Consider the following 57,671-nt stretch of genomic DNA (forward strand, 5'->3'; position numbering starts at 1 on the left):
CGGCAAGCGGGGTGCCGTCGGCGCCGAAAAGCGCCCAGAGATCAAGGCCCGGCTCGATCTGGTTGCCGACCGGAAATCGCTTGATCATCTCGTCGGAGGACATCCGCCGCATATAAGCGATGTTGCCCTCGCCGATCGCAGCGAGATCGTTTTCTGTCACGTCGTTGATGTTCATGTCAGTCATATTCGTCTCCTCGTAAGGCAAACGCTCGAAACCGGATCATTCCTCGACCGCGATTTCAATCCGTCTGACGATCCGTTCCGGTTCAGGCTTCGCCAGATCGATGGATAACAGGCCGTTCTTCAGTTGAGCGCCGATGATTTCCATTCCATCGGCGAGCAGGAAGCCCTTCTGAAACTGCCGCGCGGCGATCCCGCGATGAAGATAAACCCGCTCGCCTTCCTCGGCCTGACGGCCGCGAATGATCAGCTGGTTTTCCTCCGTTACCACTTCGAGGTCTTCGGGCCGGAAGCCGGCGACCGCGAGTGTAATTCGGATCATGTGAACGTATCCTGAAGCAGCTTCTGCCTCGACACGTTCGATGTTGTAGGGCGGATAACCGTCGCCGCCTTTTGCGAACCGCTCCAGGGTCCGTTCGATGCCGTCAAATCCGAGAAGCAACGGGCTGGAAAACAGGGTGGTTCGGTTCATGGCGTTCGGGTTCAGATCCTTCGTGAAGCGACCTTTATGGCAACGGCCCTTTCAGGCACCGGCGCCGTCTTCACGAATATGGGGTTCTACCCCCTCACCTTCAATCGGCGCGCTCACTGTGGTCCCTGATGAAGACACCGCGTTCGAGGCCGAACGCGGTATATCGTCCCCAGAACTGTGTTCAGCCAATCAGCCGACGCTCGTCGGTCCGGGCTTGAAGTTCAGCGCAACGCCGTTGAGGCAGTGGCGCTTGCCGGTCGGCTTCGGACCGTCGTTGAAGACGTGACCGAGATGGCCGCCGCAACGGGCGCAATGGACCTCGGTGCGCGGATAGATCAGCTTGTAGTCCGTACGTGTACCGATCGCCTTTTCGCTGAGCGGCGCCCAGAAACTCGGCCAGCCGGTGCCGGACTCAAACTTTGTCTCGGAAGAATAGACCGGATTGTCGCATCCCGCGCAGGCGTAGAGTCCCTCTTTCTTGTTCTTGTTGAGCGGGCTTGAGAACGGCGTTTCGGTCGCTTCCTCGCGCAGAACTGCGAACTGGCTCTGCGTCAGGCGCTCGCGCCATTCGTCAGTCGACAGCGAGACAGGGAATTTCTCCTCGGCTGCGTTCGCTCCACTGCGCGCGAAAAGGCCGGCGGCAGCTGCGCCGGCGAGCGCGGTGGCGGATGCAAGAAAGCTGCGTCGTGGCATGGGCATTGTTCATCTCCCTCGGAGGTCGCCGCCTCGGTTGCCCGGCGGCGACGAATATCTTCGTTGTCTTGAAGTAGGTTCGCGGGCCACAGCCGAAAAGTTTCATGCCGTCGCACCCCTCCACCACCGAGATCGCCCTGGCGGAGAGGTGCTTTCGCAAAATGCACGGACCGATTCGCTAGCCAAATACCCCGAGCGACGAAGACCCTACGTCTCGAGACCGAGGCTCCGAACCGGAGTAGTTCATGCGTCGGAGAGGCGTATTCGGGGCTGTCACTCGGCTGGCATCAGCACCGTATCGATCACATGGACAACGCCGTTCGACTGCATGACGTCAGCCTGCGTGACGCGCGCCGCATTCCCCTGCGGGTCGGTGGCGACGATGGTATCTCCGTCCTTCGACAGCGTCAGTTCCTGGCCTTCCAGCGTGGTAACCGGGTGCTCGCCGCCATCCTCCTCGATCAGCTTGGTCAACGCTTCCGACGTCGCCTCTTCGGGAATCACGTGGTAGACGAGGATGTTGGTAAGCCGTTCCTTGTTTTCCGGCTTCAGCAACTCGTCCACAGTGCCGTCGGGCAGCTTCTCGAAGGCCTCGTTGCTTGGCGCGAGGACGGTGAACGGCCCGGCGCCGGACAGAGTCTCCACAAGATCGGCGGCCTTCATAGCCGCAACCAGTGTGGTCAGGTTCGCAGCTTCGGTGGCGTTCTCACCGATCGGCTTCTGCGGGTCCATTGGAGCGCCGCCGACCACCGGCATTTCACCGATGCGCGATCCCGTACCGGCAGAGTCCGATGCACTTTCACTGTCGCTCTGCTCGTCTTCAGGAGTTGGCGCTGCCTCGTTCTCGGGCGCTTCCGCCTCGCTTTCGGGTGCGCTTGGCTCGCTCTCCATCGAACCTGCTTCACTCTCCGGTACACCGGGTTCAGTCTGCATTGGTTCGGAACTGCTGTCCTGGGCATGAGCGGCGCCGGCCACGAGCAGCGTAGCGATTGCGGTGGTTCTGATTAGGGTCTTCAGCATCTTGAAACGACCTCCCTGGGTCTGAACGCGTTTCCAACGTCCGGAACGGCCTTGCGAAGGCCTAGTCATCCGGACGGACCATGCGGGAGCTACGTTCGGGGAGCCTACCGGTTGCCGGAACCGGCATCACAATCGCGTATCGCATGAGATGGGGCGCTCTCTTTTACGGCTTTCGCCGCACCGCGCGGCGCTTGCCGCGGCTGCCCGACGGCTCTGCGCTTACCCGTCCTCCACCTTGCCGCGCATCGCCTTGATATGCCCTCGGCCCTTCTTCGCCTTCAGCCGCCGTTCCATCGCACCGCGCGATGGCCGCGTCTTTTTACGGGGCGGCGGAGGCGGTTTCAGCGCTTCGAGTACCAAATCGCGCAGCCGCTCCCGCGCATCTTCGCGATTGCGCTCCTGGGTACGGTGACGCGAGGCCTCGATCAGCACTTCGCCATCCTTGGTCGCCCGCCGCCCGGCAATCCGCATCAGACGCTGCTTGGCTTCCGGGCTGATCGCGCCGGATCGCGCCGCATAGAACCGCAGCTGCACCGCACTCGACACCTTGTTGACGTTTTGCCCGCCCGGACCGCCAGCCGTCACGAACTGCTCGGAGAGCTCATAGTCGGGAATCGTGATCCGGCTGGTGATCTCGATGGCTTCGGGCATACACAGGGGTCCGGTCGATGGTTGAAGGCGCCCTTTGATTTATAGGCCGTGCGGCCGGCGCTTGAACCCCGCCGCCAGAGTGGCGATCGCTCGCCCACAAACGAAAACGGCCCGCGCATCACGCACGGGCCGCTTCGAGAGGGGATTTGGGGAGTTTTGAATCGGCGGCCTTACTCAGCCGCAATCTTGAAATTTGGCGCTGCCTCCAGAACCGAACCGTCGACCGTATCCTCGAAGCGGTGGAAATTTTCCTGGAACATCTCCACGAGGCGCTTGGCCTGGGCATCGTAAGCCGCCTGATCGGCCCAGGTCGAACGCGGATCGAGGATACGGTCCTCTACACCATCGACCGAAACCGGAACGGCGAACCCGAAATAGGGGTCGGTGCGGAACTGCGCGCCATTCAGCGAGCCGTCCAGCGCAGCGGCGAGAAGCCGGCGGGTCGCCTTGATCGGCATGCGCTGGCCCGTACCGTAGGCACCGCCGGTCCAGCCGGTGTTCACCAGCCAGCAATCGACTTCATGCTTGGCGATCAGGTCGCGCAAGAGATTGCCGTATTCCGACGGATGACGCGGCATGAACGGCGCGCCGAAGCATGTCGAGAACGTCGCTTCAGGCTCGGTCACGCCCTTTTCGGTTCCCGCGACCTTCGCGGTGTAGCCTGAAAGGAAGTGGTACATCGCTTCCGACGGCGTCAGCCGCGCGATCGGCGGCAAGACGCCAAAGGCATCGGCAGTCAGCATCACGATCGCTGACGGATGGCCATCGCGGCCGGTCTTCGAGGCGTTGGGGATGTAGTGCAGCGGATAGGCCGCGCGGGTGTTCTCGGTCAGCGAACCGTCGTTGAAGTCCGGCACGCGGTCCTGATCGAGCACGACATTCTCGAGCACCGTGCCGAACTTGCGGGTCGTGCCGAAGATTTCCGGCTCGCTCTCTTCCGACAGGCGAATGGTCTTCGCATAGCAGCCGCCTTCGAAGTTGAAGATGCCGCTTTCGCCCCAGCCATGTTCGTCGTCACCGATCAGCGTGCGCTCGGGATCGGCCGAAAGCGTCGTCTTGCCCGTACCCGAAAGGCCGAAGAACACCGCCGACTTACCGTCTTCTGCGACATTGGCCGAGCAGTGCATCGGCATGACGCCGGTCTTCGGCAGGCGGTAGTTGAGCGCGGTGAAGACGCTCTTCTTCATCTCGCCGCCATAGGAGGTGCCGCCGATGAGAACGGTGAGGTTTTCGAGATCGCAGCCAATCACCGTCTCGGACCGGCACTCATGCCGCTCGGGATCCGCCGTGAAGGAGGGCAGATCGATGATCGTCATCTCCGGCACGAAGTCGGCCAGGTCCTCCGCGCTCGGGCGGATCAGAAGATTGCGGATGAAGAGCGCATGCCAGGCGAATTCCGTGACGACGCGCACCTTTATGGCGTTTGCCGGATCGGCACCGCCGATCAGGTCCTGAACGAAGAGATCCTTGCCTTCCGCGTGGGTTTTGAAGTCGTCGTAGAGACGGCCGAAGGCGTCAGGCGACATCGGCTTGTTGTTGTCCCACCAGATCGCGTTCTCGGTCGCGTCATCACGGACGACGAACTTGTCCTTGGCGGAGCGGCCCGTGTGCTTACCTGTCGTGACGTTGAGCGCACCGTGAGCCGTCAGCTGCCCCTCGCCCCGCCGCACGGCGACTTCGACGAGCTCGGCTTCCGACAGGTTCCAGCGGATCGAGTTGAGGCCGGAAAGCCCCGTCGTCTCGATCCCTGCATTCGCATTCCGTGTTCCGATCTCGTTCATGGTGCCCATCCCGACCGTAAAAACGCATACGGCCCGCATGACAACGAGCCGCCTCCTGATCAAAGGCTAGCGCAGCGGTCGGATTGTGACAACAGTATTACGGAGAAACGACAAGAAAAACCAAATCTTCAATCGATTTTATTTGCAGCCCCATAAATTCAAACGGTTTGATTCCGAATTAAATCGTTTCAATTACCAAGAATAAACGATGCCGCAACTGCTCTTTTGCACGGCACACACCCTGCTCAGGCAGGCTGGCCACAATATTCAACAAGAATGAGATATACCGCGCAGGCATGTCGTCCTTGATCAAGCCGGCAAATTCGCAAGCCGCCTGCACGGTCTGCGACACGAACCGCACATTCCTAACGAAGTGTTCCACGTCTCAACCTTCGCTTAAGGATTACAGGTAGATAATGGGGGCCAACACGTTCAGCGTATTTCGAGGGGCCACCATGATGAACTTCGTCGCGACCGCTGCCGGTGCAGGCATTGCCGCCGTCGTTCTCGTCGCCAATCTCCAGGGCGCGCCGCTGCCGTCGGAAACGACTCGCGCAGGTGCAACGCTTATCGACCCGAGGACCACCGCAACGGTCCCGGTCGCGAGCGCTCAGCAGGCTTCGCCCGCCATGCGGATGATCGATCTGAGAAGCGGTGCGAGCTGCCGGATCGTTAATCCCGAAGGTCTGTCCGACGAATTCAAGGCTGCCCCGATCGGGCCCGACTGCCAGGGTTCGCCGGCCCTCGTTCGCGTCGCAAAGTGGCGCAAGACCTCGGACGGCACGCTCGAAATGGCCGACGACCGCGACGAGACGGTCCTGCGCTTCATGCCGGGCGATGGCGTCCTCTACGAAAGCATCTATCCGTCTGAGGCACTTGTCACGATTGTCTCCGCCAACGGCTGACCAATAGCCGGGCCGCTCAGGCCTTGCCCAGCGCTTCCGCTGTCAATTCGCTCAGCGGGCGGCGCTGGTTTCCGTCGGCATCGAAGTTCTCCGGATCGAGCCAACGCTCAAAGGCTGGCTCCAGCGCCGGCCATTCCCGGTCGAGCATCGAAAACCACGCCGTATCCCGGTTCTCGCCCTTCACGATCTGGTGCTGCCGGAAGAGGCCTTCGTAGCTGAAGCCAAGGCGCGCGGCGGCGCGCTTGGAAGGCTCGTTCAGAGCGTTGCATTTCCATTCGAATCGGCGATAGCCAAGCGTGTCGAAAACCATCCGCATCAGCAGAAAGTAGCCTTCGCCCGCGGCAACCGTGCGCTGAATCGAAGGCGCGAGGCAGACATGTCCGATCTCGATTACGCCGTTGGACAAGTCGGCACGGAACAAAGCGCAGGCGCCGGCCGCACGGCCGATATCCTTTGGGATGAAGGCATAGAAACGGTGCCCGTCCTGCAGATAAGTCTTGGATGCATAGGCGCGATACGCCTCTTCCGTCTGAAATGGCCCACTATGCATCCAGCGCCACAGGTCACCGTCGCGGTCGGCTGAATAGGCCTCCCAGAGCTCGCCGAACCGACTGTCATCCGTAATCGGCTCCATCGTCACCGTTCGCCCGACAAGCGTCTCGGTTCCCGGAAAGACACGCGGGGCATAGGTTGAGAGGTCGCTCCCGGTTCCCGCACCCGCCAACGTCATCGTGACCGCCCCTTCACGAACTGGATCACATCGGAGCGGATCGACCGGTCGCCCAATTCGAGGGCCGTCGCGAAGGCCTTGATCGTGCCGGTGTGGTCGACGCCCGCCACGATGCGGTCCGAGACGGACACGCCCTCCGCCCGCGCTTTCGCCGCCAGCGATCGCGTGTTCTTCGGATCGACCACCGTATCGGCACCGCCATGGATCAGCAGCATCGGCGGTTCGTCCCCATCGACGAAGTTCACCGGCTGGCTCGCCTCGCGCGTCGCATCGGGGAAGATGCGCATATAGCGCTCGTCGGTCAGCGGCAGGAAATCGAATGGACCGGACAGACCGACAAAACCTGCAAGCGCGCTAATCGACCCGCCGGCCTTGGCGAGATAACGCCCGTCCGTCGCGAGCAGTCCGGCGATCTCGGCTCCGGCCGAATGGCCCATCAGGAACAACGGATGGCTTCCGGCAGGAATGCCGTTCTCGCCCTGCCGAGCCCACGCACCGACCGAAACGGTCGCGCGCGCCGCATCCTCGATAAAGCCGGGGAACTGCACTTCCGGATAGAGCCGGTAGTTGGGCACCGCGACGATGATCCCCTCGCTCGCCAGCGACTGGCCGACGAAGAGATAGATGTCCTTGCTGCCCGTATCCCAACTTCCGCCATGGACGAAGATGACGACCGGCGCGTTCGGCCCGGCGCCTTCCGGAATATAGAGATCGAGCGTCCCGCGCTCTCCCGGCATATAGCGGACATTTTCGACGATGCTGTATCCGGCCCCGCTCGTCACGGCGTTCAACGCGCCGGCGCAGCCCGCGAGCCAAAGGGCATAGAGCGAGCAGAGTATCGGCGTGATTCCCCGAAAAGCTTTGGTTCTCAATGAAATATCTTCGTCTGCTACGCTCAACGCTTTATCTCGCTGCCAAAGGATAATGCCGTGCACCAGCGCCGCAACGGATGCGACGATCGGGCGTCGAAAATACGATCGCCACTCGTCAGGAGATGCGGCTCGCCAACGTTTCCATCAGGTGAGAGGCCTTGTCCATGGCCTTGGCACAACGGTTGCGCAGATCGGCCATCCGGTCTTCAAGCGACGAGACCTTGCTCTTCAGGGTCTGGTTCTCGTCTTCCAGCGTATTGATCCGGTTCTGGGCATCGGCCAGTTCGTCCGCCGTCATGATCGCCGCCATGATGGTCAGGCGCTGGTCGCCGATCTGCCCGACGCCGTCCTTCAGGCCCTGGATCTTCTCCTCGATCCCGGAAGCGAGATCGTGAAGATGATCCTCCTCGCCCGGCCCGCAGGCCATGCGATAGGTCTTTCCGTCGATCGTTACGACCACCTGCGGCATCGCGGTCCAACTCTTCCCTCATCGCGGCCGGCTCGCGCCGGCCAAGGCTTCATTCCTCGCTCGGCGCTATCACGTTGCGAACCCGCTCCATGGCATCGACGAGCCGGTGCGAAACTTCGCGGTTCGCCTTCTCCAGCCGTTCGCTGCGGGCGAGCGCATTGTCGAGTTCCCGCGCAAGACGTCCACGGTCGGCGGTCATTCGCTGGATCGCGGCCTCGGTGTCGACGAGCACGGCCTCGCGGGCAAGCCGCGTGTCGATCGCCGTCGACAGTGCGTCCGCAGCAGCCTGCAACCGCGCCTCGCTCCGCTCGAAATCGCCGTCCTCCGCCATTGTCCGATCCACTTGATTCGCTGAAGCCTCCCGCTCTCGGCATGGTTTAACCCGCCCGAAGGCTGCGGAAAAGGCGAGTGTCGAGCGAAACGCGCGCAAACCGTACCGCGAAAGAGCAGTTTATGGCCCAGCCACGGACTGCCGGCTCCGCTCATTCAGTGGATTTGCGCTGCGGCCACAAACGCCCGACAATCAATTAGAATAGCGTCAGCACACGCAAGGACATGCTGACAGGGCTTGCTGAAACTTGCCGATCACGGTTTCATCAAAAGCCTTTGAAGAATGAGCAGACCTCTTGAGTGGCCCGAAAGCGACCGGGAAACCGGCAAGCGTAGGGAGTTCGACGAGCGGTCCCTGACGCTGGCCGGTGATGCCAAAGCCCTGATTTTTGTCCTGCGGCAATCGAGGCAATTTTCGCTGCGAGGATTCCGGAACTGACGGTCCTGTGCTTCGGCCACGCCCCTCCCACTGCAAGCCACGACGAGGTCTAGGCGGCCCTGAAACGGGAGACTGACACCGCCTACAGAGTCTTTCATTTTGAAGACGGCGAACTGTCAGCTCCGCCGAAGCCGGCTTGACCTTCTGACGACCACTCGCTCCAATACACATATGCCCGGCAGTGCATCACGGATTTCAATTCCAGAAAGCGATCTCACCATAGGCTGTCGAGGCTTAATTGCAGGCAACGTTGACAGCTCATCGAGCCTGTGATGTCTCCCCGCGAAATTGGAAAAGATGGCCCGACACGCAGGCCGTGCGGACCCTTAAGCTACTAGAGCGCCTCCATGACCAGTCCCGAAAACGCCCGCGACATGGCAAACGCCATCCGCTTCCTCAGTGCCGACGCGGTCGAGAACGCGGGGTCCGGCCATCCCGGCCTGCCCCTTGGCGCGGCGGACATCGCGACCGTTCTCTTTACGCGCTTCATGCGCTTCGATCCCACCATGCCAGACTGGCCGAACCGAGATCGGTTCGTGTTTTCCGCCGGGCATGGATCGATGCTGCTCTACAGCCTCCTCTATCTGCTCGGCTACAAGGACATCGATATCGACGAAATCCGCAGCTTCCGGCAGCTCGGATCGAAGGCCGCGGGCCATCCCGAATACGGCCACGCCGCCGGTATCGAGACGACGACCGGCCCGCTCGGCCAGGGCATCGCGAATTCCGTCGGCATGGCGATCGCCGAACGCCATCTCGCCGCGCGCTTCGGGAACGAAATCGTCGATCACCGCACCTATGTCTTCGTCGGCGACGGCTGCCTGATGGAAGGCATCTCCCAGGAGGCGATCTCGCTCGCCGGCCAGCTGAACCTTTCCAAGCTGACCATGATCTGGGACAATAACGGCATCACGATCGACGGTAACGTCTCCCTCGCCGATTCGACCGATCAGCTCGCCCGCTTCCAGGCCTGCGGCTGGGATACATTCTCCTGCGATGGGCACGATCAGGAGGAGATCGCCGCGGCGATCGAGTCCGCCAACGCCTCCGACAAGCCCAGCCTGGTCGATTGCCGCACGACGATCGGCTTCGGCGCGAGCGGCAAGGCCGGCACAGCGAAGGCCCATGGCTCACCGCTCGGCGAAGATGAAATCAAGACGATGCGCGAGACGCTCGGCTGGCCGCACGAACCGTTCGAAGTCCCTGCCAATATCGTCGACCAATGGCGCATCGCCGGCCTCAGATCGGCCGCAGCCCGCCGCAAATGGGAAGAGCGCCACGCCGCCCTCGATGCCGAGCAGCGCGGCGAGTTCGACCGCGCCCACCGCGGCGACCTTCCGAGCGGCCTCAAACAGCGGATCGAACGCGCCAAGCGCAATGCCAACGAGACGCGGCCCGCGCTCGCAACCCGCAAGGCATCGGAAATGGCGCTCGACGTCATCAACGAAATCGTGCCCGAGACCCTGGGCGGTTCGGCCGATCTGACCGGCTCGAACAACACGCTCACCAAGGATCTTGGGGTCCTGACCCGAGAGGATTACGGCGGCCGCTACATCCATTACGGCATCCGCGAGCACGCCATGGCCGGCGTCATGAACGGGATGGCGCTGCATGGCGGCGTCATTCCCTATGGCGGCACCTTCCTGGTCTTCTCGGACTACGCGCGCGGCGCGATCCGGCTGACGGCGCTGATGGGGCTGCGCGTCGTCTATGTCCTGACGCACGATTCGATCGGCCTCGGCGAGGACGGTCCGACCCATCAGCCGGTCGAGCATCTCGCCGCCCTGCGCGCGATCCCCAATCTCGCCGTGATGCGCCCCGCCGATCTCGTCGAAACGCTGGAGTGCTGGTCTATCGCGCTTCAGTCCGAGAACCGGCCAACGGTTCTCGCGCTCTCGCGCCAGACCGTGCCCGCTTTGCGGACGGACGAGCATGACGAGAACAAGTCGGCCCGCGGCGCCTACGAACTCGTCTCCGCCCATGGCGAGGCGAAGGTCACCCTCTTTGCGACCGGTACGGAGGTCGAGATCGCCGTGGCGGCCCAGAAAACGTTGGAACAGGACGGCTTCCCGACCCGCGTCGTTTCGGTGCCGTGCTTCGAACTATTCGAAGCCCAGCCCGAAGAATACCGCGCAGCCTTTATCGACGACCCTTCGCTCAAGGTCGCGATCGAGGCCGGCGTCCGGCAGGGCTGGGACACTCTCATCGGCCGCCATGGTATCTTCGTCGGCATGACGGGCTTTGGAGCCAGCGGCAAGGCAGACGACCTCTACAAGCATTTCGGAATCACCGCGGACGAGGTCGTCCGGCAGGTGATCGATCGCATGGCGCCTGAGCCGGAGGAAGGCGAGGAAACGGAAGCGTGATCGCTCGGCATTACGCCGGCTGCGGCTCGCCCTCCGAGGTTCCACGCTCGACCGAGTAGGCCCAGGTGAACTCGGCGCCGAACAGGAATATCTGGCAGGTGTAGAAGATCCAGAGGAGGATCGTCACCAGCGACGCCGCCGAGCCGTAAGTGGAAGTGATCCCGCTCTGGCCGATGTAGAGGCCGATCAGGAACTTGCCGATTTCAAGAAGCGCGGCCGTCAGCGCCGCGCCGACGATCACCGTCAGCCATTCCAGCCGCTTGTTCGGCAACAGCCGGAAGATGAGGGCGAAGAGGGCGGTCGCGACCGTCCAGCTGAACAAGACGTTCAGGCCGACGACCAACACCGTCAGATCCTCGAAGCGGGTGAGGATGTAGGCCGAGAGCGCGGTCAGCCCGGCATCGATCACCAGCGAAATCAAAAGCAAAAAGCCGAGTGTCAGCACCAGCGCGAGGCTGATCAGCCGACCGCGCACTATCGCCCAGAAATCTCCGACCTTCGGCTGGGACCGGAAGATGATGTTGAGGTCGTCCTGCAATTCGACGATCGCGCCGGTTGCCAGCACGAAGAACATCGCGACCCCGAAAAGTATTGAAAACCACCCCGTTCCGAACTGGGTCGCGGCACTCAGCATCGAGTCGAGCGCACCCGCCGCATCTGTTCCGATCAGCGACCCGGCCTCGTCGACGACCGCAAGCCGCGTCGCGTCATGGCCGAAGAAGAGACCGGCGATCGTCACGCTCGCGAGCAGCACCGGCCCCAGCGAGAAAAGCGCATAGAACGAGATCGCCGCGCCGAGGCTCAACGCCCGGTCGTTCCACCATCCGATGATGGCTGCCCTGAAGAGTCGGACGATCTTCTGCATGCACGCCCGCTCCTTTTCATCGCCCGGCAACTCTGCCCATCAGCGAAACGCGGCCATACCATCACCAAAGCTCATGGTATTTGCGCATTGATCGCACGAAGGCTTGGCATTACGTGGACAACCAACGTCCGGTCGCAAGCCCGGCAGTGTTCGAGACCTTTGAAGATCCGGGAGACCTTTACCAATGGCAGTTCGCGTCGCAATCAACGGCTTCGGCCGCATCGGCCGCAACATCCTCCGCTCGATCATCGAGTCGGGCCGCACGGATATCGAGGTCGTCGGCATCAACGATCTCGGTCCGGTCGAGACCAACGCCCACCTCATTCGCTACGATTCAGTCCACGGCCGCTTCCCCGGCGAGGTGAAAGTCGACGGCGAGACGATCGATGTCGGTCGCGGCCCGATCCGCGTTACCTCCGAGCGTGATCCGAAGAACCTGCCTTGGGGCGATCTCGGCGTCGACGTCGCCCTCGAATGCACCGGTCTCTTCACCGCCCGCGACAAGGCCTCCGCCCATCTCGACGCCGGCGCGAAGAAGGTCCTCATTTCGGCACCGGGCACCGAAGCCGATCTCACCGTCGTCTATGGCGTCAACCACGACAAGCTCACGAGCGAGCACAAGGTGGTATCCAACGCCTCCTGCACCACGAACTGCCTCTCGCCGGTCGCCATGGTCCTCAACGAAGCCATCGGCATCGAGAAGGGCATGATGACGACGATCCACTCCTATACCGGAGACCAGCCGACGCTCGACACCATGCACAAGGATCTTTACCGGGGCCGCGCCGCTGCGCTCTCTATGATCCCGACCTCGACCGGTGCCGCCAAGGCCGTCGGCCTCGTCCTGCCGGAGCTCGACGGCAAGCTCGACGGCTTCGCCATGCGCGTCCCGACCCCCAACGTCTCGGTGGTCGATCTCAAATTCGTCGCCAAGCGCGAGACCAGCGTCGACGAGATCAAGAACGCCATCAAGACAGCCGCCGACGGCCCGCTTAAGGGCGTTCTCGGCTACACCAACGAAAAGAACGTCTCGATCGACTTCAACCACGATCCCCATTCCTCGATCTTCCACATGGACCAGACCAAGGTCATGGAAGGCACCCTCGTCTCGGTCCTCTCCTGGTACGACAACGAATGGGGCTTCTCGAACCGCATGTCCGACACCGCGATCGCGTTGCACAACGCGGGCTGATCGCGCTCTCACACATTTGAAGCCAACGGAAACGGGTCGCCCACAAGCGGCCCGTTTTCACATTCGCCATGCAAGAAAGGCATTGGCCGGACAGATTTCGAGACTCATATGGTTTTGAAATCAATTCCCGGACGCTGCCACACGATCGGTCGCGCCGGACCTTCTCCCAGCAGCCATCGCCAAAATGGCCGCATGATTGATCCCCGATGCTCGAAGACCTCTATCTCGTCATCCTTGTCGGCACGGTCCTCGTGCTTCTGGCGGCGTTCTCCAGCCTGCTCGCCTCGCGCTTCGGCACGCCGCTGCTGCTGCTCTTCCTGTCGGTCGGCCTGATCGCGGGCACGGACGGTCTCGGCCTCGAATTCGACAACGAGCCGGTCGCCTATTTCGTCGGCACGCTGGCGCTCGCGGTCATCCTCTTTGATTCCGGCTTCCAGACGCCTCTATCGACCTTCCGGCAGGCGGCGGCCCCGGCCATCACGCTCGCAACGATCGGCGTCCTCGGCACAGCCGTCCTGTTCGGCCTCGCGGCGAATTGGCTGCTCGGGATCGGTCTCATGGAAGGCATGCTGCTCGGCGCGATCGTCGGCTCGACTGATGCCGCCGCCGTTTTCTTCCTCCTCAAGACCAGCGGCATTATCCTGCGAGACCGCATCCGTTCGCTGCTGGAAATCGAGTCCGGCACCAACGACCCGATGGCAATCTTTCTCACCATCGCCCTGGTGGAACTCCTCGCCGAGGGCGGCGGCTTCGAGCAGCTGGGGATCAGCGTCCTGCTCGGCTTCATCCAACAGATGGGCCTTGGCATCGTCGCCGGCCTCATCGGCGGGCGCGGCATCGCCTATTTCATCGCCAGGCTCACGGTCGATCGCGGGCTTCTGCCGATCCTCATCATCGCCCTTGCACTGGCGCTCTTCGCACTCACCGGTGCTCTTGGCGGTTCGGGCTTTCTCGCAGTCTATGTAGCTGGCCTTTACGCGGGAAATGCCGGGTTGAAGCGGGCGGCCTCGATCCGGCGCTTCCAGGAAGGCATGACCTGGCTCGCCCAGATCATCATGTTCCTTATTCTCGGCCTTCTCGCGACGCCGCGCAATTTCGACGCGATCCTGATCCCCGGCATCCTGCTCGCGTTCTTCCTCATCTTCGTCGCGCGGCCGGTCGCGGTCTGGCTTTGCCTGCTGCCCTTCGGCTTCCGCAAGCGGGAAACCCTCTTCATCTCCTGGGTCGGCCTGCGCGGCGCGGTCTCGATCCTTCTCGCCATCCTGCCGATCCTCGGCGGCATCGAGGGCTTCTACGCCTTCTTCAACATCGCCTTCGTCATCGTCCTCACTTCGCTTCTGCTACAGGGCTGGACGCTTGCGAGCGTGGCGCGATGGCTCCGGCTCACGGTCCCGCCACGCATCGGCCCGATCGAGAAATTCGAGCTCGAACTCCCCGGCGCGGCCGATCACGAACTTCTTTCCTACCGGGTCGTGGAGGGCAGCCCGGTCGCCACCGGCTCGCGCGTACCGCGCTGGGCCCGGCCATCCTTGGTCATCCGCAACGGGCGCTCCATGCGCTATCAGTATGCAGGGCGCCTTCAGCCGGGAGACTACGTCTATCTTTTCATCTCGCCGCGCTTCCCGCCGCTTCTCGACCGTCTCTTCGCCAGCCGATCGCCGGTCGAGGAGGACGACGAAGAATTCTTCGGCGAATTCACCATCAATCCGGCTTCGCCCGCCGCATCGCTCGCGGAGGCCTACGGTTTCGATCTTCCGGAAGAAGAACGGGAGCTGACGGTCGACGAGCTGATGTCCCGCCGCCTCGGTGGTTATCCCTCCTATGGCGACCGCGCGCCGATAGGACCGGTGGAACTCATCGTTCGCGAGACCGGACCGGATCGAACCATCGTCAGCGCGGGCCTCTCGCTCTCGCCCCCTGACAATACGCTCCTGCCGATCTTCAGAAGCACCAAGGAAGGCCGCTCCGCGATCAGACGTCTTTTCCGGCGAGCCAAGTCGAACGATCAGAATTGAAGTCCCTCTTCGGCACGATCTGCCTATCACCGCCAGTCATGCGATTTCTTCGCTTGCCGCAGGCGCGGCCAAAACCGTACAAAGACGCCAAACATCAGAGCGGGCCTTTTGTATAAAGGTCCGGACAAACGAAAGAGTTGGGTTCGACCTTCAGATGACCTTCCAGTTCAGAACGATTGACGACGCGGACGTCACCGGAAAGCGCGTCCTCGTGCGCGTCGATTTCAATTTGCCGATGAAAGACGGGAAGGTCACGGACGCAACGCGCATCGACCGCGCTCTGCCGACCATTGCGGAGCTTGCCGAGAAGGGCGCACGGGTCATCCTGCTCGCCCATTTCGGCCGTCCGAAAGGCGAGCCCAATCCCGCCATGTCATTGAAGCCGATCGCCGAAGTCCTGTCCGAGCGTCTCGGAAAGCCGGTCGGTTTCGCCGATGACTGTATCGGCCCCGTCGCCGCCGGGATCGTCGAAATGCTGAAGGACGGCGATGTCGTTCTTCTCGAAAACACCCGCTTCCATGCCGGCGAAGAGGCGAACGCGCCGGAATTTGCCGAAAGCCTCGCCTCCCTTGGCGATATCTACGTCAACGACGCGTTCTCCGCCGCCCACCGGGCCCACGGCTCCACGGAGGGCGTCGCCCACCACCTGCCCTCTTATGCCGGCCGTACCATGCAGGCGGAAATCGAGGCCCTTCAGGCCGGTCTGGAAGCCCCGGAAAAACCGGTCGTCGCGATCGTCGGCGGCTCAAAGGTTTCCACGAAGATCGACGTCCTCACAAATCTTCTCGATCGGGTGGACAGTCTCGTCATCGGCGGCGGCATGGCCAACACCTTCCTTGCGGCAAAAGGCGTCAATGTCGGCCAGTCGCTCTGCGAGCACGATCTTGCAGACACCGCGCGCTCCATCATGAAGCGCGCGGATGAAAAGGGCTGCGAGATCCTGCTCCCGACCGATGTCGTCGTCGCCCGCCAGCTGCGCTCAGGCGGATCGACCGAGACCGTCCCTGTCGAGGAAACGCCCGAGGACATGATGATCCTCGACGCCGGTCCGGAATCGCTGAAAGCCGTGAACGAACGGCTCGACAACGCGAAAACCCTCGTCTGGAACGGCCCCCTCGGCGCCTTCGAGGTCGAGCCTTTCGACGAGGCGACTATCGGCGCGGCGCGACATGCGGCGGAGTTGACCCGAGGCGGAAAGCTGGTTTCCATCGCGGGCGGCGGTGATACGGTGGCAGCTCTCAACCAGGCCGGTGTCAGCGATGATTTCAGCTATATCTCGACGGCGGGCGGCGCTTTCCTCGAATGGATGGAAGGCAAGGCCCTCCCCGGAGTGGAGGTCTTGAAGGAATGAGCCAACTGAGCTTCGAGGAAGTCGTTCCTCCCTTCGACGGGTTCGCCGCCGGCGGTATTGCCGCCTCCGGCAAGACCGCTCTCATTTCGTGGCTGCTGCTGCCCGTCTATATCTGGCAGGGCATCCGAGCCCGCAGGCGCATCATCCGCATGGGCCCGCCGGTCGGCCCGCTCACCGGCTTCGTCGGCACCGAATCCGTCAAGGACGCGGCCGTCCGCCTCCTCGTCATCGGCGATTCCAGCGCCGCCGGCGTCGGCGTCGACCGGATCGAGGATTCACTCGGGCCCAAACTCGCCGAGCGGATATTCGCCATCACCGGCAGATCGGTCTTCTGGCGCACCGCCGGCTCGAATTCCGCCGTGTCGGCCGATGTTAGGGACCATGTCGTGCCCAACCTCGCCCGCGAGGCCTTCACCCATATCGTCCTGATGATCGGCACCAACGACGCCAAGAACTTCCACGGCGCCAAGCGATTCAAGAAGGGTTTCGGCACCCTTCTCTACGCGCTGAGGGCGAAATGGCCCGAAGCGCGCCTCGTCTGGTCTCCACCGGTCGACATGAAACGCGTTCCGGCGCTGCCGCGCGCGCTGGCCCATGTCCTTGAGCTGCGCGCACGGATCATCCGGCGCATGGGCACTGCGCTCTGCTTCGAACGCGGCGCCATCGTGGCAACCACGCTTCCGCGCGTCGAACCGCTCGGTTTTTCGCGCGACGGCTTCCACGCTTCGGCCGATGGTTATGTCTATTACGCCAGTCATCTCCTCGATTATGTGATAGAGCGCCGCTGAGCGGATCGTCCTTAAGCAAGACCGGTTTCGCCAAACCAAAAGTGGCGCGAAGCCTGCTCCCGAACTGTTCGGTGGCCGCTTCCGCCGGGTTTCGCCCTCTTCTGGACGAATTCGCTGCCTACTAGTCACAGGCAGGGGGATGAATCACCGAAAGCCGCACCAAACGGCTCCGGAGATTCGACTCTCCACGTCAACGTTTCTTTAACTATCCGCGAGACCCGTGTTTCGCGTCTGGTTCCTATGGAAAACCTTTCGCCGGATAGTTCGTAAGGAGGACTTCGACCGTGAATCGATGGAATGGAGCAGAGCGCTTCCTGGCCCTCAAACGCCTCGTCGGCGAACACCGAACACCCGGCGAAATAGCGATCCACTTCCTCGGCACGACGACCTTCCGCTTCATGCTTCTCGCCGTCGCCATCTCCGGCGTCGCCTTCGCGGTCCGCACGAGCGACGCTTTCCAGACGGTCCAGTTCGCCGCCATCAACGCCGAGACGAAACGTCAGGTCGCGGGCGCTGCGAACCTCATCAATCCGGACCGCTCGGCCGCGACACAGATCACCGCCGCCAAGCCGCGACTCCTGAAGACCGTCGCGCTCGAACGCAAGCAGCCCGAGCCGGTCAAACAGCCGGAGCCCAAACAGGCTGAAGAGACCGGCATAATCGCCGCCTCCCCCGACACGCTCTGCAAGACCCTCGGCAAAGGCGCTGAATGGGACAAGAGCCCGCTCTTCGACGGCGAGAACGAGTGCTACGGCAATCAGGACGGCGAAGGCTTCTCGATCGCCCAGATCGCCCGCGGCCCGGCAGGCTCCGAGGTCGACACACTCCGCTTCAAGCTTGATCTCGAAGACGAGAAAGCGGCCGACGACGCGACCGAAGTCCTAACCAAGGAGCTCGACGAAGCGCTCGCCCTCGGTAAGGTCACCGCGCCCTCCGGTTTCGTCGAAAGCGTTTCCAAGCTTGAAGACATCAAGGCGACGTCCGGCGCCCTCGCCTTCAACTTCGAGCGCGAGATCGGCGCCGCCAACCGCTTCAATCTCGTCATCCAGAAAAAATCCGACGATAAGAGCGACCGCCTCGTTCAACGGCGGCCTTGACGTAGCGGGCACTGGCTCCTTTTCGTTTTTCGATTTGATTTGAATATCTTGAGGCGCTTCCGCAGGTCGGCGTGAGCGCTCGAAGCCTGCGCCTGTGGCGTTTTGCCCTCCCTAGCATCGTTCAAAATGGATTGTTTCGCCCTTGCGAAACAAAGTCGCCGTCCCTTCGTTCAGCCTTACCAAACGCGCTCTCTACGGGGCGGCATCTCATTTCGGAAAACATTAGGTAATGGCTGAAAAACTGAAAGAATCCGACGCCAAGCAGGGACGCTCGGGTCGACCGATCCTCATCGTCCTCATCGCGGGCGTCGCCCTCATCGTCGTCGGATATTTGATCGTCGGAGCCGTTGGCGTGTCCTCATCGCCGGACGGTAGTCTCGAACAGACCGAATCCATCGAATCCTCCGACGCCCCGGCCGCGGATGGCGAAGTCGTATCTCCCGAGGAGAGCGACCCGCAGGAGAACAGCGGCGTCAACGTGCCCGATTGAGGTCTCTGAGGATGAAGGCGGAGGTTCCTATTCCGCCTCGTCCTCATAGCCCACCAGATGAAGCGGGCGCGCCGCGACGCCTTGAAGCTCGCACCAGCGCACCAGTGCTTCTTCCCGGCCGTGGGTCACCCACACCTCTTCCGCTTCCACATCCTTGATCGTCTGTGTCAGCTCGTCCCAGTCGGCATGGTCCGACAGGATGAGCGGCAGTTCGACGCCCCGTTGGCGCGCCCTTTGGCGCACCCGCATCCAGCCGGAAGCAAAGCTCGCCACCGGGTCCGGAAACCGTCGCGCCCATTTGTCGGCGAAGGCGGACGGCGTCCCGACGATCAGCGCCCCGGCGAAGTCCCCCTTCTTCCCGTTCTCGATCGTTGCGGGCAGAAGCTCGCCCAGATCCACGCCCTCACGCTGATAGAAGTCGCACAGCTTCTTCAGCGCGCCGTGGATATAGATCGGCCTGTCATATCCCGCCTCGCGCACATGCCGGATCACCCGCTGGGCCTTCCCCAGCGCGTACGCCCCGACGATATGCGCCCGCTCGGGAAACCGCCGCATTGAGGCGAGCAGCTTCTCCACCTCCGCGGCCGTGTCCGGATGGCGGAAAACGGGAAGTGCGAAGGTCGCCTCGGTGATGAAGACATCGCATTTCACCGGCTCGAACGTCGCGCAGGTCGGATCGCGACGCCGCTTGTAGTCGCCCGAGGCGACGATCCGTATCCCCTTCCACTCGACGGCAATCTGCGCCGAGCCGTAAACATGGCCGGCCGGGTGGAAGCTCACCGTCACGTCGCCGATCTTCGTCGTCTCGCCCAGCCCAGCCGGCTGGCGGGTTTCGCAGAAATTCTCGCCATAGCGGATCGCCATGATGTCCAGCGTCTCGCGCGTCGCCATCACGGCGCGATTGCCCGGCCGCGCATGGTCGGCATGGCCGTGGGTGACGAGCGCGCGGTCCACCCTGCCCACCGGATCGATGTAGAAATCGCCGGGCGGACAGTAGAGTCCCTCGCGGGTCGGGCGGAGAAGATCGTCGGCTTTCATGCCCTGTCAGATAGGCGCGCCTGCCCGCAGCCAAAGGGGCCTTTCGCCGCTGGCATTAAGCCGCGACCGCGCTTAATCATGGCTATCGCAGTGCAGCACGAGATTCGCCTCGATGACCGACGACGCCGCCCCCCGGACCCATCACCATCCCGATCCGAAGACGGCCGAGGGCTTTTCCGAGGCGGTCCAACCCATCCGCTGGCGCTTCGGCGACTGGCACGCGACGCCCACCCATCACACGCCGCTGGAGGATGCCCAGGCGATCCTCACCGGCGTCGTCCTCGCCACCCTCGGCATCGCGATCCTCGCCCATCTCGGCCTTCTGACGAGCGGCGTCGCGGGTCTCGCTCTCATCGCTTCTTACGCGACAGGCCTCAATGTCGGCCTCGCCTTCTTCCTCATCAATCTGCCCTTCTACATCCTCGCCGCGATGCGCATGGGCAAAGCCTTCACCATCAAGACCTTCATCGCCATCGCGCTCCTCTCCGCCGCGACGGCCGTGCAGCCGGACTATTTCACCTTCGGCGAGATCAACCGGGCCGTTGGCGCGGTCACCGCCGGCCTCCTGATCGGCTTTGCCCTCCTCGCCCTCTTCCGCCACCGCGCCAGCCTCGGCGGCGCGGGCATTCTGGCAATCTTCCTGCAAGACAAGCTCGGCTGGCGCGCCGGCCTCACCCAGCTCGGCATCGACCTCGTCATCCTCGGCCTCGCCTTCACCGTGGTCGACGGCGTTTCGGTCCTCTACTCCATCCTCGGCGCTCTCTGCCTCAACGGCTTCCTCGCCATCAACCACCGCACGGACCGGTATCTGGCCAAGTAAGCACGCGGTCCCTATCACCGGATGGAAAATGATCACCGCTTTGCACCGTCACCGGCGTTCAAGTCAAAGCCAGCGCAAGACGACCGCTCGGTAGCTGCCAGCATGATAATTCACATTATTAACTGCGTTTCACCTCTATTGGGCTCGATATCGCGACCCATTTTTCTTCAAAAAATTTTTTATGCTTCGTCTTCAAGGTTTGAGAAGGCATTTTGGACATAAAGGACGAAACAACGGAGCATCTCGATGTTGCGAAACGTCCCCCACGCCCTCTCGGCCATTCCTCGTAGCGGTCTCGTTTCGTCGTTTCGGTCGAACCGATCGGGGAACTTCGGCATGATCACTGCACTGATCCTGCCGACCATTCTCGTCATGGTCGGAGCGGTGATCGATCTCTCCGGCATCCACATGGCCAAGCGAAAGATGCAGGCCTCGCTCGATCAGGCGGCAATAACGGCGGCCCGCAACGCCACGACGCTCGACGAGAACGCGATGAAGACCGTCGCCGACGCGTCCTTCTTCGCCAACATGGGTATCGAACGCCGGGATGATACGCAGCTCTTCTACCAGGGCACCGAACAGAGCGACGGCAACCGGCTTGTAAAGCTTGCCGCGACCCAGGACTACAAAACCATCTTCGGCTCCGCGCTCAACAATTTCACGAACGGCAAGCTCGATTGGGCAACTTTCAGGATCGACACGTCGAGCGAAGTCGCATTCGATGTCCGCTCCCTGGAACTTGCGCTCGTCCTCGATAACTCGGGCTCCATGGGCTGGGCGGAGGGTACCGACTTCGTGACGGCAGCGCCTGGTCTTTCGAAGCTCGATACGCTCAAGGATGCAGCGACGAGCCTCGCTGAGGACCTGATGGCCGTGAACGACCGCGGCATGACGACAACGTCCGTCAGGTTCGGCATCGTTCCCTTTTCATCCATGGTCAATGTCGGCAAATCGCATCAGAATGCATCCTGGATCGACCGATATGGCGAGTCCTCGATCCACCACGAAAATCTCGATTGGAAGCGCTGGAAGAACTACGACGGCAGCCAGCTCGCCGAAAGGAAGAACAACCGCTGGGTCCGCAAATCCGATGGCCAGATCCTGACCCGGCAGTGGATCTACGACAACGCGAAGGTCGTCTCCGGCTCCGAGACATGCTCCGGCTACTGGCCGAACTACACGTGTAAGCCCAAGCCGACGAGCACCTATACGAGCGGCACGAGGCGTTTTGCCAACGGATGGAAGGGCTGTGTGGAGTCCCGGCCCGGCAACCTCGCGATCTCCGATGCCGCACCCAACACATCCAGTCCCGACACCCTGTTCGTCCCAAGCTTCGCGCCCGACGAGCGCAACTGGGACCCGTCCCTGCACAACGACTATGTGGACAGCATGTTCAACGGCGCCTACCGCGAACCCGATGGCGTCGGTTCGAGCGAATGGGCGACTTCGGGCGGCGAAAGCACGGCGATCACCTATACGCGCGACACGATCCGGCGCGGCGGCCAGGCCGACGTCAACAAATATCTGATGAGCACACGCGCAAGCCGCCTCGACGGGGCCGATGACGGCCCCAACAAGGGTTGCGGCACACAGCCCGTTACGGCGCTCACCAAGGACCTCGCCAGCATCAAGACGAAGATCGGCGAGCTGACCGCCGTCGGCGCGACGAACATCGTCGAGGGCCTCGCATGGGGATGGCGGCTCCTCTCGCCCGGAGCTCCTTTCACCGAGGGCGCTCCCTACTCGGACGATTCCACCATGAAGGCCATCATCCTGATGACCGACGGCGCCAACACCTACAATCCGTCCTATGTCAGCAACGGCGCGGCGGTCGACATCGACAACGAGAACGACTCGACCTACGGGACGTTCGGATACGCCACGCTTCAGAACGGCTCGAACGGCGAGAAGAACGGACGTCTTCTCAACGTTGCGGGCACCTACGGAAAGAGCGGACAAAACCTGGTGTCGGCGATGGACACCGCGACGGCGACCCTCTGCAACAGCGTCAAGAACGAAAACCGCAAGCCCGACGGAACCGACGGCATTCTCCTCGTCACGATCGCCTTCGATGTCGACGACGGCTCTCCGGTAAAGAACCTCTTGAAGAACTGCGCCTCCAACGGCCTCACCGACCCGACCCAGAAGCTCTACTTCGACGCCAAGAACAAGACGGACCTTCTCGCCGCCTTCACCAAGATCACCGAAGAAGTCTCCTCGCTGCGGATCGCCAGATAGGCGAGAAGCCGCTCGGGCCTCACGCGGGTCAGGCACGCTTGAAGTGCTGCGACCTCGTCATCCGGGAACTCGCCTTCGTCGTGGTCGACTGGGTCTCGTCCGCTACTCCATCCTCGGCGCCCTTTGCCTCAACGGCTTTTTGGCCACCGATCACCGTACGGTCCGGCATCTGGCGAAACAGTGGTGCTTTGCACCAGCAAGCCGGGCGTACTCTCTTCCCCGAAATTGGCGACCACCAACGCTTATTCAGAGCGAAGATATCGGTGATTGAACATGAAAACGGCGGGCGCGGCAGCATAAAGCCTAAAAACCAGGAGGTGCGGACGCGCCCGAAACACCTCAGCTTCAGCCGGACAAGTCAAGCAGCGGAACAGATTGTTAAGATAGGTCGCCTACTGAAAATCATAACACCTGTTCCAATCGAGGACGCACCATTGTCCCTTACCATCTCGCAGAAACTGCTAGTTCTGATCGCCATATCCATACTTATGACGATTGCCGCGTTCACGCTGAATCTCGCTTCCGCTCACAGTCGGATGTGGGACGATCGCAGACAGCTTCTTCAATCGCAAATCGATGCAGCGAAATCGATGGTTGCAGAAATCGCGGCCGAAGCTGACCGCGGAGACATAACCGAGGCCGAAGCTAAACAACGTGCCGTAAATGCCGTACGTTCTATTCGCTACGGCGACGGCGACTACATCTTCGTCATGGACTTCGATGGCATCTCGGTAGTTCATCCAAATCCGGAACTCGAAGGCGACGCGATGTGGGATTCGACGGATGCCAACGGATTTCACAACATACGTAGCTTTGTCAAACATGCAAAGGCCGGCGGCGGCTTCACAGACTATGTCTGGCCAAGGCTCGGCGCCTCGGAATCTTCGCCCAAGCTAGCTTATTCCGATGCCTTTGCACCATGGGAATGGTCGCTCTCAACCGGCGTTTATGTCGATGATATCCAAGATCAGTTCATGGCTGAGGTCTATTGGTCCGCGTTTCTCGCCCTGATCATCCTGGGAACTCTGATCGCTTGTGCCTGGCCTTTGGCTCGTAGCATCGTAAAGCCAATGAACGAAATGACGACGACAATGCGTCGTCTTGCCAAAGGAGAAAACGCGATCGCGGTGCCTGGTCTCGACCGGAAAGACGAGATTGGCCAGATGGCCTCCGCAGTTCAAACGCTCAAACAGGCCTCGATTGAGCGGGATCAGCTGTCGCGCGATGCCGATGAAGCTCGCGTCACACAGGAGCAGGCCAAGGAGCGCCAGGCTGAAATTGAGCTTGCACGGGCCGAAGATCTCAAGAACTTCATCAGGCTGGTCGAGGGCGGCTTCGATCGCCTGTCGGACGGTGACCTGACCGTCCGCATGGAAACCTCCGTCTCGCCGGAATTCGAGCCGATCCGAGCCAAGTTCAATTCGAGCGTCGCTCAGCTTGAGGAGGCGATAGGCACCGTCGTGACCTCGATCACGGCGATCCGCACCGGTCTGTCCGAAATCACCACCGCGGCCAATGATCTGTCCGAGCGCACGGAGCAGCAGGCGGCGAGCCTCGAGGAAACCGTCGCGGCGCTCAGCGATGTCTCCGGCGGGGTCAACGAAACGGCCAACAGTGCCGGTCAGGCTCAGCAGACCGCCAATGGCGCGCGGACCAAGGCAGAGCATGGTGGTGCGATCGTCGCTCGGGCTGTCGATGCCATGAACCGCATCGAAGGGTCGTCCCAGCAGATCAACCAGATCATCGGCGTCATCGACGAGATCGCCTTCCAGACGAACCTCCTCGCCCTCAATGCTGGCGTCGAGGCGGCGCGAGCCGGAGAGGCGGGCAAGGGCTTCGCTGTCGTCGCTCAGGAAGTTCGCGGTCTCGCCCAGCGCTCGGCGGAAGCCGCCAAGGAGATCAAGACACTCATCGCCGCATCGCGCGAACAGGTGGCGCAGGGTGTGGACCTCGTCACCCAGTCAGGAACCTCCCTCACCGAGATCGTCGGCGAGGTGACTGCGATGACAGATCTGGTCGCTCAGATCGCTTCTTCCGCCCGCGAGCAGGCCACGAGCCTCAAGGAAGTCTCGGGTGCTGCCGATCATATGGACAAGGTGACCCAGCAGAATGCGGCGATGGTCGAAGAGACCTCCGCAGCTGCCCGGACGCTGTCCAGCGAGACGGACGGTCTGGTTCAGGCGGTCGAGCGCTTCCAGACGACGGGCCAGAGCAGGTCGTCGATGCGCAACCTTCCGATCAGGCAGCTCACCGAGCGCGTCGAGAAGGAATTCCACAAGCCCTCGAAGTCCGCTGCTCCATCCAGCCGTGCGGTCCCGCAGATGAAGACGGTCGGACAGGGCGGGGCCGCGTTGAAGGACGACGACTGGGCCGAATTCTGATGACGGCCTGAATTCTGATTTCTATCCGAACCTGCGCCCGCCTTCTGACCGGAGGCGGGCGCAACGCGTCCTGATACTGCAGTAGACGGTTTGACCACCTGACGCTTTGCGGACAGTCACGTTTCTGATGTCTGAATTGCCCTATTGCTCAGACACGCAGCCGACGTGGAAGGAGTAAGCAAAAACTTGCTCAGAACATGCCTGGTGAACGCGCTTTCTCAAGCGTTCTCCGCCTTCGCCTGATCGAACTCCCCGACCAGCACCTCGCGCTCCCGAGGGAAATACGCGGCCTGCCCCGCAGGCTCCTTGCCGACCTTGTCTTCCAGCTTCGCGGCATAGGACAGAACCCGTTCGCGCATGCGGCATTGCATGTCCCAGCCCTTGGCGGGGTCCGGTGCGGGGGCGAGGAAGCGGACGAGCATGCCGGTGTGATCGTGGCCGACCACCTGCACCTTCGCCTCCGACTTGTCGGTGATATACTCCTCGGCCTGGACGAATTCGTCGAACACTTCGCGCAGGGCGTCCACATCGGCCCGGTGATCGAGCCGCAATTCCACCAGCTTCACGATCTTCGGGTCCTGCTTCGACCAGTTCTCGAAGGTGTTGGAGACAAGCTCCGACACCGGGATGATCAGCCGGCGATGGTCCCAGGAGCGGACCTGCACATGGGTGAATTTGATCTTCTCCACATAGCACCAGTTGTCCTGCCAGTAGATCGCATCGCCGATGCGGGCGGTCTTGGCGATCGCGATCTGGAGGCTCGCCATGATGTCGGACAGGACCGTGCGCGCCGCGAAGGCGAGGATCAGGCCGATCGCGCCGGCCGAGGCCAGCAGCGAAAAGCCGAGCGTATCGGCCGCATTCGTCTGGATCAGGATCAGCGCCGCACCCACCACGATCGCAAGCACGATCGCAATCCGCCGCACCGCCGAGATATTGGTGTAGAGATCGCGCGTATCGGCATCCTGATTGGCGGTGATGTCGTCCATATTGTCCGCGATGAGCCGTTCCAGCACCGCATCGACGATCCGCACCGCAATCAGAGCCAGCGCGACGACCAGCAGCAATATCTGCAACGGGCCGACGAAGCGGCTCACCGGCCCGGAAAAGGTGAACAGGAACTCCTTCACCAGAAAGAAGATGCCGACAAAGGCGAACAGCGCCACCGGGATCTGCACCGAATCCAGGATCTCGCTCACCATCGGATGCGGCTTCCTCCGCCGCGCCCGGCCAACCGCGCGATAGGTCCAGGCCGCGATGATGAAGGCGGCGAGGCATACCAGCGGGATTGCCACCACCTCCCACCATTTCAGCGTCCAGAACGCGTTCTGCCTAAGCATTTCCGGCATCGCCATCTCCACCTCGGAAGGCCCGTAGACCTCGTAGAGCTGGTTGATGTTCACCACCGTCTCATCGGAAAACACCCAGACCGGATCGCCATTCGGCGTCTTCACCCTCTCGATGCGGATCGAGGCCGGGCGGTTCGGCAGGTCCAGTGTCGTGACCCGGATCGAGCGGCGCGGCTCGCCGGCCATCGGGTTCTCGGTCGTCGTATTGGCGTCCAGCGCATCGGGCCGGTCGGAGAACGTCCCCCAGTCCAGCACGTAGCCGCGCTGCAGGATGTCGAACAGCCGCTCGGTGAGGAGCTGCGCGACATCGGCGCGGATTTCGGGCGAGACCTCGTTGAAGTTGAGCGTGTGCATCGCCCGCTCCCAGTCCTCGGCCTCGCCGGCGAACCAGAACGTCTCCATCATGCCGCGCGGCGTATCGCGATCGACGAAGCGCGGCATCTCCGGCATTCCGGCGTTCAGGCTCTCCACCTCGAACCACCGGGTCTCCGGGCTCGACGAGCCGGATGATTCCGACGAACCCGAAGACCCCGAGTCGGACGATTGCGCATGGGCACTCAGTGCCGCGAAGACGAGGCAAAGACACGCAGCGAGAACGGTGATCGGCCGCATTACATCTCCCAAGAGGCAAGCTAGACTGCCGAGAACGCGCCCGGCCCGGCTCGCACCGGAACCAGGCGACGCGACGAAATCCCTATGGTGACACACATTGTCCCCTGGGCGCCCCTGTCCACTTCCGTTCGCCGACGAAGGAAAGCATCGAGCCCAGCCTTGAACGACCACTCCGCCCCGATCCTCGACATGGCAGCCGAAGTCCCGGCCACCCTCCCCGAGCCGTTCCTCAAATGGTTCGCGGCGAACGGCTGGGCCCCGCGTCCGCACCAGCTCGATCTTCTGTCGCGGGCTCAGGCCGGCCGCTCCGTCCTCCTTATCGCGCCCACCGGCGCCGGCAAGACGCTCGCGGGTTTCCTGCCCTCCCTCACCGATCTCGCGACGAAACCGCGCCCCAAGCCCGGCACCCGGCCGCGCGGCGTCCATACGCTCTACATCTCGCCGCTCAAGGCGCTCGCCACCGATATCCGCCGCAATCTCGAACGCCCCGTCGCCGAGATGGGCCTGCCCGTCACGCTCGAGACCCGCACCGGCGACACCTCCCAGGTGCGCCGCCAGCGCCAGAAGCTGAAGCCGCCCGACATCATGCTGACGACGCCCGAGCAGCTCTCGCTTCTCATCGCCCAAAAGGGCGCGCGGGACTTCTTCGCCGACCTCAAATACGTCGTCTTCGACGAGCTCCACGCCCTCGTCACCTCCAAGCGCGGCCATCTCCTCGCCCTCGGCCTCTCGCGTCTCCGCACCCTCGCGCCGAACCTTCAGACCGTCGGCCTCTCCGCCACCGTCTCGGAGCCCGCCGAGCTCTGCCGCTGGCTCGTCCCTCAGTCGCCCGAGGCCGACAACAGGGCCGATCTCATCCAGGTCACCGGCGGCGCGAAGCCCGAGATCACCATCCTCAAGTCAGAGCAGCGCGTGCCCTGGCAGGGCCACACCTGCCTCTATGCCATGGGCGAGATCTACGAGACGATCAAAGCCCACCGCACCACGCTCCTCTTCGTCAACACGCGCTTTCAGGCCGAGCTTCTCTTTTCCGAGCTCTGGAAGATCAACGACGAGACCCTGCCCATCGCGCTCCACCACGGCTCGCTCGACGTGCAGCAGCGCCGGCGCGTGGAAGCCGCCATGGCAGCCAACCAGCTGCGCGCCGTCGTCGCCACCTCCACCCTCGATCTCGGCATCGACTGGGGCGACGTCGATCTCGTCGTCCATGTGGGCGCGCCGAAGGGCGCCTCGCGGCTCGCCCAGCGCATCGGCCGCTCGAACCACCGCATGGACGAGCCATCCCGCGCCATCCTCGTCCCCTCCAACCGGTTCGAGGTGATGGAGTGTCAGGCCGCCCTCAACGCCAACTATCTCGGCGACCAGGACACCCCGCCCCTTCGCGACGGCGCGCTCGATGTCCTCGCCCAGCACGTCCTCGGCATGGCCGTCGCCGAGCCCTTCCACGCCGATGTTCTCTACGACGAGATCACCAGCGCCGCCCCCTATGCCGCCCTCACCTGGGAGACGTTCGAGCAGATCGTCGATTTCGTCGCCACCGGCGGCTATGCCCTGCGCGTCTACGAGCGTTACGCCAGGATCCGCCGCACCGAGGACGGCACCTTCCGCATCACCCATCCGTCGATCGCCCAGGCCTACCGCATGAACGCCGGCACCATCATCGAGGCCCAGACCCTCGATGTCCGCGTCGTCCGCAAGAAGACGAAGACCTCCATCCAGCGCGGCGGCTTCATCCTCGGCAAGATCGAGGAGGCCTTTCTCGAAACCCTCGAACAGGGCGACACCTTCCTCTTCGGCGGCGAGGTCCTGCGCTTCGAGGGCATCTTCGAGACCAGCTGCCTCGTCACCCGCGCGCCGGGGGCCGAGCCGAAAGTGCCCTATTGGGGCGGTTCGAAATTCCCCCTCACCACCTATCTCGCGGCCGAAGTCCGCGCCATGCTCGCCGATCCGAAGCGCTGGTCGGAGCTCCCCGAACAGGTCGGCGACTGGCTCGGCCTCCAGGCGGAAAAATCCCTCATCCCCGGCCCGAACGATCTCCTGGTCGAGACCTTTCCGCGCGGCAATCAGTTCTATCTCGTCCTCTATCCCTTCGAGGGCCGCCTCGCCCACCAGACCCTCGGCATGCTCCTCACCCGCCGGCTGGAGCGCGCCCGCGCCAAGCCGCTGGGCTTCGTCGCCACCGACTACGCCATCTCCGTCTGGTGCAAGGCCGACCTCACCGCCATGATCGCGGACGGCCGCCTCTCCCTCGACGATCTCTTCGACGAGGACATGCTGGGCGACGATCTGGAAGCCTGGATGGGCGATTCATGGCTCCTGAAACGCACCTTCCTCCAGTGCGCCGTCATCTCCCAGCTCGTCCAGCGCAACCAGCCGGGCACGGAAAAGACCGGCCGTCAGGTCACCGTCTCCACCGATCTCGTCTACGACGTCCTACGCGCCCACGAGCCGGACCATATCCTTCTGAAAGCCACCTGGGCCGACGCCGCCACCGGCCTTCTCGATGTCGCCCGCGTGTCGGACCTTCTCGCCCGCATCAAGCAGCACATCGTCCACAAGCCGCTGGAGCGCATCTCACCGCTCGCCGTCCCGGTCATGCTGGAAATCGGCCGCGAGCAAGTCGAGGGCGAAGCGCGGGACGACGTATTCGAGGACGCGATGGTGGCGGAGGCGCTGAGTTGAGGCGTTCGTACTTACCTAAAGTACGAATTTTTCAAAAAACCTCTTGTAAAGAAGCTGCTATATCACCATCTCTACCGCGCAGGAGCATTCCTGAACGTGTGAAGTACCTCTAAATGTTATCTTCACTCGGATCGCCGGTTGCGCGGCGAGTCGCATGTTTAAACTGTCAACGGGACAGAGGGTTAAGGTTGCGATCTCCATCAGGTGTATTCCTGCTCTAGTTATGGCACTCTTATCTATCTGCTCGACGATACGCGAGAGCAATCTCATCGCGGCATCTGCACAGACAATATAGCATGCATCGTTTGATAAGGACTAAGTGGTCTTTGACCATGCATATTGGCGGGGGTGGCGAAGACAAGCAATGCCTGTTGTAGTAGCCACTCCCACTCAAACGGAAACTGAATGGCGTCCCAGAGAGAAAGACGTCAAAACTTACCTGCATTTTGATCGCCGGATAAATGCAAAGAAACTGGCAGAAATTGCCAATAATCCTATCTTAGTCGAGAAGAATTCTTTCTTTCCACTACTTTTATATAAAGAAAACTGGGTTCGGTTTCGCGCAAGTGGCCGCGGCAAAAGGAAATGTCGACCTATTCGATATGCAGCTCGAAAAGACGCTGCAATTTACGCTCGTTACCGTCAAATCCTTTCATCCAGGTATGAAGATTCAATTGCCGAATATGGCATTTCCGATTCAGTAATTGCTTATCGCAGGATACCAAAAGATAATATATCTGGCAACAAATCAAATATTGATTTTGCAAAAGATGCCTTCGACTACGTAAAGCGAACTGGTTCTTGCGTCGTTACAGTTGCGGACATCAGCAGTTATTTTGAAAATCTGGATCACGCGAAAATTCGTGAGATTTGGGAAAAGCTTCTCGATGGACCGTTACCGAAGGATCATGAGGCGGTTTTCAAATCTATTACGAACTACTGCACGGCATCACTTCGCTCTGTGCAAGATCGCATTGAAATCTTTGGATTCCCAAACAAGGAAGGAAACAGATCGGAGCGTCGTCGTAGACGGATTGACGTCATGCGAAATGATGCAGCGCTTCAATTATGTACACCGCATGATTTTAGGCGCTTGGTATGCGGCGCAGACCCTGAGCATCCGAGCCTGCTTCAGAAAAACAATCGTGACTTCGGCATACCTCAAGGCACGCCGATATCTGACCTAATAGCTAATTTTTATTTGCTATATTTTGATATTGCGGTCTCTAATTGGGCGAGAGCACGGAACGGCATTTATTTCCGCTACAGTGATGACATTCTAATTGCAATACCAGCCAGCAAATTGCCCAACTCCCTCGCAGCAATGGAATATATACAAGAAGAAATTGCAAAACATGGCAACCATTTGAAAATCAAATCCGAAAAGGTAGCTGTTTGCGATTTTCGTGTCGAACCAGAGGGAATTTCATTTCAACGAGCTGCCGGCAAGTCTTGTGCGAATGGATTGGAGTATTTGGGCTTTCGTTTTGACGGCCGGTCAGTACACATTAAGGATGCCACTCTTGCCAACGCATGGAGAAAGCTGAAAAGACGCTCATACGGTCGCGCGAAGCGCTTCGTAAAGCAATTCCGATTAAAAGGTGATGCTTGGATTGTAGAGAATTACCCGATCGAAAAAGTGGAAACAGAACTCCTCCAAGAGGTTAGCTATTCTCAAGATATTGGATATGAGCGCTGGACTTTTTTAAAATACATTTCGCGATCTCGCGAAGTATTTTCTGAGTACCAAAGCACTTTTTCTACACAAACTAGTCGTTACAGAAAGTTGACGCGGCATATCGCCACGAAACATTTAAATAAGGCCGTTAGTAAGTATGGCAAAACGGCGATGCTCAAAAAAGGTAAGCAACCTTAATAAAACGAAGTGTGGTTGCGTCTTAGCGGGTTAAACCTTGAGGATGGCAAGAGTGGGTATGCGATCTCTCCTCTTCTCGGAACATGCCGGACCTCCGCGAACCCCTCTCTTGTCTTTTCAGCAACTTAGCTTCGCTAAGACCGCGAAAAGACTTTCTCTCCCTCAAGGGGAGAGAGGGCGCGCGGCGCGGATGCCTCGGTAACATATCCAGCGAGGGAATGCCGCACTCGCCTCCTCGTCATCCCGGCCTCCGAGCCGGGATCCATTCCTGAGACCCATCATCCCTGACGCGGGTGGCGATGGCACCACCATACTCGCCGAGAGGCAAGAGGAATGGACCCCGGCTCGGAGGCAGGGGTGACGAGAAGCTCTCGGGGATCGAGAAGACCTTTCGGCACGCTCCCCCTCTCCCCCCTTGAGGGGGAGAAAGCCATTCCAAGGAATTGGGCCGGGCGAAGCGCGGACCAAACCTTGAGAATGGCAAGAGGGGGGTGTGCGATCTCTCCTCCCCCCGGAAGCCGGCCGAACGTCCGCAAACCCCTCTCTTGCGATTTCTAACGTTTAGCGCCGACGGCGCTAAGCCGAAGAAATCGCTTTCTCTCCCTCAAGGGGAGAGAGGGCGCGCGGCGCGATTGCCTCAGCAACATAGCCAGCGAGGGAATGCCGCACTCCCCTCCTCGTCATCCCGGCCTCCGAGCGCGCATGGCGCCCATTCCTGAGGCCCATCCTCCCTGACGCGGGTGGCGATGGCGCCACCATACGCGCCGAGAGGCAAGAGGCATGGATCCCGGATCAAGTCCGGGATGACGAAGCTCACCACGATCGACGAACTCGCGGGCATCGCACCAGCAGACACCACCACCCGCATGGCACGTCCCTTGCAACGTCCTTTTCGACCTCAAATCAAAAGGATAGCGCATGACCCGTACCGCCTTCATTCTCTCCCTTCTCACCGCCGGAACGGCCATCGGCATCTGTCCGGCAGCTGCGCAGGATGCCCAATCGGACGCCATGTCCGAGACGACATCCGAACGCCCGCCGGTGGCCGAGCCCATCCGCGTCGACAGTTTCGAGGGACAGAACGCCGCAATCCAGCCGATCGATGCCGAGACCGGCCCCGCGCCGGCCGAGGCGGGCCTTGCCGGCGAATTCTACGTGCCATCGACGACGGAGAACGTCACTTGGGGCCGGCTGCCGAACCGCGCCTCCCAGCCGATCCTCACCGTGCCGTCCGGCGCGACCGTCACCGTGGACACGATTTCCCACGAGGGCATTCTGGAAGATCAGGGCCGCGACCCGGTCGCCTATTTCGGCCAGTTCGGCGTGCCGGAGGATCAGGTAATCACCGATGCGGTTGCGCTGACGGCCTCCGACAGGGAGCACAGCTTTTCGGGAGACGGCCCGCATGTCGTCACCGGCCCGATCGCCATCGAGGGCGCCGAGGCCGGCGACATCCTGATGATCGAGACGCTCACCATCGAGCCGCGCGTGCCCTATGGCGTCATCTCCAACCGCCACGGCAAGGGCGCGCTGCCGGGCGAATATCCGCTGGGTCCGAAGCCGGAGGAGAATGCCTCGGCCGAGAACCCCGAAGCCTACAACAATGTCTCGATCTTCACGCCGATCCGCCAGTTCCGCGGCGAGATCTACGGCGTCCTCAACGGCGGCGAGCGCGGCGAGATCAGCTTCCGCGCGATCCCCTTCATGGGGCTGATGGGCGTTGCCACCGACACCGAGGAGGCACTGAACTCCGTGCCGCCGGGTGAGTGGGGCGGCAATATCGACATCAACGAGATCGGAGCCGGCTCGACGCTCTATCTGCCGATCGAAGTCGACGGCGGGCTGTTCTATACGGGCGATCCCCATGCCAGCCAGGGCGACGGCGAAGTGGCGCTGACCGCGCTCGAACTCTCCGCCCGCACCACCTTCCGCCTCACGGTTCTGAAGGAGGGCGACGAGCGCCTGCCCGTGCCGGGCCTCGACCGGCCTTTCGCCGAAACCGCCGACTACTGGATCCCCATCGGCCTCAACGAGGATCTCGACGAGGCGATGAAGGAGGCCGTGCGCTCCTCCATCACCTTCCTCACCGACCGCCTCGGCGTAGACCCCCAAACCGCCCTCGCCTATCTCAGCGCCGCGACGGATTACGAGGTGAGCCAGGTCGTCGACAAGACGAAGGGCGTCCACGCCCTGATCGAGAAGAGCGATTTTTCGGGGTTTTCTTCGACGGATTTGCCCGAGAGTGAGCCGGAGGCAAGCGCTCCCGCGACAGAAGCCGACGGGTCGGCGGCACAATAAGCACAGCGCGCACTTGGAGGAGAGGGAACAACCACCCTCCCCTCCTTCGTCATCCCGGCCTCCGAGCCGGGATCCATTCCTCTTGCCTCTCCGCGAGTATGGTGGTGCCACCGCCACCGACATCAGAAAGGACAGGCCTCAGGAATGGATCCCGGATCAAGTCCGGGATGACGAAGCTCACTTGGATCGAGGACAAACCGCAGCCTCGCACGCCAAAACCCCATTGCAGCCATCACGCGCGTCGCGCAATCTGAAGTCATGACCGGCTTCGTCTACATCATGGCCAGCAAGAAGGGCGGCACGCTCTACACCGGCGTGACGTCGGACCTCTCGCACCGCGTCTACGAGCACAAGAACGGCCTGACACCCGGCTTCACCAGCCGCTACAGCTGCAAGCGCCTCGTCTGGTATGAAGAGCATTTCGACATTCGCGACGCGATCACGCGCGAAAAGACGATCAAACGCTGGCCGCGCCAATGGAAGATCGATCTCATCGAAACGATCAACCCGGAATGGACCGAACTTTATCGGGGCATCGGCTGGTAGGATGTCGAGCTTGCGCAGCAACAGTGACCGCCTCTCTTTCGATGTTTGAGAGGGATCATCCTCTCTCCTCCTTCGTCATCCCGGCCTCCAAACGCGCCTATCGTTCGTCCTTCTTGGACGTCACATCCTTGACGAAGGCAGTGAGCGGAAACGCACTCCCCTCTTTCGTCATCCCGGCCTCCGAGCCGGGATCCATTCCTCTTGCCTCTCCGCGAGTATGGTGGTGCCACCGCCACCGACATCAGAAAGGACGGGCCTCAGGAATGGATCCCGGATCAAGTCCGGGATGACGAAGCTCACTGAAATCGAAAAATCCAAAAATCTTGTCCCCGCCCTCTGAACCACCCGCATAATCCCCCTCGCCACGCACCCAGGGGGCACGGGTGATCGCCGGGATCGCTTCGGGTGCATGGCTTGCGGGTCTGCGGCGGTGTTCCTTCCGGAGGAACAGCGCCCCGGACGCCTCGCGGCTCCGTTGGTCCCTCGCGTAATACGGCGCGGGTGCGGATCGGTCCGCTTGAACGGGAGGCCGGCAAGGCTCCCCGTGAAGCACCAACAGCCGCCGATGGTTTGGGCTACGCCCGACGTGGAACCTCAAGCTGGCATCCCCCGCCTCGGCAACGAGGCCGGCGTGCTGGCGGGGCGAAGCATCGGGCAAGGCAGGAGCGATCGGCGAAGCGAGCGCGACAAATCCCGCGCGGAGCGCCGGAGGTGAGCCGCATACAAAACGTTTCGGAGGGCTCGCCTCCGGCGCTTCGCCGCCCTCATCGGGTGGCGCCACACCGAAAGCTCTCAATACCCCGGCCGCGAAAGCGGCGCGGGAACGCGATCGCGCGTCCGGTCAATACTGCGGGGCGAAGCCCGCGTCCGGCACCTCGTCGCACCAGACCTTGAAGCCGGTCAGCGTGTTCGCGCCGAAGGTGTGGGTCAGCGGCACGTCGGACGCGTCGCGGCCGATCGCGATAAGGACGCGGCCCCAGCGCGGCGCGTTGTTGCGCGGGTCGAAGGTCCACCAGCGCCCGGAGAGATAGACCTCCATCCAGGCGCAGAAATCCTGCTCGCCCCAGGGCTTCGGCAGGTTGATGTCGCTGATATAGCCGGTGCAGTAGCGCGTCGGAATGTTCAGCGCCCGGCAGAAGGCGACGGCGAGATGGGCATAGTCGCGGCAGACGCCGATGCCCTCGTTATAGGCTTCCCACGCGGTCCGCGTCGCCCGCGCCTGCATGTAGTCGAAGTGGAGATGGCCGTTCACGAAGTCGCAGACGGCCTGCACCTTGTCCCAGCCGTTCTCGATATGCCCAAAAAGCCGCCAGGCCTCGTTCGACAACAGGTCCGTCTCGCAATACCGGCTGCCGAGAAGATAGACCATCACCTCGGACGGCAGCTCCTCGACCGGATGCTGATAGGCCCCATAACCCACGGGATCGGGCGTGCCTTCATCGTGAATGATCGTGTCCGTGCCGATGGAAAACGTCCCCGCAGGCCCCACCAGCCGGTTGATCCAGTTGCCGAACGAGTCGCGATAGCTGGTGATCGGCACGAAGGGCGTCACGCGCAGGTAATCTGGCGTTTCGAGACGGCCGGCCTTGGAAAAATGAACGTTGAGATTGACGATCATGGGCGTTGCCTGCGCCAGCTCGTAGGTGAGCTGGCAACCCAGATGAATGCGCATGAGCTTGGACTCGTTGGTATGTGGGGTGCCGGAAGCGTCACCGGGTGCTGATCCCGCGCAAAACATCTCGGACGGGAAGAATGGACGCTATTACTACGACTTGATGCTTCTAACGCGCGAATGCAACCGATGTTTCGTTCGCGAACCTGTCACCAACGCGTTTTCGTCGCCGATCGTTGCGCCAGATGGTAGCCGAGCCACTGCAACCGACCGGACGAGACTTTCATGACCTATTCCATCATCGGACACGATCCCGAGACCGGAGCCATCGGCGGGGCGGTGCAGTCGAAGTTTCCGGGCGTCGCCTCGATCGTTCTGCACGGCGATGCGACCGCCGGCATGATCCACACCCAGGCCTTCTCCAACCCCGATCACGGCCGCGACGGCCTCGACCTGTTACGCCTCGGCGCCTCGCCTGAAGACGTGATCTCGATCCTGACACGCGGCGACGCGGCCGAGGGTCAGCGGCAGATCGCAGTCATGAACCGGGCCGGAAAAAGCGCTCACCACACCGGCGCGGAGATCGGAACCTGGCAGGGCGAAAGCGGCGGGCTTCAGGGCGAGAACTCGATCGCCATCGGCAATTCGCTGTCGAACGAGGGCGTTCTCGCCGCGATGGTCGAAGCATTCGAGACCGGTACCGGCGATCTCGCGACCCGGCTTATCGGGTCGATCGCAGCCGGCCGCGACGCAGGCGGCGAATTCCGCGGCGTCCAGGCCGCGGGCATCCTCGTCGTCAAGTCCGGCGGCGGCTATGGTGGGCGCTCTGGCCGGATGGTCGACATCCAGGTCTACGACCACGCAGCGCCCATCGAGGAACTTGCGCGCTGCTACCAACTTCACCGCCTCAGCTATTTTCCGTCAGATGAGGCCAATGTGGTCCCGATCGACACCGAGACGGCCGGCTATCTGCGCCAGCTCCTGACAAGCACCGGCCTACTGCTCGCCCCCTCGGAAGAGCTTTGGGGCGAAGCCGAAATCGCCGCCATGGCGCGTTTCATGGGCCAGGAGAACTATGACAACCGCATCCGCGACGATGCGAGGATCGACACCGAAGTGCTCGCCGATATCCGCGCCAAGCACGGCTGAGTCAGATTGCGGATCAGTAGGTTCTGATCCGCCGCGCTCTCCGCCGTTCGAGCCCCAGCCGGCTCTCCCGCCAGATGATGAAGATACCGGCGGCAATGACGATCGCGCCGCCGATCAGGGTCGAGACGTTGATCGCCTCCCCAAAGACGAGCGCGCCGATCGCGATGGCCAGGATCAGCGATGAATATTCGAACGGTGCGACCGTGGACGTGTCGGCATAGCGATAGGCCGCCGTCAGCAGAAGCTGGCCGACGCCGCCGAGAATACCGGCGAGAAGAAGAAAGATCGCCTGGGATGTCGAAGGCATGATCCAGCCGAATGGCGCGGAGAAGGCCGAGATGATCGTCGCGGCCAGCATGAAATAGAGAACGATCGTCGCGGTCTTTTCGGTCTGCGCAAGCTTACGCACCTGTATCATCGCCACCGCCGCGAAGACCGAGCCGATGAGACAGGCGACGATCCCGGCGACATGCGGTCCGGACAATCCCTCGGCCCCGACGGTGAGGCTCGGCACGGTCACCACAGCGACACCGACAAGCCCGATGACAACCGCCGTCCAACGATAGGCCCGAACCTTTTCGCCCAGGAAAAGCGCGGCGAAGATCACCGTGATCAGCGGCGTCGCGTAGTTGATCGTGATCCACTCGGGATAAGGAAGCCGCGTGATCGAGAAAAAGCCGAGGCCCATCGCGCAAACGCCGATCAACCCGCGAATCGCGTGGCCTTTCAGATCGTTTGTCGAAAACGCCGTTCTGAGATCGCCGAGCCAGGCGAGATAGACCGCGACCGGCACCAGCGCGAAGAAGCAGCGGAAGAACACCACCTCGCCTGCCGGAACGTCCTCGCCCGCCGCCTTGATCGCGGTCTGCATCGCGACGAAGGAAAGGATCGAGAAGAGTTTGAGCGAAACGCCGAAGATCGGGCTCTCGGTTTCGGCGGAGCCTTGGAGCATGTGAGATGGCTTTCGGAAACGAAATTTTGAAGGCGTAGATGTCGCGCCACGACGCTCGATACCGAAGGCCGCCACGAAATTGCAAATCGCGAAGGCGTGTCTACCTACGGTGCAATCGAGAGAAGGACCCGCCCCATGATGCGCACAGAGACAGGCCAGACCGTCAAACTTGCCGACTATTCCGAGACAGATTTCGTCTTCAAAGGAGTCTTCCTCACGATCCGGCTCTTCGAGGGTTCGGCTGAAATCGACAGTGAAATCCGGCTCGAGCGCCGCGAGGGCACGGCCCCGGATGCGCCGCTGATTCTCGATGGCGATGAACTGACCCTCACCCACCTGAAACTCAACAACGAGACAGTGGCCGAGAGCGACTACGATGCGAGCGCCGACAGGCTGACCGTCCGCAATCTGCCGGCTGACGAAGAATTCATTCTGCACATCGGCACGAAGATCGTTCCCGAAAAGAACACCAAGCTGATGGGGCTTTACCGGTCGAACGGCATCTGGTGCACCCAGTGCGAGGCCGAAGGCTTCCGCCGCATCACCTATTTCTACGACCGGCCGGACGTTCTGATCCCATACACAGTACGGATCGAGGCTTCGAAGGACGCCGCGCCGGTGCTCCTATCCAACGGCAATCCGGGCGAGACCGGCGACCTCGAGGACGGTCGACATTACGCGGTCTGGGACGATCCTTTCAATAAACCGTCCTATCTCTTTGCCATGGTCGCAGGCGATCTGGAGCGGGTGGGCGACAGCTTCACGACCGCGAGCGGTAAGTCCGTCACGCTCGGCATCTACACCGACAAGGGCAAGTCCCATCAGGCCGAATACGCGATGGACGCCCTGAAGCGCTCGATGGTCTGGGACGAGCGCCGATTTGGCCGGGAATACGATCTCGACGTCTTCAACATCGTCGCCATCGCCGATTTCAACATGGGCGCAATGGAGAACAAGGGCCTCAACGTCTTCAACCACAAATATGTGCTGCTCGACCCGGACATCGCGACCGACCAGGATTATGCGGGCGTCGAAACCGTCATCGCCCACGAATATTTCCATAACTGGACCGGCAACCGCATCACCTGCCGCGACTGGTTCCAGCTCTGCCTGAAGGAAGGTCTCACGGTCTTCCGCGATCAAGAGTTCACGGCCGACGAGCGCGACCGGACCGTCCAGCGCATCGGATCTGTGCGCCGCCTCAAATCGATGCAGTTTCCTGAAGATCAGGGTCCGCTTCAGCACCCTGTCCGGCCAAGCGAATATCGCGAGATCAACAACTTCTACACGGCGACCGTCTACGACAAGGGCGCCGAACTGGTCCGGATGATCGCGACACTGCTCGGCTCCGAAGATTTCCGGAAAGGCATGGACCTGTATTTCGAGCGTCATGACGGCGATGCCGCGACAATCGAGGATTTCATCAAGGTCTTCGAGGATGCCACCGGGACCGATCTGTCAAATTTCGCGCTCTGGTACCATCAGGCTGGTACGCCGACACTGACGGTGACTGAAAACTACGACGCGAACGACGACCGTTACACGCTGACCCTGACGCAGAAGCTCAAGGAAGGCGCGGCAAAGACCGGCACGAAGCCAATGCTGATGCCGGTCAAGTTCGGGCTTGTGGGTCCGAATGGCGAGGACCGGACGGCGATGCCAAGTCAGGGCGGCGATATCCGCGATGACGTGATCCAGCTTTCCGAAGCGGAAGAGAGCTTCGTCTTCGAGAACGTCGGCGGCAAGCCCTACCTCTCAATCCTTCGCGACTTCTCGGCGCCGGTCGATCTCAAGCATGAACAGTCCGAGGCCGATCGGCTCGCGCTCGCCCGGCTTGACCCGAATCCGTTCAACCGCTGGCGTATCCTGAACGATCTCATCGGCGAGCGGCTTGCCAAGGCCGGAAGCAGGCCCGGTGACCTGCCGGACAACCCGCTGGGCGACGAACTCGTTACAGCCATTGTGGAGACGGCCAACGACGACAGCCTCGATCCGGCGTTCCGCGCTCAGGTTCTGAATCTTCCGGCGGATACGGAGATCGCGCGACTGATCGGCGAGAACGTCGATCCAGATCATGTCCATGCAGTCGCGACGGCGGCGCGTAAGGCAATCGCTTCCAAAGGTCAGTCGGTGTTTGCACGACTGACGGATGCGGCTCCGGCCGATGCGCAGTTCTCGCCAGATGCGGAAAGCGCAGGCAAGCGCGCGCTCGCCAATGGTGCTCTCGGATACGCAACGCTTGCCGACGGCAAGCCAGACCACGCCTTCGAACGCGTGACCAGTGCTTCGAACATGACGGATCGGCAGGCCGCGCTCGCGATCCTTGTTTTCCGCTTCCCGGACCACGAAATGACGCAGCGTGCTCTCGACGTCTTCTACGAACGCTACGAAAGCGAGGCGCTGGTTCTCGACAAATGGTTCGCGCTTCAGGGCGCAGCGCCCGGAATGGCCACGCTCGACCGGATCGAGGCTCTCCTTCGACATCCACGCTTTACGTTGAAAAACCCGAACCGCGCCCGATCGCTGATCGGCTCCTTCGCTGGCATGAATCCGACCGCGTTCCATCGCGTCGACGGTCGCGGCTACGGCTGGTTCCGTGACCGCCTGATCGAACTCGACGCAATCAATCCACAGATCGCAGCGCGCATGGCTACGGCATTCCGCACCTGGCGCATTCTCGAAGAGCAGCGTCAGGCCAAAGCGAAAGATGTGCTCGTAGGTCTTGCAAACATGCCACAGCTATCGAGGGACCTAAAAGATATTGTGGACAGAACCTTGGCGTGACCGCGTCAAGCTAGTTGATAAAAAAATTTACCGTTTGGAAAGGTGTGGACAAGTTGATTCGCGTCTGTTTCATATCTGGGTGATTCGGCTGTGTGGCGTATCCGAATCGCGATGTGCGGCAACGAGGAATCCAGACATGCGAGCAGACGCGTTTTTCGCGTCGGCGGGGGACCTTTATACCAAATTTAAGGGTATCCTCAGCGACCAGCCAGAGATAGGCGCGTTCCCAACCCCTTTTTCCCAGTGGAATGGCAGCCGGATCGCAGCGACGGAACGCTTCTTTCGGCGAGCTATTCCTGCTCTCCTGATCGTCTTCCTCGCGCTCGTCGCCGTCGTACGCTTCGGATCGCTCATTGAGCATCGCGGGGCGATCGAAAGCGACATCGCGCAAGACCTCTACATGGCGACACGCTTTCTCGCGGCGGAAAGCGCGCTCCTTCCTGAAAATCCGGGCGAGGTCAATCCCCTCAACGCGCTTCTCACAAGCCGTTTGCCGGAAGGGCTCCTGCAACCCGGACGCTTCGTCGTCATCAGCAGTACGGACGGCTCGATCATCGCGGCGACGCCTGACTTCGAATACCTGATCGGCTCCGATCTGGTGACACGGCTTTCACTCTCGCCCACCGCCATCCAGCTCGGCCGAGGAACGACCACGGTTTCGGGCGTTCTCAACGAAGAAGCAATCGAGACCTCGAGCATAGAGCTTGCAAACGACCTCGGTGTCGCGACCGTCGGCCAGATCGAAAGGCCAGCCCTGTCCCCCTGGCGTAACGCCCTAGCGGTCAACGTCACGCTTTTTTCCATGACGAGCCTCGTGGTTCTCGCGATCGTCCTTGCGTATTTCCGGCAGGCCAGCCGAGCGGAGGAGGCCCAGTTCGCCTATCTCGAAACGCATGATCTGGTCGATACGGCCTTGAGCCTCGGTCGATCCGGTCTGTGGGACTGGAATGTCTCGCGCGGTGAGATCCAGCTCTCGCGTTCGCTCTACGAACTCCTGGGGTTTGCGCCAAGCTCTGCGTCGATCGGGTTCGCCGAACTCGAACCGCGGCTTCATCCCGCAGATCTCGGTGTGAAGAGCAGCCTGTGCCGGGTCATTGCGGGCAATATCAAGAGCTTCGATCGGACCTTCCGGCTTCGTCACACCGACGGCCATTTCGTCTGGCTGCGGGCACGTGCCGAGGCGACGCGCAATTCCTCAGGCGAACGCCATCTCGTCGGCATCGCCGTCGACGTCAGCGAGCAGCAGGCGCTGGCAGAACGCACGAAGCAGGCGCACCATCAGCTGCACAGCGCCATCGAGAATATTCCCGAGACCTTCGTTCTCTGTGACAATGACGACGACATCATCCTCGCCAATTCGAAATACCGAGCGGTCTTCGGCCTGACCGAAGAGGACACGCGGCCGGGCACAAACCTGTCCGAGGTGATGAAGAAATCGCGCAAGCCGATCGAAAGCGCTCAGGTCGGCGGGAACTCTTCCAATCGAGATGACAGCGCATCCGAGATCAAGATGCCGGATGGACGCTGGCTGCTGCTTTCGGAGCGCCGGACCAAGGAAGGCTTCATCGCGATCGGGGCGGACATCACCCAGCTCAAGGTGCATCAGACGCGGCTGCACGAGTCCGAGCGGCGCCTCACGGACATTATTCATACTTTGAGCGAAACCCGGGGCGACGCCGAACGAAAGGCCGCTCAGCTGGAAGAGCTCAACCAGAGCTTCCGGATCGAGAAGAACAAGGCTGAAGCAGCGTCGCGGGCGAAAACCACCTTCCTTGCGAATATGAGCCACGAATTGCGGACGCCGTTGAACGCGATCCTCGGATTTTCCGATATCATGCGCCAGCAGATGCTGGGCCCGATCGGCGCGGACAAATATGCCGGCTATGCGAACGACATTTACGAAAGCGGGGAATTCCTGCTCCAGCTGATCGATGACATTCTCGACATGCAGAAGATCGAGACGGGCCGCACGACGATCCTGCGCCGCGTGTTCAATCTGACCGAGGCGGTGGAAGAGACCGCCCGGATGGTCGAGGGATCAGTCGCCCAGCAAGGAATCGATCTGGTGATCGAGCAGCCGAAAAAACTGGACGTCTATGCCGACCGCCGCGCTGTCACGCAGATCCTGATGAACCTGATGTCGAACGCGGTGAAGTTCAGCGATACCGGCGGCGAGGTTCGCGTATCGGTGAAAGAACGAGGCGGCTCGGTGCTTTTGAGCATTACCGATCACGGCGAGGGAATATCGTCCTCCAACCTGACCAAGATCGGGAAACCGTTCGAGCAGACCGAAAGCGAGTGGACCCGGACGAAGAAGGGAACCGGACTGGGGCTCGCGATCGCCCGCTCACTCACCGAATTGCACGGCGGCCGCTTCCGCATCGCCTCGACCCTCGGAGAAGGCACGATCGTCGCGATCCGCTTCCCCAATACGATCGAGATGGAGAAAGCCGCCGCCTGATGGAAGCCGGCGACCTTATTCCATCCATTGAGTAATTATTAGTTCACTCGCTCTTATGATCGGTCAAATTGAGCCGATCCGCGCCATGAGGCTGATTCTCGAGATATCCGTATCTCGGCGCCGCGGTGCGTTGGAGGACCGAGTTGAGTCAGACCGATCGCATTCCGGATATCGAACGCCTGCGGGCAAAAGCGCCGGGACCTGCCGAGCCGCGCGCCGATCATGACAGTGCCGAGCTGAACGCGCTCGCGGCCCGGATCGCCGACCACTACCGGACCGACTTCATCACGCCGAGGCTTCTCGCCGGTTATCTTCGCCTGGTGGAATTTTCAGTTCTCGCCGCAATCGGTTCGCTCTTTCTCATTTTCTACGTTGATCTCGGCACGAGCCTGCTCTGGTCCTACGTGACGATCATCCTCGCCGGCTCTTCGATCGGCATACTGACGATCAATGTCATCGGCGGTTACAGACCAAGCTTCCTGAGACAATCGATGCTCGCCCATTGGCGGGTGGCAGCGGCATGGGGCGCGGTCGTCATGGGCATGACCGCGGCGCTCTTCTTCATCTACGGAACGGCCGATCATTCCCGCGTCTTTCTCGGCGGCTGGTTTCTCTGCGGCGTGATCGCCCTGAGTCTCATCCGCGTCACCCTCTGCTCATTCATCCGCAAATGGGCTCGTGACGGCCGCATGGAGCGCCGCGCCGTCATCGTCGGCGGAGGGCGCAACGCGGAAGACCTGATCCGCGGCCTCGAAGCACAAGGCGATTCCGACATTCGTATCTGCGGTATCTTCGACGACCGCAACGATCGCCGCTCGCCCCCAATCGTTGCCGGATATCCGAAACTCGGCACCATTCCCGAGCTCGTCACCTTTTCCCGGCGAACGCGGATCGACATGCTGATCGTGACCCTGCCGCTCTCGGCCGAAGAGCGTCTGCTGGCGCTGTTGAAAAAGCTGTGGGTGCTGCCGGTCGACATTCGGCTCTCGGCCCATGAGAACGCCCTTCAGTTTCGGCCGCGCAGCTATTCCTTCATCGGCGATATTCCGATGATCGACGTGCTCGACCGGCCGCTGGCGGACTGGGACTGGATCGCAAAGCGGGTTTTCGATTTCGTCTTCGCGGCGCTTGCGATCGTCCTCTTGTCGCCTGTGCTTCTCCTGACCGCGATGGCGGTGAAGTTGGACTCGCCTGGTCCGGTGATCTTTCGTCAGAAGCGTCACGGCTTCAACAACCAGATCATCGAGGTCTTCAAGTTCCGCTCGCTTCGCGACGAGTTCTCCGATCCGGAAGCCAAACAGATCGTGACGAAGAACGACCTGCGCGTCACACGTGTGGGGTCCTTCATTCGCAAAACCTCGATCGACGAACTGCCACAGCTCTTCAACGTGCTCCGAGGAGAGCTCTCGCTGGTCGGGCCGCGACCGCACGCGCTGCATGCCCAGTCCAGCCAGAACGAAACCTTCACGGCGATCGTCGACGGCTATTTCGGCCGCCACAAGGTGAAGCCGGGGATCACCGGCTTGGCCCAGATCAAGGGGTGGCGCGGGGAGATCGACGAACCGGAAAAGCTCAAGCGACGCTTCGAGCATGATCTCCATTACATCGAGAACTGGTCCCTCGCCTTCGATCTCTACATCCTGCTGATGACGCCCGTCAGCTTGCTGAGAAAGACCGAAGGCGCCTATTGATCGGCCGCCAGCTCCTCTTCTCCACCATTGATGATCGCAGTGCGCTACGTCGGTAGCGGTTGTCTTCCAGACCTGTTTCGTGTCCGATCGGGGATGGATAGCGGAGGAGGACGAGCGGGCGATGGGCATCACCATTCGACGGGAGCGGGCCGAAGACCATGAAGCCATCCGGCGGCTGACGAAGACCGCCTTCGAAGCCACCGAGGAAAGCGATGGCACCGAGGCCGATATCGTCGATGCGCTTCGCGAAGACGGCGCCCTTGAGCTTTCACTGGTCGCGGTCGATGATGCTGGCGAACTCCTCGGCCATATCGCATTTTCGCGCGTTACGATCGACAGCGAAGAGCCGCACTGGTTCGGGCTCGGGCCGATCTCCGTCTGGCCGGATCATCAGGGCGAAGGCATAGGCTCCCGGCTGGTCAACGAAGGACTGCGAGAGATCAGGACACTCGGGGCGAATGGCTGCGTACTGGTCGGCGACCCGAACTTCTATTCCCGCTTTTCCTTCGAGAGCGATACCGCCCTCACCTATCGCGGACTGCCCACAAACTATATCCAGCGGATCGTCTTCCACGGCTCCGCCCCACAAGGCGAGATCACCTATCATTCCGCCTTCGAGCAGGCGTCTTGATGAGTTACGGTATCACCACATCCGATGCAGCGGATCCTAGCAAGGACTGGTGGCGTGGCGCGGTCATCTATCAGATCTATCCGCGTTCCTTTCAGGATACGGACGGCGACGGCATCGGTGATCTGAAAGGAATCGCAGAGCGGCTGGACCATGTCGCCTCGCTGAATGTGGACGCGATCTGGATTTCGCCCTTCTTCGCCTCGCCGATGAAGGACTTCGGCTACGATGTCTCCGACTATCGCGCCGTCGATCCGATGTTCGGCACGCTTGAGGATTTCGACGCCGTCATCGAGAAGGCCCATACGCTTGGCCTGAAGGTGATCATCGACCAGGTGCTGTCGCACAGTTCCGACCGGCACGCCTGGTTCGAGGAGAGCCGGCAGAACCGCGATAATCCCAAGGCCGATTGGTATGTCTGGGCCGACCCGAAGCCGGACGGCACGCCGCCGAACAATTGGCTTTCAGTATTCGGTGGTCCGGCCTGGCAATGGGACTCGAAACGCCGCCAATACTACCTGCACAACTTCCTAGCCTCGCAGCCCGACCTCAACTTCCACAATCCGAACGTCAGAGAAGCGCTGCTCGGCGAGGTGCGCTTCTGGCTGGAGCGCGGCGTCGACGGTTTGCGGCTCGATACGGCGAATTTCTACGTGCACGACGCCGAACTCAGAGACAATCCACCGCTCAAGCCGTTCGAGCGGATGGAGGTCTTCGCCTCACAAAGCGATGCCTATAATTGGCAGGATCATGTCTATGACCGGAATCGGCCGGAGACACTGGACTTCCTGCGCCAGCTGCGCGCGCTGCTCGACGAATTCGGAGCGACGACGGCGCTGGGCGAGATCGGCGATCGGGTTCGCGGCGCGGAGTTGATGGGCGAATTCACCGCCGGCTCGGACCTTCTGCATATGAGCTATTGCTTCGAATTCCTGAGCGGGCCGATGCCGACGGTCGCGGACGTGAAATTTACGATCGAGCGTTTCGAGGAGGCATCACGCGGCGGGTGGCCATGCTGGGCGTTTTCGAACCACGATGTCATCCGCCATGCAACGCGTTGGGCCGGGGCGGACGCGGCAAACGCCGATGCCCTCGCCCGGCTTGCGGCGGCGATTCTGCTCTCACTGCGCGGCTCCGTCTGCCTCTATCAAGGCGAGGAGCTTGGTCTGACCGAGGCGGACATCGCCTATGAGAACATCGTCGACCCGCAGGGCCTCAACCTCTGGCCGGAAGGCAAGGGGCGCGATGGCTGCAGAACGCCGATGGTCTGGGAGGCGAGCGATCCGAATGCAGGCTTCTCGACCGCCAAGCCCTGGCTTCCAATTCCTGCCGAGCATCTGAGAAGAGCTGTAGACCGGATGGAGGCGGACGCTTCGTCCCTGCTGCACTTCTACCGCCGACTGATCAACAAACGGAAAGCTGCCCCGGCACTCATCAGGGGAGATTTCGCCTTTGTCGAAGCCGGGGCCGATCTGCTCGCCTATCGCCGCGACCATGACGGTGAAACCTGTTTGTGCGTTTTCAACCTATCTGGAAATCCGGCTGAATATCAGGTGCCGAACGGCGGACAGCTGGAGAGTATTTTCGACGATCTTCTCGGCGGGTTCTGCGTCGACAGCGCCGTAAAGCTTGGTGCCTATGAAGGCTTTATCGGCCGGGTAACCTGACCTCGGACCCGAGCGCTCAGGCGGTCGGCGGCACCTGGCGTCGCTTCCATTGCCGCGTCGAGACAGCGACACCGGCCGCCGCTACGGCGAGCCCGACAAGTTGGACAAAGGTCAAGGTCTCATCGAACAGGAAAAATGCCATCACGGCGGTAACGCCGGGGGTCAAATACATCAGCGAGGCGACGGAGGAGACCGCGCCCTCGCGGATCAGCACCATCATCAGGAAGATCGCGCCGATCGACAGGACGAGCGTCAGCCAGACGAGGGCGAAGATCAGTTCGCCCGTCCAGCTGATCTCCCAGCTTTCGGTCAGTGCGGCGAGGACCGTCACAGGAATGACGGCGCCGAGATACTGAAATGCCGTGCCGGAGCGCAGGTCGACGCCGGAGACGAAGCGCTTCTGCCAGATGGTGCCGAGCGAGATCGCGAAGGCCGCCACAAAGACCGGCGCGAGCGTCTGAAACCCCATTGCGCCGCCCTGCCCCAGCTTCGGCAGGATCACGAGCGTAATTCCTGCGAGACCCAATGCGAGACCGGCGACGTGGCGCGGCCTGATCCGATCTCCGAGAATGACACCGGCAAGGATCGTCGTCAGGATCGGCTGTAGCCCGACGATGAGCGCTACGATGCCGGCATTCAGCCCATGGCGCACGCCATAGAAAACGCCGCCGAGATATGCGCCGTGGATGAGGCTGCCGGCGATCATGGAATGCAGTGCCTGATGCCGCGTGGGCCGCCGCGCGTTCAGGAGAACAGCCAGAACGCTGAGGATCGCGAGGGCGAGCCCGAAACGCAGAGCAAGGAAGGCGAACGGCTCCGCATACGGCATGGAATAGCGCGCGCCGATGAAACCCGTCGACCAGAGCAGCACGAAAAGCGGCGGAAAGAGCCAGAGAAAGCGGGCGATGGGATGGGTCCTGTCGGGCGGGAAAGCAGCAATCAAAAAAGCGGGCTTTGGCAGCGCTACCACGGCCTCGATATCGGCGCCAAACCAGAGCGAATGACATCGCGGCACCCGGCTCCGCTCTATCGATTTGCTACTTCCGTTTCTTGCGTCGAAGCCAGCCATCAAGCATGACGGCGGATACGGTCTCAGCTCTGTCGAGACCCATACATCGCAAGTCTTACGCCCCATGGAACGCAGAAGAATGATCTTTAGGCCAAGGCTGGCTCTTGCGTTGTTCATGCTTACGGCGGGCGCTTCCCCATCGCCAGCCGAGGAGGTGATGACGCCGCAGGAGTTCTGCGCCAGCTTCCCATCGACGGCCCGCGCTGAGTGCGAGGCTGCCGGTGAACTGCTGATCGAGCCCCGTCCCCAAAGCGCACAAGCAAGTGAGGAAACGCTCACCGTGTCGATCACGGCGGATGACGGCATGCTCTCTCTGGAATATCGGGGTCCGCGCGTGGACGGCATGGTGGATCAACTCGCAGAATGCGCCCGGCGTGATGTGATCGAGCTGCCGACCGGAACGGTGGTGCGCTTGCTGTTCACCTCTGCCGACACGCTCTATGGCCTGTCATTTCCAGATATCGTGAACTCTGCCGACCTCGTGCCGGGTCGGATAAACGAGCGTCGGATCGAAACTCCTGCAGAAGCTGCCGTGGTGGATGGCGAGCTCCAAAGACATGGAGATACGGTCGGTCATTCGGTGCGCCTGCGATTTGTCGAAAGAACGGACAATTTGCACCCCCGGGCGTTCTGCGCCGACTGAGAGTTAGATGCGCGAAGTCCAGCGCACTCAACCCCGTCGCGCTATGGCGCTCGCAGCCTGTCCCAGGATCAGAACGCCTGCGCCACCGATGAATCCGGCGGCATACCGTTTCAGCCGGCGGAGCGAAGAGGATTGCCCGAGGATCGAGCGAGCGCGATCGGCCAGGACGGCATAGGGTATCAGCGTCACTGCAAGAACGATGACCGTCACGGCGGAGAGCGCGCCCCATTGCGAGGGGCCGATCGCCTTGAGGTCGACGACCGTCGGCAGGAGGGCGAGGTAGAAGATGATCGTCTTCGGATTGCCCATGGTGACCGTGAAGCCGGTCAGCACCGCTGCGATACCAGCCGAACCGCCGTTGCGACGGACCGTCATCGCCGAGGTCTCACTCGTCCAGATCTTGTATGCGAGGTAGACGAGATATGCCCCGCCCAGCACTTTCACCACCAGAAACGCTCCGGCGAATGTCTGGGCAATAACGGCAAGGCCCGCTACGGCGAAGGTCAGGTAGACGACGTCACCCAGGGCGAGCCCGACGAGGAAGAACAGCGAAGCGCGCAGTCCGCCTGCGAGCGACTGTCCCAGAAGAGCTGCGATGCCGGGCCCGGGAATGGCGGCCGCAATCGCAAGCGCGGCTGCATAGGCGAGAAGTGGCGCGGCAAATTCCATCATGGTCCCCGATCACCGAAGTACACGCGAAGCGCTGAAGGTGACGTGACCGAACTCATGACATCATGCGGCGGCAGCGGGAAGAGCGATCTGCTGCGATCGGAAAATCGCTCTCCATGCGGAAAACCATGCACTGGTAGGCGTGCTGTTTGTTGCGGCAGGTTTCTTCCTAAAGAAGACATCCGAAGATCGCGCAGCGAACGTCTGCTTCGGGAAATCGTGGCCTGAACCTCAAAAGGGGCTATACGGGAGCGACCACCGTTGCGGACCGGACGCGGAAAGCGCCGGCAATAAGCGCGACGATGGCAAAGCCAGTGACTGCCGCTTTGAGATCCGCTTTCTCTAAAACGAGCCCGAAAACCGGCGAACCAGCCGTCTGACCGATGGCGATGGTGAGAAACCCGATCATGAGCCCCGTCGCAGGACGCTCCGGCAAGGCGCGGACACCCCAGATCAGATAGACCCCCGTCAGTATGACATAAGCGGCTCCGAAGAACGCGGCGCCTGCCAGCACGATTGCAGGTACCGCCGGTCCAAGGCCGACGGCAAGGATGCCCGCCGACATCAATCCCAAGAATGTCCAATGGATGAGATCGAGGCCGAAGCGTTTGACAAGGCTCCCGGCCCATGCCCCGGCAATGCCGCCTGCGCCGATCGCGCTCCAGATCATGCCGGTTCCTGTCGGCCCCCAGCCAAGACGTTCCGAGACGATCTGCCCTCCAAAGGACCAGAGAGCGGTGCTCGCAGCACCCATGAGGAACGAGGCAGCGATGAGCCGAAGGATCGGGCCGGTCATCGGAGGAAAGCCGGCAGAGTCCTTGTCGCTTCCCGCAGTCGGCAGCGCAAAAAAGGCGGCGAAGGCAAGAATTACCGCGACCGCAGCGAACGCTGCGAAGGCAAGGCGCCACTGCCCGGCCATGAGAAGAGCGACCGGCCCCGACAGGGCGACGCCCGCACTCGTTCCGGCATTGATAACAGTGTTGGTCACATCCTGCCGGCTTTTGCGCACCGCAGCAGCGACCGCCGCGGCCATCGGCGGAGACGCGAGCCCGGTGCTAGACCCGGCGACGAGAACGGCAACGGCAAGAATGAGGGGTGTCGGCGCCAGCGCTATCCCTGTCATGCCGACCGCGGCTACGATCGCCGCGCCCGTTGCAACTGCGCGTGCTCCGATCCGCTCGGTCAGAGCCGCAGAGACGACGATTGCGATGCAGTAGCCGGCGAAGGAGCCGCCGGAAATCGCGCCACTCAGAGAGGGGCCGAGGGTAAGATCGCCGTCGATCTGCGGCAGGAACAGCCCAAACGCGAAGCGGGCGAACCCATAGCAAACGGCGATGAGGCCGAAGCCGACAGCACCGATGCGAAGGGCGGGGCTCAAGACCGTGCCCGATCGATCAGGATCGCCGCAGCGGATCTTGCAGCGTGCACCGCTTCGTCGCCGCGATAGATCGCCGCCTGGGTCGCCCCCTCGAGGAGAACGAGTATCTGTTCGGCAATCTCCGCGTCTTCATGACCGAGATCCGTTGCGACGGTCCGGGCGACCTGGTTCTGAAAGGCCGTCTTGTGAACCCGGACGGCCTCGGCGATCTCCGGCGTATCGCCGCCGGTCTCCGCAATCGATCTCAGAAACAGGCAACCGCGTGTTCCCTCGATGCGGATCCAGTCATCGAGGGCTTTGAAGAGCGCATCCACCGTTCCGACGTCGAGTCTTGCCATAAACCTTCGGTCGCGTTCGCCGAGTACGCGCGCCATCAGTTGTGTCTTGCTGCCGGCATGCTTGTAGAGGGTCCGGCTCGACATGCCTGCGGCTTCGGTCAGTCTGTCCATTCCGGTCGCCACGAAACCGTGGCGGTCGAAGAGCCGCTCGGCTGCCGCAATGAGTTTGTTGGTCGTGTCCATGATATGCCTTTCGGTTCGATCATGGATCCATATGTAAAACGATCGTTTTACATTGCAAGGCAACGACGCCAAGATGGTGCTTCGTCATGAAAGACTGGCATCGGTGAGCGGTCTTGTGAATGACCGCAAATCACCCTTCGCACTCGACCGTGCTTTTCTGCGCGACGCTGCGTGAGCGTCCGGCTGGCAGCCACCCACCCGGTGCGTCGGCGCTCATGCGGGCATTCGACATCCTCATGCCCGTCTGCGATCTGATGGCGGTCGGCTATTTGATCACGCAGATCAAACCACCCGTGACAAACGATCGGCATATCTGAGGGCGGATCTTCTAACGAGCAAACCGCTTCGCGCCGACGACACAGACCACCACCAGAACGGTGACGATCACCATCGACAGCGGAACGACTTCGCCGAGCAGGAGGCCGGCGAGGGCTAGGCCGAAGAAGGGCTGAAGAAGCTGCAACTGCCCGACGCCGGCGATGCCGCCGAGCGCGAGCCCGCGATACCAGAAGACGAAGCCGACCAGCATCGAGAAAACCGAGACATAGGCAAGGCCAGCCCATTCCGGGCCGCTGATTTCGGTCCAGTGGCCGGGAAGCATGACGAGAGCGATCGAAGCCATTGGCGGCAGCGCAATGAGAAGTGCCCAGGAAATCACCTGCCAGCCGCCCAATCGGCGCGAGAGATTGGCGCCTTCCGCATAGCCGAGGCCACACAGAACGATCGCAACCATCATAAAGGCATCGCCCATCAGGTAAGCGTCGTCGCTTTGAAGAAGAGCAAAACCGGCGACAGTCACGGCACCGAGACCGGAAAAGAGCCAGAATGCCGGTTTCGGCCGCTCGCCGCCGCGAACGACGCCGAAGATCGCAGTCATCAGCGGCAGAAGGCCGATAAAGACGATCGAATGGGCCGCAGTAATCTGTTCGAGAGCAAGGGCGGTCAAAAGCGGGAAAGCGACGACGACGCCGATCGCAACGATGCACAGCGACTTGAAATCACCGGCCTCGGGCCGCTTCTGCCGGAGCGCAAAGAGCAACGCGGCGCCAAGCAGCGCCGCAATGACGGCACGGGCCGAAGTGAGGAACAGTGGGGAGAAGCCTCCCACGGCCACGCGCGTTGCCGGCAGCGATCCGCTGAAGATCAGCACTCCGAGAAGCCCGCTACCCCATCCCGCTGTCGTCCGGTCCATGTCGATCTCCCTCAATTGAACCGGCGCGATAGCGCGATAGGGGCTCGCGCCGACAGGAACAGTCGAGTACAGTTCGGCCGAACTGTATGGGTACAGGGAGCCATACGCATGGAGCAGATCGGCGCCGATACTGACAGCGCACGAACTCGCGTGGGTCTTGTCATGGAAACGATCCGGCAGCGCGTCGCTGGCCGTTCGCTTTCTCCCGGCGAAAAGCTTCCCTCTATCCGCGCTCAGGCAAAGACGATGCGGCTTTCGCCGTCCACCGTCGTGGAAGCCTATGAGCGCCTTGCAGCCGAAGGGCTGATCCGCTCGCGACCCGGATCGGGATTTTACGTCGCGGGTAGCCTGCCCCTGGCGCTTCGCGAGGTCGAACCACAATTGGACCGGGCTGTCGATCCGCTTTGGGTCTCGCGTCAGTCGCTCGATAGCGGGCATGGCACTGTTCGCCCCGGTTGCGGTTGGCTGCCCGCCGACTGGATGCCGGAGGACGCGATCCGACGGGCGATGCGATCGCTGGCGAAAGCCGAAAACTCTTTACTTGCCGATTACGGCCCCGCCCGGGGCTCGCTCGAACTCAGAAGCCTGTTGGCACGGCAGTTCGCGGCGGAGGGACTGAACGCCGGTGCGGATCAGATTCTTCTCTCGGCCTCGGGCACTCAGGCGATCGACCTCGTCTGTCGCTTCCTGCTCCAACCCGGCGACACCGTGCTCCTCGATGACCCCTGTTATTTCAACTTTCAGGCGCTGATGCGGTCCCACCGAGTGACGGTCGTGGGTATTCCGAGAACCGAGAACGGACCGGATCTTGCGGCATTCGAGGGGGCCCTTCAGGCGTATCGCCCACGGCTCTATGTGACGAACTCCGCGATTCACAATCCAACCGGTGCCTCGCTCTCTCCGCAGATCGCGCACCGGGTTCTGACGCTTGCTGCCGCCCACGATCTGACAATCGTCGAGGACGACATCTTCGCCGATTTCGAACCGGCCCCTTCCCCTCGCCTCGCCGTTCTGGACGGGCTCGAGCGAACCGTCCGCGTCGGCAGCTTCTCGAAGACGCTGTCGGCCTCGATCCGCTGTGGTTACATCGCGGCCAGTGCTGACTGGATCGAAGGGCTCGTGGACCTTCAGGTTGCGACGAATTTTGGCGGGCCGAGCCCGATGGCGGCAGCGATCGTGAACCATGTTCTTTCGGACGGCAGCTACCGGAAGCACGTCACGTCCCTTCGCACGCGCCTCGCGAAGAAGCGCCGGGAAGCGGCTGCGATCCTCGCCCGACTCGGCATCGCCCCCTGGATAGACCCCGCAGGCGGATTCTATCTCTGGTGCCGGCTACCGGGAGACGTCGACGCAGCGGAGGTCGCCCGCGCTGCACTCAGGGACGACGTCGTTCTGGCGCCCGGCAACGTCTTCAGCGTCGCGCAAACGGCCACGAAATGGATGCGTTTCAACGTCGCCCAGATGGCCGATCCGAAATTGCCGGACAGTCTTCAACATGCCATCGCATCCTCATGGACGAGTGCTGGCGACAGACGCCCTTAGCAAGCGATCCGCAAAGCGGGCCCTCAGGATACCACCCATCCTGGTCTGGCGTCGTTTGCGTGATCCCGCGTGAAGGTCTAACCCGAAGCACGCCTTTCTCCCCGCGCGCCGGACCTCATGCAGACCATTCTCGACATCATCGTGCCCGTCTTCGGCCTGATCGCGGTCGGCTATCTCGTCGCGCGATCGAAGCTGTTGTCGGACGATGTGGGACAGGGGCTGGCGAAGTACGTTTTCGTCGTCGCGGTGCCGGTACTGCTCTTTCGCTCGCTGTCCGAAGCCTCGTTCGGCGATGCCAATCCCGGCTTTCTGTGGCTTGCCTATTTCGGCAGCGTGGCGCTTGCCTGGACGACCGGCACACTCGTCATCCGCTGGATCGCCAAAGCCGACCATCGCACCGGCGTCATTGCGGGCATTTCGGCAAGCTTCGCCAATACGGTGTTCGTTGCGCTGCCGACGCTGCAACGCGCCTACGGAGACCGGGGGCTGGAGCCCCTCCTCCTCATCATCGCCATCCATCTGCCGGTCATGATGGTCGCCTCGACGCTGATGGTGGAGCGGGCGGTTCAGCTCGATGCGAAGGAGGCCGATGGCGGCAAGAAACGCGAAGGCCTTGGCGCCCTCCTGCGCCGAACAGGCCGCAATCTGGCGACCAATTCGATCATCATCGGCATTGCCTGCGGTCTCGTATGGCGCGCGACCGGGCTGCCGCTGACCGGCCATTTCGACGAGATTACCCAGCTCATCGGATCGACGGCCGGGCCGACGGCCCTTTTCGCCCTCGGCATGTCGCTGACCCGCTACGGGCTGAAAGGCGACATCCTCTCCGCCTCGATGATCGCCTTCATCTCGCTCATCGTCCAGCCGGGACTCGTCTGGGTGATCGGGACGGAACTCGGCCTCACCGATCTCTGGCTGAAGGGCGCGGTGCTCACCGCTGCGGCGCCCGCCGGTGTCAACGCCTATCTCTTCGCGGCCTATTTCGGGACCGGCGAAAAGCTGGCGGCGACGACGATCCTTTTGTCCACGATCCTGGCCGTTTTCACACTTAGCGGCTGGCTGACAGTGCTGTCGGCGACGTAGGAAAGCGCGCGGGATGCGGCGGTTGGCAGCCCGGGTTTCCTTTCAGCCGGAGCGCGAGCCTTCATCCGGACCGGAGACGGCCTCGCAGACCAGCGATTGCAGGCGAGCAGCATCGCCCGCTTCGCCGGGGTTGGAGGGTACCGAGCCGCAGTCGATGACGACGGTCTGCCGTTTGGCGGGAATTCGGCGCTCCATGTAATAGAGCTCGACGCGCACCTTGTCGGGGTCGCTTTCGTTGCGCTCCGCGCCGCCGATATCGGCTGCGACGAAGCGTTCGGCTACCGGAAAGGCGAAACTCCAGGGCCGCCAGAAATTGGACTGCCCCACCTCGTCGATGACGACGAACCTATCCGGCAGGGCCGAAGACGTGCGCGAGGACCAGCTGTAGTCGCCCCATATCGCAAAGCTGACAAGCGCGAGCGCGGCCATGACGGGGATGGCCGTCTTCGGCAGCCGTCCCCCGGAGACCTTGCGCAGGAAATAGATGATGCCGCCAACGCTCACGGCGAGCGCGATCGCGGCGAAGAGTTCCAGTGCCATGACTTCGCAGACGCTTTAAGTGCTTCGGGTCGTAGTGATTGCGGAAACTGTTGGCTCCCCCGCAGGAAGCGTTGAAGCCCGCCGCACGCAACCGGTCAACAAGAAACGGCCCGCCCTAATGGGCGGACCGTCAATTTCATTGGGCTTGAGCCGGCTGATCAGTGAGCGCTGGCGCTCGCCGATCCGCGCGGAACGCGGAGCGACTCGACCATCTCCTGAATACGCTTTGGCGGGCTCGCCGTCGCGCGCGACACGAGGATTGCGGTGACGAAGTTGAAGATCGCACCGATCGCGCCGAAGGATGTGGACTTCACCGACAGGAACAGCGGATCGGAGTCCGAGAAGCTGTTGGTATCGGGAATGAAGAACCAGCCCTTGTGCAGGAAGATGTAGACGAGCGTCACAATGAGACCCACCAGCATGCCGGCGACCGCGCCGCGATTGTTGATCGTCTTCGAGAAGACGCCCATCATAAGCACCGGGAAGATCGAGGCCGCTGCAATGCCGAAGGCGAGAGCCACCGTCTGGGCCGCAAATCCCGGAGGATTGAGGCCGAGATAGGTCGCCACCGCGATCGCAGCCGCCATCGCGATACGCGCCGCCATCAGCTCGCCCTTCTCCGAAATGTTCGGATTGAGAGCGCCCTTGATGAGGTCGTGCGAGACGGCACCCGAGATCGCCAGAAGGAGACCGGCAGCCGTCGAGAGAGCGGCAGCGAGACCACCGGCGGCGACCAGCGCGATCACCCAGCCCGGCAGGCCGGCGATCTCCGGATTGGCGAGAACCAGGATGTCGTTGTTGACGTCCAGTTCGTTGCCGTTCCAGCCCAACTCCTGCGCCCGGCTTTCGAAGTCCGGGTTGCTGTCGTTGTAGATCTGGATATTGCCGTCGCCGTTCTTGTCCTCGAACTGGATGAGGTTGGTCAGCTCCCAGTTCTTGATCCACTCTGGCCGATCGTCATAGGCGAGCGACTGCTCTTCGATGCCGTTCGGATAGACCGTGTCGATGATGTTGAGGCGCGCCATGGCACCGACGGCCGGGGCCGTGAGGTAGAGAAGCGCGATGAACACCAGCGCCCAACCCGCAGAGTAACGGGCATCGGACACTTTCGGCACCGTGAAGAAGCGGATGATGACGTGCGGAAGACCCGCGGTGCCGATCATCAGCGTCAAGGTGAAGAGGAACAGATTGAGGTCCGTATCCTGCTGTTCCGTGTAGCTCGCAAAGCCAAGGTCACCGAGAACGGTATTGAGCGTCGCAAGGATCGGCTGGCCGCTTTCCTGGAAGTCCGAGAATAGGCCCAGCGGCGGCAGGAAATTGCCGGTGAGCTGCAGCGAGATAAAGACGGCCGGGATCGTGAAGGCCAAGATCAGCACGATGTACTGGGCGACCTGGGTGTAAGTGACGCCCTTCATGCCGCCGAGAACGGCGTAGAAGAAGACGACTGCGGCACCGATGAGAAGACCCGTCGTGTTCGACACTTCGAGGAAGCGCGAGAAGGCGACGCCGACGCCCGTCATCTGACCGATAACATAGGTGACCGA

General features: G+C 61.8%; 48 protein-coding genes (2 of these 48 running past the window's edge). 25 read left to right on the plus strand and 23 right to left on the minus strand.

Going from position 1 to position 57,671, the window contains the following annotated elements; genetic code table 11:
- The 7 genes from ABRA89_RS05575 to ABRA89_RS05605 all read right to left on the minus strand — a co-directional run.
- On the minus strand, nt 1–184 hold the 5' portion of the coding sequence (locus tag ABRA89_RS05575) for a BQ00720 family protein (RefSeq protein WP_349940461.1). 71 nt of this gene lie to the left of the window's left edge; the window shows 184 of its 255 coding nt (coding positions 1–184); it begins with the start codon at nt 182–184; the stop codon falls past the left edge of the window.
- Nucleotides 185–220: 36 nt separating this feature from the next.
- A complete protein-coding gene (locus ABRA89_RS05580; protein WP_349940462.1) occupies nt 221–652 on the minus strand; it encodes an Hsp20 family protein in 432 nt (143 codons plus the stop codon).
- A gap of 189 nt (nt 653–841) precedes the next feature.
- Entirely contained in the window at nt 842–1,345 is a 504-nt protein-coding gene (gene msrB / locus ABRA89_RS05585) for a peptide-methionine (R)-S-oxide reductase MsrB (RefSeq protein ID WP_349940609.1), read from the minus strand.
- Between the two features lie 273 nt (nt 1,346–1,618).
- Nucleotides 1,619–2,365, minus strand: a complete 747-nt coding sequence (locus tag ABRA89_RS05590) for a fasciclin domain-containing protein (RefSeq protein WP_349940463.1) — start codon at nt 2,363–2,365, stop codon at nt 1,619–1,621.
- Nucleotides 2,366–2,584: 219 nt separating this feature from the next.
- Nucleotides 2,585–3,016 carry an alternative ribosome rescue aminoacyl-tRNA hydrolase ArfB gene (gene arfB, locus ABRA89_RS05595; protein ID WP_349940464.1) on the minus strand — a complete coding sequence of 144 codons (432 nt, stop codon included), beginning with the start codon at nt 3,014–3,016 and terminating at the stop codon, nt 2,585–2,587.
- A gap of 170 nt (nt 3,017–3,186) precedes the next feature.
- A complete protein-coding gene (locus tag ABRA89_RS05600; RefSeq protein ID WP_349940465.1) occupies nt 3,187–4,797 on the minus strand; it encodes a phosphoenolpyruvate carboxykinase in 1,611 nt (536 codons plus the stop codon).
- A 178-nt stretch (nt 4,798–4,975) separates the two neighbouring features.
- Entirely contained in the window at nt 4,976–5,149 is a 174-nt protein-coding gene (locus ABRA89_RS05605; protein WP_349940466.1) for a hypothetical protein, read from the minus strand.
- 103 nt (nt 5,150–5,252) lie between these two features.
- Here ABRA89_RS05605 and ABRA89_RS05610 point away from each other — a divergent pair, with 103 nt between their 5' ends.
- Entirely contained in the window at nt 5,253–5,702 is a 450-nt protein-coding gene (locus ABRA89_RS05610) for a hypothetical protein (protein ID WP_349940467.1), read from the plus strand.
- 16 nt (nt 5,703–5,718) lie between these two features.
- On the opposite strand, the gene ABRA89_RS05615 is transcribed toward ABRA89_RS05610, so the two are convergent.
- The 4 genes from ABRA89_RS05615 to ABRA89_RS05630 all read right to left on the minus strand — a co-directional run bounded on the left by ABRA89_RS05615 (nt 5,719) and on the right by ABRA89_RS05630 (nt 8,104).
- Entirely contained in the window at nt 5,719–6,432 is a 714-nt protein-coding gene (locus ABRA89_RS05615) for a GNAT family N-acetyltransferase (RefSeq protein WP_349940468.1), read from the minus strand.
- Nucleotides 6,429–7,304, minus strand: a complete 876-nt coding sequence (locus ABRA89_RS05620) for an alpha/beta hydrolase (RefSeq protein ID WP_349940469.1) — start codon at nt 7,302–7,304, stop codon at nt 6,429–6,431. The genes ABRA89_RS05615 and ABRA89_RS05620 overlap by 4 nt, the downstream gene beginning before the upstream one ends.
- A 115-nt stretch (nt 7,305–7,419) precedes the next feature.
- A complete protein-coding gene (locus ABRA89_RS05625) occupies nt 7,420–7,773 on the minus strand; it encodes a cell division protein ZapA (protein ID WP_349940470.1) in 354 nt (117 codons plus the stop codon).
- 49 nt (nt 7,774–7,822) lie between these two features.
- Nucleotides 7,823–8,104, minus strand: coding sequence for a DUF4164 family protein (locus tag ABRA89_RS05630; protein ID WP_349940471.1), 282 nt, complete (start codon nt 8,102–8,104; stop codon nt 7,823–7,825).
- Between the two features lie 785 nt (nt 8,105–8,889).
- Between ABRA89_RS05630 and tkt the strand changes: the two genes are divergently transcribed.
- A complete protein-coding gene (gene tkt, locus ABRA89_RS05635) occupies nt 8,890–10,908 on the plus strand; it encodes a transketolase (RefSeq protein WP_349940472.1) in 2,019 nt (672 codons plus the stop codon).
- Nucleotides 10,909–10,918: 10 nt separating this feature from the next.
- On the opposite strand, the gene ABRA89_RS05640 is transcribed toward tkt, so the two are convergent.
- Nucleotides 10,919–11,773 (minus strand): YihY/virulence factor BrkB family protein, encoded by an 855-nt coding sequence (locus ABRA89_RS05640; RefSeq protein WP_349940473.1) that lies wholly within the window; start codon nt 11,771–11,773, stop codon nt 10,919–10,921.
- Nucleotides 11,774–11,957: 184 nt separating this feature from the next.
- Between ABRA89_RS05640 and gap the strand changes: the two genes are divergently transcribed.
- From gap to ABRA89_RS05670, 6 genes are all read left to right on the plus strand, one after another.
- Nucleotides 11,958–12,965, plus strand: coding sequence for a type I glyceraldehyde-3-phosphate dehydrogenase (gene gap / locus ABRA89_RS05645; RefSeq protein WP_349940474.1), 1,008 nt, complete (start codon nt 11,958–11,960; stop codon nt 12,963–12,965).
- Between the two features lie 206 nt (nt 12,966–13,171).
- On the plus strand, nt 13,172–14,980 hold the full coding sequence (locus tag ABRA89_RS05650) for a potassium/proton antiporter (RefSeq protein WP_349940475.1): 1,809 nt from the start codon (nt 13,172–13,174) through the stop codon (nt 14,978–14,980).
- Between the two features lie 154 nt (nt 14,981–15,134).
- Nucleotides 15,135–16,331, plus strand: a complete 1,197-nt coding sequence (locus ABRA89_RS05655) for a phosphoglycerate kinase (protein WP_349940476.1) — start codon at nt 15,135–15,137, stop codon at nt 16,329–16,331.
- Nucleotides 16,328–17,119, plus strand: a complete 792-nt coding sequence (locus tag ABRA89_RS05660) for an SGNH/GDSL hydrolase family protein (RefSeq protein ID WP_349940477.1) — start codon at nt 16,328–16,330, stop codon at nt 17,117–17,119. The genes ABRA89_RS05655 and ABRA89_RS05660 overlap by 4 nt, the downstream gene beginning before the upstream one ends.
- A 284-nt stretch (nt 17,120–17,403) precedes the next feature.
- Nucleotides 17,404–18,216, plus strand: a complete 813-nt coding sequence (locus tag ABRA89_RS05665) for a DUF6030 family protein (RefSeq protein WP_349940478.1) — start codon at nt 17,404–17,406, stop codon at nt 18,214–18,216.
- Between the two features lie 229 nt (nt 18,217–18,445).
- Nucleotides 18,446–18,706, plus strand: coding sequence for a hypothetical protein (locus ABRA89_RS05670; protein WP_349940479.1), 261 nt, complete (start codon nt 18,446–18,448; stop codon nt 18,704–18,706).
- Between the two features lie 27 nt (nt 18,707–18,733).
- Here the strand turns inward: ABRA89_RS05670 and ABRA89_RS05675 are convergent, their stop codons facing one another.
- Nucleotides 18,734–19,744, minus strand: coding sequence for a ligase-associated DNA damage response exonuclease (locus ABRA89_RS05675; RefSeq protein ID WP_349940480.1), 1,011 nt, complete (start codon nt 19,742–19,744; stop codon nt 18,734–18,736).
- Between the two features lie 112 nt (nt 19,745–19,856).
- Here ABRA89_RS05675 and ABRA89_RS05680 point away from each other — a divergent pair, with 112 nt between their 5' ends.
- The 3 genes from ABRA89_RS05680 (at nt 19,857) to ABRA89_RS05690 (ending at nt 25,183) form a co-directional block, all read left to right on the plus strand.
- Nucleotides 19,857–20,564, plus strand: a complete 708-nt coding sequence (locus ABRA89_RS05680; RefSeq protein ID WP_349940481.1) for a YitT family protein — start codon at nt 19,857–19,859, stop codon at nt 20,562–20,564.
- Between the two features lie 336 nt (nt 20,565–20,900).
- A complete protein-coding gene (locus ABRA89_RS05685) occupies nt 20,901–22,802 on the plus strand; it encodes a TadE/TadG family type IV pilus assembly protein (RefSeq protein WP_349940482.1) in 1,902 nt (633 codons plus the stop codon).
- A 590-nt stretch (nt 22,803–23,392) separates the two neighbouring features.
- Nucleotides 23,393–25,183 carry a methyl-accepting chemotaxis protein gene (locus ABRA89_RS05690; RefSeq protein ID WP_349940610.1) on the plus strand — a complete coding sequence of 597 codons (1,791 nt, stop codon included), beginning with the start codon at nt 23,393–23,395 and terminating at the stop codon, nt 25,181–25,183.
- A gap of 218 nt (nt 25,184–25,401) precedes the next feature.
- Here ABRA89_RS05690 and ABRA89_RS05695 read toward each other — a convergent pair whose 3' ends face one another.
- Entirely contained in the window at nt 25,402–27,144 is a 1,743-nt protein-coding gene (locus tag ABRA89_RS05695) for a mechanosensitive ion channel family protein (protein WP_349940483.1), read from the minus strand.
- Nucleotides 27,145–27,333: 189 nt separating this feature from the next.
- On the opposite strand from ABRA89_RS05695, the gene ABRA89_RS05700 reads away from it, so the two are divergent.
- The 4 genes from ABRA89_RS05700 to ABRA89_RS05715 all read left to right on the plus strand — a co-directional run bounded on the left by ABRA89_RS05700 (nt 27,334) and on the right by ABRA89_RS05715 (nt 34,546).
- Nucleotides 27,334–29,826, plus strand: coding sequence for a ligase-associated DNA damage response DEXH box helicase (locus ABRA89_RS05700; RefSeq protein ID WP_349940611.1), 2,493 nt, complete (start codon nt 27,334–27,336; stop codon nt 29,824–29,826).
- A 364-nt stretch (nt 29,827–30,190) separates the two neighbouring features.
- Nucleotides 30,191–31,702, plus strand: a complete 1,512-nt coding sequence (locus ABRA89_RS05705; RefSeq protein WP_349940484.1) for a hypothetical protein — start codon at nt 30,191–30,193, stop codon at nt 31,700–31,702.
- A gap of 918 nt (nt 31,703–32,620) precedes the next feature.
- Entirely contained in the window at nt 32,621–34,000 is a 1,380-nt protein-coding gene (locus ABRA89_RS05710; RefSeq protein ID WP_349940485.1) for an acetamidase/formamidase family protein, read from the plus strand.
- Between the two features lie 258 nt (nt 34,001–34,258).
- On the plus strand, nt 34,259–34,546 hold the full coding sequence (locus ABRA89_RS05715; RefSeq protein WP_349940486.1) for a GIY-YIG nuclease family protein: 288 nt from the start codon (nt 34,259–34,261) through the stop codon (nt 34,544–34,546).
- Between the two features lie 841 nt (nt 34,547–35,387).
- Here ABRA89_RS05715 and ABRA89_RS05720 read toward each other — a convergent pair.
- Entirely contained in the window at nt 35,388–36,218 is an 831-nt protein-coding gene (locus tag ABRA89_RS05720; RefSeq protein ID WP_349940487.1) for a transglutaminase-like domain-containing protein, read from the minus strand.
- 225 nt (nt 36,219–36,443) lie between these two features.
- Here ABRA89_RS05720 and ABRA89_RS05725 point away from each other — a divergent pair, with 225 nt between their 5' ends.
- Nucleotides 36,444–37,307, plus strand: a complete 864-nt coding sequence (locus ABRA89_RS05725) for a DUF1028 domain-containing protein (protein ID WP_349940488.1) — start codon at nt 36,444–36,446, stop codon at nt 37,305–37,307.
- Nucleotides 37,308–37,320: 13 nt separating this feature from the next.
- On the opposite strand, the gene ABRA89_RS05730 is transcribed toward ABRA89_RS05725, so the two are convergent.
- On the minus strand, nt 37,321–38,259 hold the full coding sequence (locus tag ABRA89_RS05730; protein ID WP_349940489.1) for a DMT family transporter: 939 nt from the start codon (nt 38,257–38,259) through the stop codon (nt 37,321–37,323).
- Between the two features lie 138 nt (nt 38,260–38,397).
- Between ABRA89_RS05730 and pepN the strand changes: the two genes are divergently transcribed.
- From pepN to ABRA89_RS05755, 5 genes are all read left to right on the plus strand, one after another.
- Nucleotides 38,398–41,043: an aminopeptidase N gene (gene pepN, locus ABRA89_RS05735; protein WP_349940612.1), complete on the plus strand. Its 2,646-nt coding sequence runs from the start codon at nt 38,398–38,400 to the stop codon at nt 41,041–41,043.
- A gap of 136 nt (nt 41,044–41,179) precedes the next feature.
- Complete coding sequence (locus ABRA89_RS05740; RefSeq protein ID WP_349940490.1) at nt 41,180–43,504, plus strand: PAS domain-containing sensor histidine kinase; 2,325 nt, start codon at nt 41,180–41,182, stop codon at nt 43,502–43,504.
- 143 nt (nt 43,505–43,647) lie between these two features.
- Complete coding sequence (locus tag ABRA89_RS05745; RefSeq protein ID WP_349940491.1) at nt 43,648–45,195, plus strand: undecaprenyl-phosphate glucose phosphotransferase; 1,548 nt, start codon at nt 43,648–43,650, stop codon at nt 45,193–45,195.
- Between the two features lie 79 nt (nt 45,196–45,274).
- Complete coding sequence (locus ABRA89_RS05750; protein WP_349940492.1) at nt 45,275–45,826, plus strand: GNAT family N-acetyltransferase; 552 nt, start codon at nt 45,275–45,277, stop codon at nt 45,824–45,826.
- On the plus strand, nt 45,826–47,490 hold the full coding sequence (locus ABRA89_RS05755) for an alpha-glucosidase family protein (RefSeq protein ID WP_349940493.1): 1,665 nt from the start codon (nt 45,826–45,828) through the stop codon (nt 47,488–47,490). Before ABRA89_RS05750 ends, ABRA89_RS05755 begins: the two co-directional genes overlap by 1 nt.
- A gap of 16 nt (nt 47,491–47,506) precedes the next feature.
- On the opposite strand, the gene ABRA89_RS05760 is transcribed toward ABRA89_RS05755, so the two are convergent.
- Complete coding sequence (locus tag ABRA89_RS05760) at nt 47,507–48,433, minus strand: DMT family transporter (protein ID WP_463671253.1); 927 nt, start codon at nt 48,431–48,433, stop codon at nt 47,507–47,509.
- A gap of 283 nt (nt 48,434–48,716) precedes the next feature.
- On the opposite strand from ABRA89_RS05760, the gene ABRA89_RS05765 reads away from it, so the two are divergent.
- The gene (locus tag ABRA89_RS05765) at nt 48,717–49,202 is read left to right on the plus strand and encodes a cupredoxin domain-containing protein (RefSeq protein WP_349940494.1); all 486 of its coding nucleotides are present in this window, start codon (nt 48,717–48,719) and stop codon (nt 49,200–49,202) included.
- 27 nt (nt 49,203–49,229) lie between these two features.
- Here the strand turns inward: ABRA89_RS05765 and ABRA89_RS05770 are convergent, their stop codons facing one another.
- The 3 genes from ABRA89_RS05770 to ABRA89_RS05780 all read right to left on the minus strand — a co-directional run bounded on the left by ABRA89_RS05770 (nt 49,230) and on the right by ABRA89_RS05780 (nt 51,770).
- Entirely contained in the window at nt 49,230–49,874 is a 645-nt protein-coding gene (locus tag ABRA89_RS05770; RefSeq protein WP_349940495.1) for a LysE family translocator, read from the minus strand.
- 238 nt (nt 49,875–50,112) lie between these two features.
- On the minus strand, nt 50,113–51,249 hold the full coding sequence (locus ABRA89_RS05775; protein WP_349940496.1) for an MFS transporter: 1,137 nt from the start codon (nt 51,247–51,249) through the stop codon (nt 50,113–50,115).
- On the minus strand, nt 51,246–51,770 hold the full coding sequence (locus tag ABRA89_RS05780; protein ID WP_349940497.1) for a TetR/AcrR family transcriptional regulator: 525 nt from the start codon (nt 51,768–51,770) through the stop codon (nt 51,246–51,248). Before ABRA89_RS05780 ends, ABRA89_RS05775 begins: the two co-directional genes overlap by 4 nt.
- A 119-nt stretch (nt 51,771–51,889) precedes the next feature.
- Between ABRA89_RS05780 and ABRA89_RS05785 the strand changes: the two genes are divergently transcribed.
- Nucleotides 51,890–52,087, plus strand: coding sequence for a hypothetical protein (locus tag ABRA89_RS05785; RefSeq protein ID WP_349940498.1), 198 nt, complete (start codon nt 51,890–51,892; stop codon nt 52,085–52,087).
- An 11-nt stretch (nt 52,088–52,098) separates the two neighbouring features.
- Here the strand turns inward: ABRA89_RS05785 and ABRA89_RS05790 are convergent, their stop codons facing one another.
- On the minus strand, nt 52,099–52,962 hold the full coding sequence (locus ABRA89_RS05790; protein ID WP_349940499.1) for a DMT family transporter: 864 nt from the start codon (nt 52,960–52,962) through the stop codon (nt 52,099–52,101).
- Between the two features lie 108 nt (nt 52,963–53,070).
- On the opposite strand from ABRA89_RS05790, the gene ABRA89_RS05795 reads away from it, so the two are divergent.
- The gene (locus tag ABRA89_RS05795; RefSeq protein WP_349940500.1) at nt 53,071–54,504 is read left to right on the plus strand and encodes an aminotransferase-like domain-containing protein; all 1,434 of its coding nucleotides are present in this window, start codon (nt 53,071–53,073) and stop codon (nt 54,502–54,504) included.
- A 117-nt stretch (nt 54,505–54,621) separates the two neighbouring features.
- On the plus strand, nt 54,622–55,587 hold the full coding sequence (locus ABRA89_RS05800) for an AEC family transporter (protein WP_349940501.1): 966 nt from the start codon (nt 54,622–54,624) through the stop codon (nt 55,585–55,587).
- Nucleotides 55,588–55,629: 42 nt separating this feature from the next.
- Here the strand turns inward: ABRA89_RS05800 and ABRA89_RS05805 are convergent, their stop codons facing one another.
- Nucleotides 55,630–56,127: a hypothetical protein gene (locus tag ABRA89_RS05805; protein WP_349940502.1), complete on the minus strand. Its 498-nt coding sequence runs from the start codon at nt 56,125–56,127 to the stop codon at nt 55,630–55,632.
- 158 nt (nt 56,128–56,285) lie between these two features.
- On the minus strand, nt 56,286–57,671 hold the 3' portion of the coding sequence (locus tag ABRA89_RS05810; RefSeq protein WP_349940503.1) for a sodium:solute symporter family protein. Its footprint extends 381 nt past the window's final position; 1,386 of the gene's 1,767 nt are visible here — the last part of the coding sequence; its start codon lies off the right edge, out of view; it ends in the stop codon at nt 56,286–56,288.

It is taken from the genome of Fulvimarina thalattae (assembly GCF_040239565.1).
Classification (GTDB): domain Bacteria; phylum Pseudomonadota; class Alphaproteobacteria; order Rhizobiales; family Rhizobiaceae; genus Fulvimarina.

Excerpts from the sequence above, each read along its gene's own strand:
- ABRA89_RS05710 (WP_349940485.1), top strand. The coding sequence starts at position 32,621 with ATGACCCGTACCGCCTTCATTCTCTCCCTTCTCACCGCCGGAACGGCC.
- ABRA89_RS05640 (WP_349940473.1), bottom strand. The coding sequence starts at position 11,773 with ATGCAGAAGATCGTCCGACTCTTCAGGGCAGCCATCATCGGATGGTGG.
- ABRA89_RS05805 (WP_349940502.1), bottom strand. The coding sequence starts at position 56,127 with ATGGCACTGGAACTCTTCGCCGCGATCGCGCTCGCCGTGAGCGTTGGC.
- ABRA89_RS05625 (WP_349940470.1), bottom strand. The coding sequence starts at position 7,773 with ATGCCGCAGGTGGTCGTAACGATCGACGGAAAGACCTATCGCATGGCC.
- ABRA89_RS05730 (WP_349940489.1), bottom strand. The coding sequence starts at position 38,259 with ATGCTCCAAGGCTCCGCCGAAACCGAGAGCCCGATCTTCGGCGTTTCG.
- ABRA89_RS05725 (WP_349940488.1), top strand. The coding sequence starts at position 36,444 with ATGACCTATTCCATCATCGGACACGATCCCGAGACCGGAGCCATCGGC.
- ABRA89_RS05680 (WP_349940481.1), top strand. The coding sequence starts at position 19,857 with ATGACCGACGACGCCGCCCCCCGGACCCATCACCATCCCGATCCGAAG.
- tkt (WP_349940472.1), top strand. The coding sequence starts at position 8,890 with ATGACCAGTCCCGAAAACGCCCGCGACATGGCAAACGCCATCCGCTTC.
- ABRA89_RS05800 (WP_349940501.1), top strand. The coding sequence starts at position 54,622 with ATGCAGACCATTCTCGACATCATCGTGCCCGTCTTCGGCCTGATCGCG.
- ABRA89_RS05590 (WP_349940463.1), bottom strand. The coding sequence starts at position 2,365 with ATGCTGAAGACCCTAATCAGAACCACCGCAATCGCTACGCTGCTCGTG.
- ABRA89_RS05660 (WP_349940477.1), top strand. The coding sequence starts at position 16,328 with ATGAGCCAACTGAGCTTCGAGGAAGTCGTTCCTCCCTTCGACGGGTTC.
- ABRA89_RS05675 (WP_349940480.1), bottom strand. The coding sequence starts at position 19,744 with ATGAAAGCCGACGATCTTCTCCGCCCGACCCGCGAGGGACTCTACTGT.
- ABRA89_RS05600 (WP_349940465.1), bottom strand. The coding sequence starts at position 4,797 with ATGAACGAGATCGGAACACGGAATGCGAATGCAGGGATCGAGACGACG.
- ABRA89_RS05700 (WP_349940611.1), top strand. The coding sequence starts at position 27,334 with ATGGCAGCCGAAGTCCCGGCCACCCTCCCCGAGCCGTTCCTCAAATGG.
- ABRA89_RS05795 (WP_349940500.1), top strand. The coding sequence starts at position 53,071 with ATGGAGCAGATCGGCGCCGATACTGACAGCGCACGAACTCGCGTGGGT.
- ABRA89_RS05615 (WP_349940468.1), bottom strand. The coding sequence starts at position 6,432 with ATGACGTTGGCGGGTGCGGGAACCGGGAGCGACCTCTCAACCTATGCC.
- ABRA89_RS05715 (WP_349940486.1), top strand. The coding sequence starts at position 34,259 with ATGACCGGCTTCGTCTACATCATGGCCAGCAAGAAGGGCGGCACGCTC.
- ABRA89_RS05650 (WP_349940475.1), top strand. The coding sequence starts at position 13,172 with ATGCTCGAAGACCTCTATCTCGTCATCCTTGTCGGCACGGTCCTCGTG.
- msrB (WP_349940609.1), bottom strand. The coding sequence starts at position 1,345 with ATGCCACGACGCAGCTTTCTTGCATCCGCCACCGCGCTCGCCGGCGCA.
- ABRA89_RS05610 (WP_349940467.1), top strand. The coding sequence starts at position 5,253 with ATGATGAACTTCGTCGCGACCGCTGCCGGTGCAGGCATTGCCGCCGTC.
- ABRA89_RS05720 (WP_349940487.1), bottom strand. The coding sequence starts at position 36,218 with ATGCGCATTCATCTGGGTTGCCAGCTCACCTACGAGCTGGCGCAGGCA.
- ABRA89_RS05790 (WP_349940499.1), bottom strand. The coding sequence starts at position 52,962 with ATGGACCGGACGACAGCGGGATGGGGTAGCGGGCTTCTCGGAGTGCTG.
- arfB (WP_349940464.1), bottom strand. The coding sequence starts at position 3,016 with ATGCCCGAAGCCATCGAGATCACCAGCCGGATCACGATTCCCGACTAT.
- ABRA89_RS05780 (WP_349940497.1), bottom strand. The coding sequence starts at position 51,770 with ATGGACACGACCAACAAACTCATTGCGGCAGCCGAGCGGCTCTTCGAC.
- ABRA89_RS05785 (WP_349940498.1), top strand. The coding sequence starts at position 51,890 with ATGACCGCAAATCACCCTTCGCACTCGACCGTGCTTTTCTGCGCGACG.
- ABRA89_RS05655 (WP_349940476.1), top strand. The coding sequence starts at position 15,135 with ATGACCTTCCAGTTCAGAACGATTGACGACGCGGACGTCACCGGAAAG.
- ABRA89_RS05685 (WP_349940482.1), top strand. The coding sequence starts at position 20,901 with ATGATCACTGCACTGATCCTGCCGACCATTCTCGTCATGGTCGGAGCG.
- ABRA89_RS05755 (WP_349940493.1), top strand. The coding sequence starts at position 45,826 with ATGAGTTACGGTATCACCACATCCGATGCAGCGGATCCTAGCAAGGAC.
- gap (WP_349940474.1), top strand. The coding sequence starts at position 11,958 with ATGGCAGTTCGCGTCGCAATCAACGGCTTCGGCCGCATCGGCCGCAAC.
- ABRA89_RS05630 (WP_349940471.1), bottom strand. The coding sequence starts at position 8,104 with ATGGCGGAGGACGGCGATTTCGAGCGGAGCGAGGCGCGGTTGCAGGCT.
- ABRA89_RS05695 (WP_349940483.1), bottom strand. The coding sequence starts at position 27,144 with ATGCGGCCGATCACCGTTCTCGCTGCGTGTCTTTGCCTCGTCTTCGCG.
- ABRA89_RS05580 (WP_349940462.1), bottom strand. The coding sequence starts at position 652 with ATGAACCGAACCACCCTGTTTTCCAGCCCGTTGCTTCTCGGATTTGAC.
- ABRA89_RS05670 (WP_349940479.1), top strand. The coding sequence starts at position 18,446 with ATGGCTGAAAAACTGAAAGAATCCGACGCCAAGCAGGGACGCTCGGGT.
- ABRA89_RS05740 (WP_349940490.1), top strand. The coding sequence starts at position 41,180 with ATGCGAGCAGACGCGTTTTTCGCGTCGGCGGGGGACCTTTATACCAAA.
- ABRA89_RS05705 (WP_349940484.1), top strand. The coding sequence starts at position 30,191 with ATGCCTGTTGTAGTAGCCACTCCCACTCAAACGGAAACTGAATGGCGT.
- ABRA89_RS05770 (WP_349940495.1), bottom strand. The coding sequence starts at position 49,874 with ATGATGGAATTTGCCGCGCCACTTCTCGCCTATGCAGCCGCGCTTGCG.
- ABRA89_RS05690 (WP_349940610.1), top strand. The coding sequence starts at position 23,393 with ATGGTTGCAGAAATCGCGGCCGAAGCTGACCGCGGAGACATAACCGAG.
- pepN (WP_349940612.1), top strand. The coding sequence starts at position 38,398 with ATGCGCACAGAGACAGGCCAGACCGTCAAACTTGCCGACTATTCCGAG.
- ABRA89_RS05765 (WP_349940494.1), top strand. The coding sequence starts at position 48,717 with ATGACGCCGCAGGAGTTCTGCGCCAGCTTCCCATCGACGGCCCGCGCT.